We start from the raw sequence: 47,448 nt of genomic DNA, 5'->3' as shown, positions 1-47,448 counted from the left end.
ACAGACCATACCCGCACACCAGGCCACCAGGCCACCAGGCCACCAGGCCACCAGGCCACCAGGCCACCAGGCCACCAGGCCACCAGGCCACCAGGCCACCAGGCCACCAGGCCACCAGGCCACCAGGCCACCAGGCCACCAGGCCACCAGGGTGAGGATCAGGGTGACGCGGAACGACGACAAGGGCATCCCGGTCGGCAACCAGCCTGCCGCCAAGCACCGACCAGCGCTGGCACGTCGGAGTAGCGGGCGGAGGGGGTAGCTCTGGTCGCCCGGTCCACGACACGACGCTGGTCGTCGTTGCCCCGCCAGCCCTCGGGTGAGTCAAGCAGGTGGTGCAGGGTGCGGCCGAGCAGGTGCACGGTGGTCCGCTCGTCGATCACCGCGCCGCGGACGAACTCCTCCGGTGCCATGTAGCGCCGCGAGCCGGGCAGCCGTTCGGCGTCGAGCAGGAAGGGTCCGGGTCGGTACTCGTCCAGGTCGATCAGCCGCATCCGGCCGGCGGAGAAGTCGTACAGGAAGCAGCCGTCGTAGCGGTCGACCGCGACCAGGCCGGCGGCGCTGACGGCGAGATGGGCGTCGAGGATCGCGTCGAGGGCCGCCTCTACCTGCGGCATCGGCAGTTGCTGGAACCGGGTGAGCCCGCTGCGGTCCGCGCCATGCACGGTCGCGTGGTTCAACAGGTCGCCGTCGTACCAGGGGTAGACGAGCGTCGGCCCGGCCGGTCCGTGAAGCCATCCACACTGGACGGACGATCACGTGATGGCGGACTGCGGCGTGCACCGCGCAGGCCCGGTGGAGGGAAGCTCTGCCCTCGACCGTGATGGCCGTCTTGACGAGCCAACTCCGGCCCGCCTCCTCGACCCCGTAGGACAGGCACCCGGAGCCCTGCTCGCCGAAGACCACGAAGGCCGAATCGATCGACGGCACCGAAGACCGTCGCAATGGCATGGGACACCCCGAACCGACGGCACCAAATGACGCGCAAAGTACCCGTTGTGTTACGAGCTTGTTTCCAAGATGACAGCCAGGTTACGAGTGCTTCTCGATGATCGATACCGATCCTAGGTTTCGGCCACCGTCATCAGTCGTGGCGGCCGGCACCGAACGTGGAGGCAACGACGTGCCACAACCGAACGCAGATCGGACCGGACGGGCCAGGCGCGGGGTCAGCATGCTGGCCGCCGTGGCATTGACCGCGGCCGGCCTGACCAGTCTGCCCGCCAGCGCCGTCGCCGCGCCGGCAGGTAGCGGACCGACCGCCCGCTACCTCGTCCAGCTCGACGAGGAGCCGCTGGCCACCTACACCGGCGGTGTCCCCGGCATCGCCGCGACCAAGCCGGCCGAGGGCGCGAAGCTGAACCGCACGTCGGGCAGCGCCAAGGCGTACCGCGATCATCTCCGCCAGCAGCGCACGTCGGTGCTGGACCGCGTCGGCGTTCCGGCCGATCGCACCCGCGTCACGATGGAGACCGCGTTCAACGGGTTCGCCGCCGACCTGACCGGGCCGCAGGCCGCCCGGCTGCGTGCCACCCGAGGTGTACGGGCCGTCCACGAGAGCCAGAAGGTGCACGCGGCCACGTCGCACACCCCCGACTACCTGGGCCTGACCGGCAAGGGCGGGGTGTGGAAGAAGGAGTTCGGCGGGGACTCCCGCGCGGGTGAGGGCGTCATCGTCGGGATCATCGACAGCGGCTACTGGCCGGAGAGCGCGAGCTTCGCGCCGCTGCCCAGCCCCCGCCCCGACCAGGCCATCATCGACGCCAAGTGGAAGGGCACCTGCGACGCCGGCATCGAGGCACCGGTCACCTGCAACAACAAGGTGATCGGCGCCCGCTGGTACAACGACAGCGGCATCGCCGACGCGTTCCCGGACGACTACTCCTCGCCTCGCGACCGCAACGGGCACGGCACCCACACGGCCAGCACGGCGGCCGGCAACCACGGCGTACGGGCGACCTCGGGCAGCCAGGACCTGGGCATGATCTCCGGCATGGCGCCGGCCGCGCGCCTGGCGATCTACAAGGCGCTGTACGACAACGGTGCGGGCGGTGCGACCGGTACCGACATCGACATCGTGCATGCCATCGACGACGCGGTCGCCGACGGTGTCGACGTGATCAACTATTCGATCGGTGACGACACCGAGCGGTTCGGGGCGGTCGACGCGACGTTCTTCAACGCCGCCGCGGCCGGGGTGTTCGTCGCCGCCGCCGCAGGCAACTCCGGCCCGTTCGCCAACACCGTCGACAACTCGACGCCGTGGCTGACCACGGTGGCCGCGAGCACCACCGACCGGCAGAACACCCGGCAGCTCACCCTCGGCAACGGCACGACCATCGCGGGTGTGGGCATGGGCGAGACCGGTGTCGGTCCGACCCGGCTGGTCTTCGCGAAGGACAGCGCGCTCGACCCGGACGGTGCGTACGGCGCGGGCCTCTGCGCCGACGACACGTTGGACCCGGCCAAGGTCAAGGGCGCGATCGTGCTCTGCCTGCGCGGTGAGATCCCGCGTACCGACAAGAGCATCGAGGTGGCACGGGCCGGCGGGGTCGGCATGGTGCTGTACAACGAGGAGCTCAACTCCCTCAACGCCGACGTACAGACCGTGCCGACCGTGCACATCAACGAGGTCGACCTGGCCACTGTCACCGCGTACGTCGGCAAGGGCAACGCCACGGCCACCATCTCGCCGAGCAGGTTGGAGACTGTCGAGGCCCCCGCGGTCGCCGCGTTCTCCTCGGCTGGCCCGTCCAACCTCAACGCCGGTGAGCTGCTCAAGCCGGACATCAGCGCGCCCGGTCAGGACATCGTGGCCGCCTTCTCCCCGTCCGCCGGCGGGAACGACTTCGCCCTGGAGTCGGGCACGTCGATGGCAGCGCCGCACATCGCGGGCATCGCCGCCCTGCTGCTGGCGAAGCACCCCGACTGGTCGCCCGCGGCCGTGCGCTCCGCGCTGATGACCAGCGCGGTCGACAGGACCGACAAGGGCAACCCGATCAAGATCGGCACGTACGACGCCACCCCGCTCAACTACGGCGCCGGCCAGGTGAAGCCGGGTGGCGCGTTCGACCCGGGCCTGGTCTACGACTCCGACCAGCGGGACTGGATCCAGTACCTGTGCGGGGTCTCCGCCGACCGTGGCAGCGACTACGGGCTCGCCGACCTGGACGGCTGCGACACCGTGGGTGCGATCGACACGGCCCAGCTCAACTACCCGTCGATCTCGCTGGGCCGGATGGTCGGCAAGCAGACCGTGACCCGTACGGTCACCAACGTCAGCGACAAGACCAGCACCTACACCTCGTCGGTGCAGGCCCCGCCGGGCTACAAGGTCAAGGTGACGCCGGCGAAGATGCAGATCCGTCCGGGTGGGAGCGCCCGCTTCAGCGTGGAGGTCACCAACACCGGCGGCGCGTTCGACACCTGGGCCGACGGCTCGCTGACCTGGCGCGACCAGTTCAAGCACGAGGTACGCAGCCCACTGGTCGTCCACAACTCCGGGTTGGTCGCTCCCGACGCCATCACCGGCAAGGGCACCTTCGGCAGCGCCCGGATCGCCGCCGAGATCGGCTACAAGGGTCAGCTGATCTCTCAGCTCTCCGGGCTCACCGCGGGCACCAGCACTGTGGTCACCCTCCAGGGGGACGGGCCGAGCTGGGACTGGAGCACGTCGGACAACCTGCCGGTGCCACTGCCCGCGTCGATCAGCAGGACCACCCTGCACGTGCCGGCCGGCACCCGCAGCCCGCTCGTCCAGGTGACGTCGGAGCGGCCGACCTGCTCCCACATCGACTGGGAGGACGAGGAGGGGGTGATGGAGTGCACCGAGTTCAGCCTCAACGTCTACGACAGGGCCGGGAAGTTCGTCACCGCCACGGTCAGCGGTCGTGACGGCGCGAAGGTGACGCTGCCGGACGGCGCCGGGGACTACATCGTGGTCGTCGAGCAGGAGTTCACCGAGAACATGCCGAAGGGCACGAACGCGTACACCCTCACCAGCTACCTGCCGGGCGCGCCGGGCACCTCCACCGGTCGGTTCACCGTCGACCCGAAGCAGCGCAGCGTGCAGCCGGGCGCCACGGCGAACCTGACCCTGCGCTGGTTCGGCCTCGCTCCGGGACTGCGCTACCTCGGTGTGCTGGAGTTCCGCAACGGGGACGGCTCGCTGAAGACCGTGCCGGTCACCGTCCAGTCCTGACGGTGCCAGCGGGGCCGGCGGCCGGCGTGTGACTCAGGTCACCGTCGGTCCGCCGGCCCACCGTCCGTTCGGGCAGAGGTGATCTGCTCGCCCCACGGTGATCGACGGCGACGGGGACAAGACGCGGGGCGGCGGGGGCCCAACTCCCGTCCGCCCCGAACGTCTGCGTGGACCCGTCGAGTTCGTCGGACGAGCGGAGGAACTCGCCCAGCTACGCCGGCTCGCCGAAGCCCCGCCGTGCCTGGTCCTGTTGGAGGGCGAGCCCGGAATCGGCAAGAGCCGGCTGGTCGCCGAGTTACTTGCCGAACTTCCCGGGCACCACCTGGTCGGCGAGTGCGACGACGTGCCGGAGCCCTTCCCGCTCGGCGTACTGCTGGACGCCATCCGGGGCAGCGCCAACCGACTCGGCCCACTCAGCCCGATCAGCCCGGTGGCCGGTGCCCTCGCCCCGTTGCTGCCCGAGCTGGCCGACGCGCTGCCCGCGCCGCCGCCCCCATTGACCGACCCGGCGGCCGAACGACACCGGTTGCTGCGGGCCGTCGCCGCCGTGCTGGCCGCGTTGAGCCCCGCCACCCTGCTGCTCGAGGACCTGCACTGGGCCGACCCGGCGACCTGCGAGTTCCTCGGCTACCTGAGCACGCACCCGGTGGACGGGCTCGCGGTGGTGCTGACCGCACGCACGGCCGCGCCGGACGGCAGTACGCCGATCCACGACGCGTTGGCCCGAACCCCGCCGTGGAGCGTCACCCGCGTCCCGCTCGGCCCGCTGGACGCCGATGACGTACGCCGGCTGGCCGCCCGGACCCTGCGGCTCGCCGACCCGCCGCAGCAGCTCACCGCCACCCTGCTCGACCGGACCGCCGGCATCCCGTTCGTGGTCGAGGAGGTGCTGCGGACGCTCGCCGAGCGGGGTGGCGACCCGTTGGCGGACGACAGCGTGCCGTTCGTCCTGCGGGACGTGCTGCTCTGGCGGCTGCGCCCACTCGACGAGGCCACCCGGGAGGTGCTCTCTGCCGCCGCCGTGCTGGGAATGGCACCGGATCAGCGCATCCTCGCCTCGGTGCTCAACCTGGACCGGGTGACGATCGGCGCGGCGTTGACCGCCGCCCATCGGGCCGGCCTTCTGCACGACGGCGGTGACGGCCTGCGCTTCCGTCACGACCTGGCCCGACAGGTGGTGTACGACCTGGTGCCGCGGGAGAGTCGGGAGTGGCTGCACCTGCGTGTGGCACGGGTGCTGGAACAGGAGCTGCCGAGGCCGGTCGCCCAGCTCGCGCACCACTACCGCCGGGCCGGCAGCGGTGCCGACTTCGTCCGCAACGCCGAGGCGGCCGCCGACCTGGCCACCGAGCGCGGCGACGACGCGACCGCCGCCAGCTTCCTGCTCCAGACGATGGACGTCGCCGAGCTACCCCGCCCGGTACGGGTTCGGCTCGCCGCGAAACTGGGCCGGTCGGCCATCGACGGGCTCAGCCAGGCGGAGGCGATCCCGGTGCTGGAGCGGCTGCTCGCCGACCGCAGGCTACCGCCCGGCGCTCGGGGCGAGCTGGGCCTGGTGCTCGGGCGGATGCTGCGTCAGCAGGGCGAGGCGCTGCGCGGGTACGCCGAGATCGAGCGCGCCGTGCCGTACCTGCGGGCACCACGCCGGAAGGCACCGGCGCTCGCGGTGCTGGCGGCCCCGGACACCGTCGTCGGCCGGCACGTCGACGACCACCTGGCCCGCTGTAGGGAGGCGGAGGCCGCCGCCACGGCCAGCGGGGACCCGGCCGCGCACCTCGCGGTCCGCATCGCCCGCACCTCGCTGCTGATCGAGGTGGGCGACCCCGCGGCCTGGTCGATCATCACCGAGCTGCGGGCGTCCGCCGAGCTGGCCGACCGGCCCCGGGAACATGCCCGAGCCTGCCTGAACTGGGCGCAGGGCGCGTTGCACGCCGGCCACCCGGAGCAGGCCGAGGCGCTTCTGGCGGCGGGCCGGGGGTTGGTCGACGAGACCGGGTACGAGCGGCTGGCGACCCTGGTGGAGGTCACCGAGTTGTCGCTGGACCGGGCTGCCGGGCGGCTCGACGGGCTGGCCGAGCGGCTCGCCCGGTTGGTCGTCACCGCCGAGCGGATGCCGGTGACCCTGCTCGACGCACGGGTCGAGCTGGCGACCGTGTCGGCCCGTACCGCCGTCGACACCGACGAGGTGGAGACTGCCCAACGGGCGCTGCGGGAGGTGGTGGCCGACGCCCGGCGGGTCGGCGCGATCTGGCCGCTGGTGCAGGCACTCTCGGCGCTGGCCCGGTCGACTCTGGCGAGGCGGCCGGACGAGGCGGTGCGGCACGCCACGGAGGCGCTGTCACTGGTACGCGGAAAGGGCATCCTGGCGTGGGCCGCCGAGGCGGTGCTGGTGCTGGCCGAGGCGGCAGCCGCAGCGGGTGACCCGGCCCGGGCGGCGGGAGCGGTGGCCGAGTTGGAAGCCGGTATCGCGGGCCGCGACGCGCCGCTCGCCCTGGCCGCCCTGCGTCGCTGCCGGGAACTCGTCCCGGCCTGAGCCGAGACGCCCAGACGCCGACACGCCCAGACGCCGATACGGCCGATACGCCGAGACGCCGAGATGCGCCGGGTGCGGGGGCCGACCCCGCCCGAGCTGGCCGGGCTGGTGTGGGGTGGCGGACCGCCCAGCGACGGCCCGCCACCGTGGATCAGAGGACGATCTGGTGCACCCGGTCGTCCACGCCGCGTACGGCCAGCCAGGCGCTGCCGTTGGCACCGGCGGCGGCCCCGGGCGCGCCCCGGAACGCGTCGGTCGCGAACTCACCGCGCCGGAACCAGCCACCCCAGGCACCGTCGGCCAGGTTTCGCTGCCAGAGACGGTTGTCGGCGGCCATCGAGAACAGGTAGACCCGACCCGCCGTGGCGAGCAGCGTCGGGCTGCCACTGGTGGTGCCGCCCAGGTTGGTCCACGCCGACCAGGTGGTGCCGGTCCGGCTGCTCCACCACACCTCGTCGGTGCGGCGGCGGACCGCCACGTGCAGGACGCCCGCGTCGTCGACGACCGCGCTCGGCCGACCGTAGAACGGCCGGTCCTCGGGAGCGCCCACGCCGGTCCAGCCGGCACCCGGGGTACGGGACCAGAGCTTGCCGTCCGCGCCTCGGGCGACGAGCGTCCACTGGGTCGGGCTGGTCCAGGCCACCGTGGGCGCGTCGGTCACCGTGCCGCCGAGGCTGCGCCACGGCCCCCATTTTCCGTTGGTGTAGCTGCGCTGCCAGGCCGCGTTGTCGGTGCCACGGACGAAGACGTCGAGTCGCCCACCGGCGGAGCCGTACGCGGATGGCTGGCCGAGGATCCTTCCGCCGACCGGGCCGCCGAGCGAGGTCCAGCCGGTGCCCCAGGTTGCGCCGGCGCGGGTGTTCACCGCCAGTGCGCCGGAGGCGTCGCGGACGAAGGCGGCGGCGTGCGTGTCGTCCACCCGGACCAGCGCCGGGCTGGCGCTGGCGGTGCCGCCGAGGTCGACGCCGGCGACCTGGTCGGTGCCGGTCAGGCCGAGCATGGCCACCCCGTGCGCCGGCACCTCGACGGTGTACGAGCCGGTGAACGGCTGGACTCCGGCGGTGCCGGGCTGGGCGTCCACGTCGGTGCGGGACCACAGGTCACGGACGCGCACCGACCCGCCCAGCGCGACGTCGGCGAAGGTCACCGTGATCTGCTGGGCGGTGTCGTGCCGGTTGAGCAGCGCGACGGCCCGCTTGCCGGAGCCGGTGAGCACCTTGCTCCAGACCTGCGCGTCGGTGCCGGTGTCGGCGACCTTGACGCCCTGTCGGACCAGCGGGTCCTGGTCCACCGCGATGATCTCCGGGTTGGTCAACGCCGAGATCATCTCCGCCGGCAGGCCACGTGGGTCGGAGCCGATCACCAGGGGCGCGGCCATGATGGCCCACATGCCGAGCTGCGTCTTGGACTCGTCCAGGCTCAACTCGTACCCGCCGCCGGGCAGCGGGCGCATCGGCAGCAGGTAGTCCGGGTCGTTGTAGTGCCCCGGCCCGGTGGCCGCCGGGTGGTACGCGTTGACGTCCATGTTGCGCAGCACCCACGGGTACGCCCACTGTGGGCTCGGGTCGGTGAGGCCCACGTCGGTGTACGTCCGCCAGGAGTCGGCGATGGTGGGCGCGTACGTGTAGCTCCAGGTGGAGAGCTGTTCCGGGGTGTACGGGCCGCCACCCCAGTCGGAGCTGACCGGGTTGCAGATGTTGAGCAGCATCGGCCTCGGCGACTGGCGTACCGCCTCGGCCAGCTCACGGAAGGTGGCCTCGGGGTCGAGGCCGGCGGCCCGGCCGCAGAGCCAGTCGGCCTTGAGCGCGTCGAAGCCCCAGCCGGCGAACTGGGCGACGTCGGCCTGGTAGTGGCCGTTGCTGCCGAGCCCGCACTGCCCCGGCAGGTACGGGCCCGCGTCGGTGTAGATGCCGGCCTTCATGCCCTTGCTGTGGATGTACGCGGCCAGCGCGGCCATTCCGCCGGGGAAGCGGGCGGGATCGGCGACGAGTTGGCCGGCCTCGTTGCGCGGGGTGGGCGCGGCCCAGTTGCCGTCGATCCAGACGTAGGTGTAGCCGGCGTCTCGCAGGCCACTGTGGACCATGTGGTCGGTGACCGACCTGACCTCGGCCTCGGTGGGATCGCCACCGAGACCGAAGTAGGTGTTCCAGCCCTGGTAGGGCGTCGGGGCGAGCCCGCTGTTGAAGAACGTCGGGGCGCCCTGGTCCTCCGCGCCGGTCGCGGCCGGGGCCTGGCCGGGACGGCCGGGCCCGTGGCCGACCTGGGGTGGGTCGGCGTGGGGTGGGCCGGCCATTGCCGGCGTCGGGCTGGCCAGGCCCAGGCCGAGCACGGCCAGGGCAGCGGTCAGCGGTCGGTTCAGGCGCATGGAGGTACTCCTGTCCCTCGGGGGTGGGGTGGTGGTGCTCCGGCCTCAGTCGCGGGTGAGCACGATGAGGTCGGCGTCATGGGTCGGGCTCCACTGCACGGGCAGGCCGACCGCGGCGAGGTGACTGCCGGAGTAGTGCCGGTCGCCGTGCCGGTAGCGGGCGGCCGGGTCGAGGCCGCGCAGCGGCAGCCGCACCGGGCGCGACGGCAGCAGGCCGGTGCCGTCGAGCCGGCCGGTGTGCCAGGCCAGGACGACCACCCAACGCTCGTCGGGCGCCGTGTACTGCACCGCGCAGCGGGCCTGGTCGGGTGCACCGATCAGGTGCACCTCGCCGTGCGTGACGACGTCCCGGATCTCCTTGTACCGGGCGATCCAGCCGGCTGCCTCGGCCCGTTCCTCGGGAGTCCAGGCCCGGATGTCCGCGCCGATGCCGAGCACACCGGCCATCGCCAGGACGAAGCGGAACGCGAGCGAGCGCGGTCGGGGGTCGAACAGGCCGGGCGCGTCGGTGACCCAGGAGCTGAGCAGGTGTGGGGCGTTCGCGTGCAGGAAGCCGTACTGGATGGCCAGCCGGTCGAGTGGGCCGGTGTTGTCGCTGGGCCAGAACACGTCGGCGCGGGCGGCCATCGCCAGGTCGGTGCGCGCGCCGCCGCCGGCACAGGCCTCGATCAGCACACCGGGATGGTCCCGGCGCAGCCGTTCGTAGATCCGGTGCAGGTTGGCGACGTGGGCACCGTCCAGGTCGAGCGGACCGACACCGCCCGGCCGGCCCGGCTCGGTGCGCGGCCGGTTGAAGTCCCACTTGAGGTAGTCGATGGCGTACCGGCGCAGTAGACCGTCCACGGTGGAGTGGACGAACTCGGCGACCTCCGGTCGGCCCAGGTCGAGCAGGTACTGGTTGCGTACGGGCGTGAGCGGCCGACCGTCGACGGAGTAGACCCATTCCGGGTGCTCGGCGTAGAGGGTCGACCTCGGGTTGACGCACTCCGGCTCGACCCAGAGGCCGAAGTTCAGCCCGAGTGCGCGGACGTCGGCGATGAACGCGTCGAACCCGGCGGGGAACTTCGCCGGGTCGGGCGTCCAGTCACCCAGCCCGGCGGTGTCGTCGTCGCGGCCGACAAACCAGCCGTCGTCCACCACGAACGTCTCGACGCCCAGCTCGGCGGCGATCCGGGCCAGTGCGAGCTGGCTCGTGGCCTCGACGGCGAAGTAGGTGGCCTCCCACGAGTTGTAGAGCACCGGGCGCGGGGTGAGCCGGTCGGCGGCGAGCAACCGCTGGTGGGTGTGCCAGACCCGGGCCAGCCCGTCCAGGCCGTCCGGGCTGTACGCCCCGGTGACCACCGGCAGGGTCAGCACCTCGCCGGGGGCGAGCGCCAGCGGGCCGTCGACCAGCTGACGGCCGGCACGGACCCGGGTCAGCCCGCCGGTGTCCCGCTCGGCGCTGATCTCCCACGAACCGGTCCAGGCCAACGCCATCCCCCAGGCCGGACCGGCCGGCTCGGCGGCGTCGCGCACGGCGAGCCAGGGCACGTGCAGATGCCCGGGTACGCCCTGGGAGCTTCCGATGCTGAAGGCGCCGTGACCCAGCTCTACGTGGGAGAGCTGGAACTCCTGCTCCCACTGCCCCCACTGGTGGCTGAGCAGCGCGCCGTGCGGCGTCGGTACGCAGAAGCCGCCCGACCCGGCCCGGACCACCCGCAGCGGGGTGGGGCCGTCGTTGGTCAGCTCGATCCACCGTTGCACCACGTCGGTGCCGGCGGGCACCCGGTAGTGCACGGTGGCGCGCAGCCCGGTGACCGGGTCCGCGAAGTCGACGGCCAGCTCCCGCTGGTCGGCGTCGACCCGTACGCCGGTGTGCGTGAAGCCCACCCGGCGCTGCCCGGTCACGGTCTCCACCACCAGGTCCGCGCCGGTGAACGGCCGGTCGGCGTCGGTGGCGTACTCGATGGGTGCGGCGTCCCCGGCGGTGAGGAACGGCACCGGGCCGTCGTAGGCGACCGGCGACGGCCCGTCGGAGACGCCGTGCGGCCCCCACGCGACGAGTTCCAGCCAGCGGCCGTGCGCCGGCACGGTCACGGTGTACTCGGTGTGCGTACCGAGCAGCGTCCAGCGCTGCCCGGGCGCGGCGGTCACTTGACCGCTCCGAGCGCCAGGCCGGAGACGAAGTGCCGCTGGAAGCGCAGGAAGACCGCGACGGTGGGGACGGCCGCGATGACCGTGCCGGCGGCGATCACGTTCCAGGACGAGACGAACTGCCCCTGGAGCGCCAGGAGCGCCGGGGTGACCGGCATGTTGTCGTCGGTACGCAGCACGGTGATCGCCCAGAGCAGGTCGTTGAAGATCCAGGTGAAGGACAGCGCGCCGAGAGCGGCGAGAGCCGGTCGGGTCAGCGGCAGCATCACCCTGGTGAAGATCTGCGCCGTGCCGGCGCCGTCGATCGTGGCCGCCTCCTGGATCTCGCCCGGCAGGTCCCGCATGAAGCCGTGCAGAACAAAGGTGTAGAAGCCGAGCCCGAAGCCGACCTGCACCGCGATCAGCGCCCAGAGCGTGTCGTACAGGCCGGTCAGCTCGCTGAACTTGGCCACCGGGATGAGCAGGATCTGCGGTGGCAGCAGGTTGCCGGCGAGCATCAGCAGCAGGATGGTCCGCCGGCCGGGGATCCGGAAGCGGCTCAGCGCGAACGCGGCCATCGCGGCCAGCCCCAGACTCAACGCCACCGACGGGACGGTGACCAACATGCTGTTGATCAAAGCGCGCAGCTCGCCGCCGTCGGTCCACGCCTGCCGGTAGGTGTCCAGCGTGAACGAGCGGGGCAGGCTGCCCACGCCGTGCGCGGCGATGTCGTCGAACGACCGGGTGGACATCACCACGACCCAGAGCACCGGACCCAGCCAGAGCAGCGAGAGCAGGATCATGCCGGTGTGGAAGGCCCCGGTACGGAGCTTGTTCATCACGCTTCCTCCCGGAACGCGCGGACCAGGTAACCGAGGATGACGGCCAGCGCGAGCACGAAGATCACGACGGCGATCGCGGAGGCGTAGCCCAGCCGCAGGCTCTGGAACGCGGTCGAGTACATGTAGGTGCTGAGCAGCTCCGACGAGTGGTACGGCCCGCCCTTGGTCAGCGACCAGACGATGTCGAAGGAGCGCAGCGAATCGATCACGATGACCGACAGCACGACGGCGTTGACTCCCTTGAGCTGGGGAATCGTGACGTGCCGCAGCCGCTGCCAGGCGTTGGCGCCGTCCATCCGGGCCGCCTCGTGCAGCGCCGGGTCGATCGCCTTCAGCCCGGCCAGGAAGAGCACCATCACGTAGCCGATCTGCCGCCACAGGGCGGGCAGGATCACCGCGTACAGGGCCGTCTGCGGGTCGGCCAGCCAGGGCCGGATCAGGTGCTCCAGGCCGACGGCCCGCAGCAGCGTGTCGGCGATGCCGTCGGGCTGGTAGAAGACCCGCCAGACCAGCGCGGTCACCACCAGTGAGAACACCACCGGGGTGAACAGCGCGGCCCGGTAGAAGCCGACCCAGCGCCGCTCCTTCTGCAGGACCAGGGCCATGCCGAAGCCGCCCAGCACGGAGAGGCCGCCGAAGAGCACCAGCCAGATCACCGTGTTGACCAGGGCGCCCCGGAAGGTGGCGTCACCGGCCAGCTCGACGTAGTTGTCCGTGCCCACGAAGGTCGGCGGGGACATGCCGTCCCAGCGGGTGAGGGAGAACCAGAATCCCTGGAGCGCCGGCCAGAACACCCAGATGCTCTCGACCGTGAACGGCACGAGGACGAACGCCACCAGCAGCGGCGACAGTCGAGCCGACCGTCGCCGTCGCCGGGTGGGGATGACCGAGGTCGTGGAAATCGTTGCTGTCACGTCAGCCCTTGAAGACCTTTTCGGCGCCGGCCTGCCACTCCCGCAGGATCGCGTCGATCTGGTCCGGCTTGTCGATGAACTTGGTCAGCGCGGTGTCCGCGGTCGGCTGGAGTGCGTCGCTGGAGTCGCGGTTGAAGAACTGGGTCAGCTCCTTGGCCTCGTTGAGCATCGCCTTGCCCTTGACCACCAGCGGCGAGTCGGACGCCTTGGCCCTGGGGTTGGCCGGCAGGACGATCCCGGAGCTGGCCTTGACGTACGCCTCCTGGGCCTCGACCCCGGAGAGGTAGCTGAGCAGTGCCCTGGTGCCGGTCGGGTTGGCGGTCTTCGCGCTGGCGAAGAAACCGTCCGTCGGGGCCTCCTCGGCCAGTGGCACCGCCGGGTCGATGATCGGGAACCGGAAGAAGTCCAGGTCACCGAGGGCGTCCTTGGGTGCCGCGTCGGCGAAGAACGTGCCGATCAGGAACATGCCGGTCTTGCCGGCCAGCAGCGCGGTCGTCGCCTCCTGGAACGGGTACGCCTTGCCCTTGGGATCGAAGTAGGGCAGGGCCTCGCGCCAGCGGGTGAAGACCGCCTTGACCCTGGCGTCGTCGAAGCGCTGCTGGCCGGCAAGCAGCTCCCGGTGGAACGGCGCGCCGTTGATCCGGATGTTGAGGTAGTCGAACCAGGCCGAGGCCACCCACGGGGTGTCGCCGAGGCCGATGCCGATCGGCGGGATGCCCTTGCTCTTCAGCGTCTCGCACAGCGCCAGGAAGTCGGTCCAGGTCTTCGGCTCCTGCACGCCCCACTTGGCGAAGTTGGACTTGCGGTAGAAGAAGCCCCACCAGTAGTTGTTCATCGGCACGAAGATCTGCTTGCCGCTGGCGTCGGTGGAGAGGGTGCGCAGCGACTGGGGGTAGTCGCCCAGCGACTTCCAGACGTCGGACACGTCCAGCAGCAGGTTCTTGCTGGCGTAGTCGTTGGCGACCGAACCCGCGTACCAGGTGTAGAGGTCCGGCGGGTTCGCCGAGGTCAGGTACGTCGGCAGCTGGGTACGGAAGGTCTCCGAGGCGATCGTGTTGAGGCTCGCCGTGCCCTTGCCCTGCGCGTTGAACGTCTCAATCAGCTTCTCCATCGCGGCCTTGGCCTGCGGCGAGGAGAGGTTGGACTGGATGGTGACCGCGCCCGAGCCGTTGCTCGTCGTCGGCCCGCTGGCGGAGCTGGCGCACGCGCTGAGGAACGAGCTGGCGCCGAGCGCGCCCATCCCGGCGAGCCCAAGGTGACCAAGGAATCGCCGGCGACCGGGGTCGAAGTCGCTCACGGAGGTATCCCTTCCTCTACGACACGCAGCGTCACTGCGCAGTGTGTCGTCCATGTGAATGCTGTGACGAGAAGGTTGCATCGGCCGTCGCCGACTGTCAAGATATCTTCGTAATTAATGATTAGATGAGATCAAGGCGAGGGTCAGGTGGATCAGCCTATGCGTCGGCTTGAAGGCAAGAACGCGCTGGTCACTGGCGCTATGGGCGGGATCGGCTCGGCCATCGCCCGGCGACTGGCCGCCGAAGGTGCAGCGCTCGCACTGCTCGACGTCCACGATCCGACCCCGCTGGCCGACGAGCTGACCGCCGTCGGTCACCGAGCACTGTCCGTAATGGGCAGTGTCAGCGAGGAGAGCGACTGGGCGGCTGCGGTGTCGGCGGCACGAGCGAGCCTCGGCCCGATCGACATCCTCGTCAGCACCGCGTACGCCGTGCAGGTCGCTCCGGCCCACGAGACCAGCCGGCAGTCCTGGGACGACCAGCTCGGCGTCAGCCTCACCGGCTCGTTCCTGGGCGTCCGCGCCTGCCTGGACGACCTGCGGGCCCGCTCCGGAGCGGTGGTGCTGATCTCCTCGGTACACGCGCTGGTCGGGCTGCCCGGCCGGCCCGCGTACGCCGCGGCCAAGGGCGGCCTGGTCGCGCTCGGCCGCCAACTCGCGGTGGAGTACGGCCCGCAGGTGCGGGTCAACACCGTGCTGCCCGGGCCCATCCTCACCGGGGCCTGGGCGGAGGTGTCCGAAGAGGACCGGCAGCGCAGCGTCGCCGAGACCGTGGCGAAGCGCTTCGGCACGCCCGACGAGGTGGCCTCGGCAGTCGCCTTCCTCGCCTCACCGGACGCCGCCTACATCACCGGCGCGAGCCTCGTGGTGGACGGTGGCTGGACAGCGGTGAAAGCCTCGGCCTGAGAGATCGATACCGACCAGCGAAAAGGCCAGGAGCATTGGCACAGTACGCACGCCGCGGCGTCCACGGGCAGACCGTCGAAGCGATCGCCCGTCGCATCCTCACCGGTGAGATCGCCGCCGGCGCGACCCTGAACATCGTCGCGTTGCAGGAGGAGTTCGGCGTCAGCCTGACGGCGCTCCGCGAGGCGCTGAAGGTCCTCTCCGCGAAGGGCATCGTCGACGCCCGGCAGAAGCGCGGCACCTTCGTGCGGCCCCGCTCGGACTGGAATTTGCTCGACGGTGACGTGATCCGCTGGCAGTTCGCCGAGGGCACCGACCAGCGGCTGCTCGACCAGCTGCACGAGGTACGCGCCATCATCGAGCCCGCCGCCGCGCGACTGGCCGCCACCCGTGCCAGCGAGGACGACCTGGCCGCCCTCGACGGGGCACTCGCCGAGATGGCCGACGCCAACGGTGATCCCGCCGCCGCCATCGCCGCGGACCTCGCCTTCCACCGCGCGCTGCTCGCCGCCACCCACAACGAGCTGCTGGAGCGGATGGAGGTGGTGATGGAGACCGGGCTCGCCGAACGGGACCGGCTGGTGCACGGCGGTGACGCGCACGACGACCCGGTACCCAGCCACCGCGCGGTGGTCGACGCGCTGCGCGAACGGGACGAGACGGCGGCCGAGACCGCCATGCGCAGGTTGCTGGACAAGGCCGTCCGCGACGTCGAGAAGGCACGGGGACGAAGGGGCAGTCAGTGAAGATCGAGCGGATCGAGACCTTCCTGGTCGCGCCACGGTGGCTGTTCTGCCGGGTGGAGACCGACGACGGCCTGGTCGGGTGGGGCGAACCGGTGGTGGAGGGGCGCGCCGAAGTGGTGCGCAGTGCCGTCGAGGTGCTCGCCGAATACCTGATCGGCGCCGATCCACTGCGCATCGAGCAGCACTGGCAGGTGCTCACCAAGGGCGGCTTCTACCGGGGCGGCCCGATTCTCTCCAGCGCGGTCGCCGGCCTCGACCAGGCACTCTGGGACATCGCCGGGCAGGCGTACCGCGCGCCGGTGCACGCGCTGCTCGGCGGGCCCGTGCGCGACCGGGTGCGGGTCTACTCGTGGATCGGCGGGGACGAGCCGGACGAGGTGGCCGACGCCGCCGCCGCGCAGGTCGCCGCCGGTCTCACCGGCGTCAAGATGAACGCCTGCGGGCGGCTCTCCCCCATTCCCACCTCCGCCGAGGTGGACGCGGTCGTCGGTCGCGTCGCCGCCGCCCGCGAGGTGCTCGGCCCCGACCGGGACATCGCGCTGGACTTCCACGGCCGGGCCGGGATGGCCGCGGTCCGCCGGATCCTGCCCGAGCTGGTTTCCCTGCGCCCGTTCTTCGTGGAGGAGCCGGTCCTGCCCGACCAGGCCCACCACCTGCGCGACATCGTCGCCAGCACGCCGATCCCGGTGGCCACCGGTGAGCGGCTCTACGGCCGATCCGAGTTCCTCGCCCCGTTGCAGGCCGGAGTCGCCGTTGTCCAGCCGGACCTGTCGCACGCCGGTGGGATCTCCGAGGTCCGCCGGATCGCCGCGCTGGCCGAGACGTACGGCGCGCTGCTCGCCCCGCACTGCCCGCTCGGCCCGATCTCCCTGGCGGCGAGCCTCCAGGTGGCGTTCGCGACGCCGAACTTCCTGATCCAGGAGCAGAGCATCGGCATCCACTACAACGCCGGCTCGGAGTTGCTGGACTACCTGATCGACCCGGAGCCGTTCCGCTTCGTGGACGGGCACATCGCCCGCTTCGACCGGCCCGGTCTGGGCATCGAGGTGGACGAGACGGCGGTCCGCAAGGCCGCGCAGACCCCGCACACCTGGCGCAACCCCGTCTGGCAGCACGCCGACGGGTCGTTCGCGGAATGGTGACCGGCGCGACGCCGGTGCCGCTGCGCGTGGCGTACGACGCCGCGCACGGCGGCCGGTGGACCAGCCTGCGCGGCGGCGGCCGGGAATGGCTGTGGCGCGGCCCAGAGCCCGGCCGCCACGAGGTACGCCCCGACGACGCGTTCGTCGACGCCGGCGGCCTGGAGGAGTGCCTGCCCACCGTGCGCGGTCGACCGGACCACGGCGAGGTGTGGTCGCGGCCGTGGCGCAGCGCCGGACCCGGCACACTGGTGATCCAGCGGCGGACGTTCACCCTGAGCCGCCGCATCACGGACGAGGGCGGGGTGGTGGTGGCCGACTACCGACTGGCCGCCGACCCTGGTCACCGGTTCGTCTGGGCCGCGCACGCCCTGCTCGACCTGTCCCCCGCGGCCCACCTCGACGCACCCGCCGGCACGCCGACCCGGCTGCACCCGGAGGCCGCCGCGTTCCTGCCGACGGGCGCCTGGCCCACCGACGCCCCGTGGCTCACCGGGGCGTGGCCGGCCCCCGCCGGGCTGACGATGGACACTCTCGGCCCCGACGACGGGACGGCGCTCGGCGCGGTGCTGCTCGACTGCCCCCGGGTTCAGGTGATCGACGGCCCCGACCGGCTGACCCTGGAGCTGGACTGCGCCGACCAGCCCCGCAGCACCGCGCTCTGGCGCAACCTGGGCGGCTGGCCGGCCAACGGCCCCTACCGCAGTGTCGGTGTCGAACCGATGCTCGGCGCCGCCTTCGACCTGGCCGACGCCGGCCCGTCCGACGCGGCGGTGGTTCCCGCCGCCGGCGAGGTCGCCTGGCGACTCACCATCTCCGCCCACCGCACCCCCTGAGGACATCCGCGATGAACCTGCTCGACGAGTTGCGTACCCACCGGCTGCTGGCCATCGTGCGCGGCCCCGACCCGGCGGCCGCGCTGACCGCCGTGCTCACCCTGGCCGAGAGCGGCGTCGCACTGGTCGAGGTGTCGCTCACCAGTGCCGACGCGCTCGGCGTCATCCGACGCGCCCGGGCCGCCCTCGGGCCGGACTACGCCCTGGGCGCGGGCACCGTGCTCAGCGCCGAGGACGCCCGCGCGGCGGCCGACGCGGGCGCGGCCTTCCTGGTCACCCCGGCGCTCGCCGCCAGCCTCGCCGAAGGTGGCCGGCTCGGGTTGCCGGTGCTCGCCGGCGCGCTCACCCCCACCGAGGTGGCGCAGGCCAGCAGCGGCGGGGCCACCGCGGTCAAGCTCTTCCCGGCCTCCCTCGGTGGGCCCGACTACCTCGGCGCGCTGCGTGACCCGTTCCCCGGCACGGCGTTCGTGCCGGTCGGTGGGATCGACGCGGACGGCGCGCGGCGGTACCTGGACCGGGGCGCGGTCGCGGTCGGCGTCGGCTCGCCACTGCTCGGCGACGCCGTTCGCGGTGGCGACCCGGCGGCGCTGCGCGAGCGTGCCACCGCCTTCCTCGCGGCGGTCCAGCGATGACCGACCTGCTCACGCTCGGCGAGACGATGGCGGCCTTCCGCACCACCGGGCCGCTGCGGTTGGGTGGCACCGCCGGGATCTCCGTCGCCGGGTCCGAGTCGACGGTGGCGATCGGGTTGGCCCGGCTCGGCCACCAGGCCGCCTGGGTCGGGGTCACCGGCGCCGACGAGCCCGGCGAGCTGGTCCGCCGTACGCTGCGCGCCGAGGGGGTCGACCTGCGCTGGTCCCGGGTCGACCCGACCGCCCCGACCGGCCTGATCCTCTTCGAGAACCGGGTCGCCGACATCAACCGGGTCACCTACCACCGCGCGGGCTCCGCCGGCTCGCGGCTGCGCCCGGCCGACGTGACCCCGGCGTTCGACGCGCAGCCGCCCCGGCTGCTGCACGTCACCGGCATCACCTGCGCGCTCGGTGTCGAGCCGTACCAGGCGGTGGTGGAGGCCGTCCGGCGTGCCCGCGCGGCCGGCACCACCGTCTGCCTGGACGTCAACCACCGGCAGCGGCTCTGGTCGGTCGCCGAGGCGGCCGACGCGCTACGACCGCTGCTGTCCTCGATCGACCTGGTGGTCGCCTCCGACGACGAGCTGGCCGTGCTGACCGGTGCTTCCGACCCGGTTCCGGCGCTGCTCTCGGCCGGTGTGACCGAGGTCGTGGTCAAGCACGGTGCCGGCGGGGCCACCAGCCACAGCGCGACCGGCGTGGTGCACCGTCCGGCCCGGACGGTGCCGGTGGTGGATACCGTCGGCGCGGGTGACGCCTTCGTGGCCGGCCTGCTCTCCGGCTGGCTCGACGGCGCCGACGTCCCGGCCCGGCTGGACCGGGCGGTCACCACCGGGGCGTTCGCGGTGGCCACCCGGGGCGACTGGGAGGGCCTGCCCGACCGGGCGGAGCTGGCGCTGCTCGACCACGGCCCCGGCGGTACCGTCCGCTGACGATCCTTTGGAGGAGCACCATGGAGCTGACCGAGCCGACTGTCTGGAGCACCGACCGGCTGGAGCTGGGTGAGGGGCTGCGCTGGGTCGACGGTCGCCTGGTCCTGGTCGACCTGCTGGCCGGGCGACTGCTGGAGACCGACGGCGACGCTCCCACCGCACTGCGGGAGCTGCGCCGCCTCGACGTCCCGCTCGGCGCGGTCGCACCGGTGACCGGCCGACCGGGCGACTGGCTGGCCGCAGCCGGGACCGGCATCACGCTCCTCACCGCCACCGACGGCCCCCGACCGGTCGCCGACCTGGTCGGTGACGCACCCGAGCCGACGCGGATGAACGACGCGGTCGCCGACCCGCACGGCCGCTTCTGGGCCGGCAGCATGACGTACGCCGCGGTGCCCGGCGGGGGCACGCTGTTCCGCCTGGGTCCGGACGCCGAGCCGGTCCCCGCGGTGACCGGGCTGACCATCCCGAACGGGCCGGTGTTCGACGCGACCGGCACCACCATGTACCTGGCCGACACCCCGCGCGGCGAGATCGACCGGTTCACCGTCGATGCGGAGACCGGGGCCCTGCGCGGGCGGGAGCCGTTCGTGCGGATCTCCTCCGCCGACGGAGGCCCCGACGGCATGACGGTGGACGCGGCCGGTCACCTCTGGGTGGCGCTGTGGGGCGGCTCGGCGGTACGCCGCTACCGCCCCGACGGCACCCTCGACCGGGAGATCCGGCTACCGGCGAAGCAGCCGGCCGGCATCTGCCTGGGCGGCCCCGACCTGCGCCGGCTCTTCGTCGGCACCGCCCGCGTGGGGCTGGACACGCCCGGCCCGGCGGACGGCGCGCTGCTTGCGGTGGACGTCGAGGTCCCCGGCCTGCCCGCCGCGGGCGCCACCGCTCCAGCGAGCTGACCGCAGGCATATCGGACGCCGGGGCGGGAATAGTCACGTCGAAGCGGGACAACGGTCGACTGGCAGGGGGCGGGACGATGAGCACCGTGGGGCGGGCGTCATGAACGGGCCGGTCGGCGACGAGCCGGTTGGCGAACTGGAGCTGGTGCACACCTTCACCGGCCCCATGCCGACCGGGGTGAGCGTCTCGCACCAGGGTCGGATCTTCGTCAACTTCCCGAAGTGGGGCGACGAGGTGCCGGCCACCGTCGTGGAGCTGCGCGACGGCAAGGAGGTGCCCTACCCCGACCAGCGGTGGAACGACCCGTCCGGCGACGACGACGCGGGCGCGTTCGTGTCGGTGCAGAGCATCGTGGTCGACCCGGCCGACCGGCTCTGGGTGCTGGACACCGGCAGCCCGATGTTCCAGCCCACCAAACCGGGCGGCCCGAAGCTGGTCCGGGTCGACCTGGACACCGACACGGTGGCCCAGGTGATCACCTTCCCGGCGGACGTGGCGCTGCCGACGACGTACCTCAACGACGTCCGCTTCGACCTGCGGCGGGGTGAGGCGGGCGTCGCGTACATCACCGACTCGGCGGACTCCGGGCCGAACGGGATCATCGTGGTGGACCTGGCCAGCGGCGCCTCCTGGCGACGGCTGCACGACCACCCGTCGACCAAGGCGGAGCCGCTGACGTCGTTCCGCCCGGTGGTCGAGGGCCGGCCATTCCTCGAACGCCCGGCGGACGGCCCACCGAAGCCGGTGAGCATGGGCTCCGACGGCATCGCCATCTCCGCCGACGGCACCCGGCTCTACTACTGCCCGCTGGCATCCCGGCGGCTGCACAGCGTGTCCACCGAGGCGCTGGCTGACCCGGGCGTCACCCAGGAGGCGGTCGCGGCGACCGTCGTCGACGAGGGGGACCGGGGCAGCGCCTCGGACGGGTTGGAGAGCGACGACGCCGGGCGGCTCTACCTGACCGCGTACGAGCACAACGCCGTGCTGCGTCGACTGCCCGACGGCGAGTACGAGACGCTGGTCCACGACCCGCGGCTGCTCTGGCCGGACACCATGTCGGTGGCCACCGACGGGTACCTCTACGTCACCGCCAACCAGCTGCACCGGCAGGCGCAGTACCAGCGGGGCCAGGATTTGCGGCGCAAGCCGTACGCGCTGTTCCGCACCCGCATCGACGCCGGCCCGGTGCTACTGCGCCGCTGACCGGGCGGACGCGCTCGTCAGTTGACCGGCAGGGTGCGGTCCAGTAGGTCGAACAGGGCGGCCCAGTGACGTTCGGTGGCCTGCTCGTCGTACGCCGGGGTGTCGGCCATGGTGTAGCCGTGGTGCGCTCCCGCGTACACCTCGGAGCGGTAGCGCACCCCGGCGGCGTCCAGCGCCTTCTCCAGCGTGGCGATCTGCTCGGGCGTCATCGACTGGTCGGCGTCGGCGTGCCCGAAGTACACCTCACCGGTGATCGAGGCGACGCCCAGGTGCGGGCTGTCCGGCGCGTCGGTGACGATCCGCCCGCCGTGGAAGCTGGCGATCGCGGCGATGCGGTCGGGGTGCGCCTCGATGGCCCGCAGCGCGTTCGTGCCGCCCATGCAGTAGCCGGTGATGGCGACCGGGCCCGGCCGGACGTCGTCGCGGGCGGCCAGGAAGTCGAGGAACGCGGCGGTGTCCCGGTCGATCACGTCGGGGGTCAACGCGCCGACCAGCGGCATGATCTTCTCGAAGAGGGCGGCGCGCTGGTCGGCCTCGGCGAGTCGGGACAGGTCGAACAGCGGTGCCCGACCGGCCCGGTAGAAGAGGTGCGGTGTCAGCACCAGGTAACCCCGGGCGGCGATCCGCTCCGCCATCTCCACCAGGCGGGGGCGCGGCCCGAAGGCGTCCATGAAGAGCAGCACCGCCGGGAACGGGCCGTCCCCGTCCGGCCGGGTGAGGGACGCGTCCGCCACACCGTCACTGGTCGGGATGTCCACCGTCGTCGTCTGCACCGGAGCCTCCTCGTACGCCGATCTTGGTCCGTCCGGAACGTTACTCGCCGTGTCGGGCGGCCGGGCCGGCAGCCGCGTGAACGTGGCGTCAAGAAATGGCGGTGGCGCGTCGAAAGCGCGTATCGACGGGCGCACCGCCACCGTCCGGTGGTGACGATGGGCCCATGAGTCCTTGGCGGATGACACGCTGGGAACGCGGTGGACCACCACCCGGCACCGACACAGACAGCGGCCCCGGCGGGCCCGCGACCACCGCGAACGAGCCGGTACGGCGGCACGAGGCGCTGGTCAGCGTCCGGCTCGGCCCGTCCGCGCCCGGCAGCCACCTGGTGGAGTACCTGCGGCACGAGCCCTGCGCCGTCGACGCGTGGTGGATCGCCGCTGACGTCGACGCCGTGGTGCGGCTCTCCGCCGAGAGCATCACCGTGCTGCACCGCGCCGTGGCCGACCTGCGTCGCCGCGCCGGGGTGGAGGTGGCGGAGGCCAACTACATCCTGCGCGCGCTCGACCTGACCACCCCGGCGGGCCCGCGTACCGGGAAGGACGCCCCGACGTGGGCGGTGTCCGCGGCATGAGCCGCCCCGCTGATGATCACTTCCCTTCGGAGAGGACCAGCACGACCATGGACGAGGCCCCGACAAGGTACGCCGTTCCGGTGCGCGAGCTGCCGGGACGGCCGGTGCGGACGGTGCGGACCGGTCGATCTCCGCAGGGGCAGCGGGTGGGCATCGCCTTCACCCGTCCCGAGCTGCTGGCCACGGCGATGGGCGCCGACCAGCAGTGGGAGGAGCTGTGCGAGTCCGCGCTACGCGCCATGCTGCGCCCGCTCGGCATCGACGTGATCCAGGTCGACCCGCTGCTGGTGGCACCGCCGCTGGATCCGAAGACCGTTGACCGTCCGATCAGTCAGGCGCGCACGAAGCGCACCGCGTCGGCGACCACGTGGCCGTTGGTGTCCTCGGTGCGGATCAGCACGCTGCCGTCGGTGCCCGCCGTGAACGGGTAGGTGCCCAGCGGCACCCACTGGCCCCCGGACTGCCGCTGGTCGACCGTACGGGTGGTCACCCCGCCGGAGTACGCGATGTCCACCGGCACGTTGGTCGCCCGGTTCGGGTCGGCGGTCCAGCGCAGGTGCACGGTCCACGACCCGGTGGTGGGCAGTGTGGGGCGGAACCGCAGCCGGTTGACGCCCTTGGCGGTGTTGCCGTCGTGCTCGTAGTCGGGGCCGTAGTAGCCACCGATGCTGGTGCTGCGCAGCCACGTTCCGGCCCGGGTGATGCCGTTGGACGCGGCGTTGTCCAGGATCACCTCGCCGGTCGATCCCCACTCCAGCACCGAGCCGTCCTGGCGCAGCCGGGCCTGGAGGGCGGGCACGGACACGGCCTGCACGGCGAGGTTCCCGGTGAGCGCCAGCGACGCGGCGGTCGCCGCGGCCTGCCCGAGGATCATGAACACCGGCTCCATCCGGATCGAGCCGTACGCGATGTGGCTCGCCGACAGGCAGACCGGCACCAGCAGGTTGGCGCACTGCGCCTGGTGGGGCACGATCGCGCGGTAACTCACCGGGTACGGCGTCGGCACGCCGATCTGCACGTCCCCCTCATTGCGCACCCGACCGTCGACCACCACCCGCTGACAGTTGTGCGAGTCCATCGTGTAGCTGGCCAGACCCACCGAGTCGGTGGCCCGCACCCGGCCCCGGCAGTCGGCCTCGGTCATCACGTACGCGGAGACCATCCGGCGGGCCTCACGGATGTAGAGCAGCGGCGGCCAGCCACCGGTGCTGGTGAACTCGTCGACCGGCAGCCCCCACCGGGCCGTCGAGTCGCGGACCGACGCCGGCAGCCGGGGGTCGTTGGCCAGGAACCACATCAGCCCCTGCTGGTAGGTGCGGTGCTCGGCGATGATGCTCTCCCGGGCGGCCCAGCTCGCCGTCGGGTACGCGTGGTTGAAGCCGATGTGGTCGGTCGAGACGGCACCGTTGTTGTTGGAGTCGGTCTTGCCGCCGCCGACCGAGTGGGTGGTGAAGTACGGCCCGGTGTAGCCGGCCTGGATGTGGCGCAGCAGCAGCTCGTATTGGATCGGGTCGTATCCGGACGGCTTGCCGAACGGAATCCGGTTGGCGGCCTGGGTCAGGCACATCCGGAAGCAGTACGCCTGGATCCGGTCGTCGCCGCTGCCCTGCGGGGCGAGCGGGGTGGCGGAGATGCCCGGCAGCAGACCGCTCGCCGGCGAGCCGGCCGTCACGTACGGGTCGACGGGGTAGGCGAACTGGTGGGTGTTGCGGGACTGCACCCCGTTGATCGTCTCGCCGTAGGTGTCGTTGGACTCCCGCCCGACGGTGAATCCCACCCCGGCCATGGCCAGCAGATCGCCCTCGTAGGTGGCGTCGACGAACACCCCGCCCCGGTAGACCGATCCGTCCTCGGTGCGCAGCTCGGTGATCCGGTTGCCACTGCGGCCGAGGCTGCTCAGCCGGGCATTGACGATCACCGGCACGCCCGCCTCGGCCAGCATCTCGGCGAAGACGGCGGTGGCGACGCGTGGTTCGAAGGTCATCCGCAGCGGTGACGTCGACGTGAGTGTGCCGCCGTGGTACTTCACGTGCACCCGGCGGTAGAACTCGGCGGCCAGCCCGCCGATGGACGCCTGGACGCCGGTGTCGGTGGCGCCCAGCCCGGCGGTGCTCAGCCCGCCGACGTGGCTGGTGGGCTCCACCACCACGGCGGTGCGGCCGAGTCGCCGCATGGCGATGGCGGCGGCCAGTCCGCCGGAGGTGGCGCCGTAGACGACCAGGTCGGCGGTGGTGACGGCGGCCCGGGCGGGGCCGGCCCGGAACGGGTCGGTGAGACCGGCCAGGACGAGGCCGGCGCCGCCGGCGGTCAGCAGCCGACGACGGGACAGGGGAAGGGACACGGCGGAGCTCCCGAGGGGTAACCGGTGAAGGGGACGGTTACAGAAGCACGCCGCTGCCGCTGCGAACGAAATTCTTCAATGTCCACCGGCGGGTGTCAACGGGTCAGGGGCGGTAGCGGTAACCCATTCCGGGCTCGGTGATGAGGTGGCGGGGGCGGGCCGGGTCGTCCTCCAGCTTGCGCCGCAGCTGGGCCAGGTACTGCCGCAGGTAGTTGGTCTCGTTCTGGTATTCCGGCCCCCACACGTCCTGGAGGAGCTGACGCTGGCTGACCAGCTTGCCGGGGTGGCGCAGCAGCTTCTCCAGCACGCTCCACTGGATGGGGGTCAACTTGACCTCGGTGCCGTCGTCGCGCCGCACGCTGTGGTCGGCCAGGTCGACGGTGTGCCGACCGATCCGCAACGCCGGCACCGCCTCGTTGGGCGCGCCGAGGCGGCGGGTCACCGCGCGGATGCGGGCCAGCAGCTCCTCCACCCCGAACGGCTTGGTGACGTAGTCGTCCGCACCGGCGTCGAGCGCCGCGACCTTGTCCTCGCTGCCGGCCCGGCCGGAGAGCACGATGATCGGCACGGCGGTCCATCCGCGCAGGCCGCGGATCACCTCCACCCCGTCGATGTCGGGCAGACCGAGATCCAGCACCACCAGGTCGGGCGGGTGGCTGGCGGCGGCCTTCAACGCGGCGGCGCCGGTCGCGGCGACGTCCACGTCGTACCGGCGGGCGCGCAGGTTGATCCGCAGGGCGCGCAGGATCTGCGGTTCGTCGTCGACGACCAGGATGCGCGTCATTCCTGCGACCCCTTTGAGCTGGTCGGCGCGGCGGGCAGCCGCAGCACCATGGTGAGCCCACCGCCGGGCGTGGTCTCCGGGGTGATGCTGCCACCCATCGCCTCGGCCAACCCCCGGGACAGGGCAAGACCGAGACCGACACCCGTCTGGTTGTCCCGGTCGCCGAGGCGTTGGAACGGCAGGAAGACGTGCTCCCACTGGTCCTCCGGGATGCCCGGCCCCCGGTCGATCACCCGCAGCTCCACCTGGCCGGCGTGCGCGCTGGCGGTGATCGTGGGCGGCTGGTCCGGCGGGCTGTAGCGCAGCGCGTTGGCGACGATGTTGACCAGCACCCGTTCCAGCAGGCCCGGGTCGGCGGTGGCGGCCGGCAGGTCGGCCGGGATGTCCGTGCCGACCGTCGCGGCCGCCGGGCCGAGTTCGTCCAAGGCCAGGGGTACGGCGTCCTCCAGGCCGATCGCCGTGGCCGTGATGCCGAGGACACCGGCCTGGAGGCGGCTCATGTCCAGCAGGTTGCCGACCAGCCGGGCGAGCCGGTCCAGCGACTCCTCGGCGGTCTCCAGCAGCTCCTCACGGTCGGACTCGTCGAACTCGATGTCGTGGCTGCGCAGGCTGGTCACCGCCGCCTTCGCCGACGCCAGCGGCGTACGCAGGTCGTGGCTGACCGCGGCGAGCAGCGCGGTACGCATCCGGTCCGCCGCAGCGAGGGGCCGGGCGGTGGCGGCCTCCTCGGCGAGCCGTTCCTGGCGCAGCGCGACGGCGGCCTGGGCGGCGAACGCCTCGACGATCCGCCGGTCGGCGGCCTCCAGCCGTCGGCCACAGAGCACGACGGTGATCCGGTCGTTGACCGGTACCGTCGTCTCACCGCCTTCGGGGGTGCAGGGCGGGCTCTCACCGACGCTGGCCACGACACTCCAGGCGTGCTCCTCGCGGGCCCGTTCGGGGCGCCCGCTGGCGTCCTCGGCCAGCTCCAGGACGCTCACCGCGCGCAGCCCGAAGGTCTCCCGGAGCTGTTCCAGCAGTGCGGGAAGTGGGCGTTCGCCGCGCAGCACGCCACCGGCGAGGGCGGCGAGGGTCTGCGCGTCGGCGGCGGCGCGGGCGGCCTCCCGGGTACGCCGGGCGGCCACGTCGACGACCCAGCTCACCGCCAGCGCCACGGCGACGAAGACGGCCAGGGCGAGCAGGTTGTCGGCTTCGGCGATGGTCAACGTCCGGTAGGGCGGTGTGAAGAACCAGTTGAGCAGCAGTGAGCCGCCGAGCGCGGCGACCAGGGCCGGCCACACCCCGCCGACCAGCGCGACGCCGACGACCCCGGCGAGGAACAGCAGGATGTCGTTGGTCAGCGTCAGGTCGGGCAGTGTCCTCAGCAGCAGGGTGAGCAGCGGCATCCCCAGCGCGGCCAGGCCGAAGCCGAGCAGCCGTCGACGCCGGGACAGCGCCGCCGGCACGGCCATCGCTCGGCGGCCCTTGCCGGCCTGCTTGTGGGTGACCAGGTGCACGTCGATCGAGCCGGACAGCGCGGTGGTGGTCACCCCGACACCCCGGGCGAAGAACTGCGCGAAGCGACCCCGCCGGCTGGCGCCGAGCACCAGCTGGGTGGCGTTCACCCCCTGGGCGAAGTCCAGCAGCGCGGCCGGCACGTCGGTGCCGAGCACCTGGTGGTACGTGCCACCCAGACTCTCCACCAGCACCCGCTGCCGGGCCAGTTGGGCCGGGTCGGCGCCGGCCAGGCCGTCGCTGCGGGCCACGTGCACGGCCAGCAGGTCGGCGCCCTTGCTGCGGGCCGCGACCCGGGCCGCGCGCCGGATGAGCGTCTCGCCCTCCGGGCCACCGGTCAGTGCCACCACGACCCGTTCCCGAGCCTCCCAGGTGGCGGCGATGCCCTGCTGGGTGCGGTAGCGGTCGAGCTGCTCGTCGACCTTGTCGGCCAGCCAGAGCAGCGCCAGCTCGCGCAGCGCGGTGAGGTTGCCGACGCGGAAGTAGTTGCCCAGCGCGGCGTCGATCTTGTCGGGTCGGTAGATGTTGCCGTGTGCCATCCGCCGGCGCAGCGCCTCGGGGGTCATGTCGACCAGCTCGACCTGTTCGGCGGCGCGGACGATCTCGTCCGGCACGGTCTCCCGCTGGGTGGTGCCGGTGATCTGCGCGACGACGTCGTTGACCGACTCCAGGTGCTGCACGTTGACCGTGGACAGCACGTCGATCCCCGCGTCCAGCAGCTCCTGGACGTCCTGCCAGCGCTTGTCGTGCCGGGAACCGGGCACGTTGGTGTGCGCCAGCTCGTCGACCACCGCGACCTCCGGCCGGCGGGCCAGCACCTCGTCCAGGTCCATCTCGGTGAACTCGACGCCCCGGTACTCCATCGCGCGGCGGGGCACCTGCTCCAGGTCGGCGAGCATCGCGGCGGTGTGCTGGCGACCGTGGGTCTCCACGAAGCCGATCACCACGTCGGTGCCGCGCGCGGCCCGCCGCTGGGCCTCCTCCAACATGGCGTACGTCTTCCCGACGCCGGGGGCGGCACCGAGATAGATACGCAGTTCTCCGCGTGGCACGGGGACCATCCTCCCTGGTCAGATCGGCGGGCGGGGCCGCGCCCGGTGGGCACGGCCCCGCCCCCGAGTGCGCTCAGCGTGCGGCGAACTGCTTGTCGAGGGCGATGTTGAGCTCCAACACGTTGACCCCCGGCTGGCCCATGAAGCCGAGCCCACGCCCGTCGGTGTGCTCCTCGACCAGCTTGCGGACCGCCGCCGGGTCCGCGCCGCGCTCGCGCGCGACCCGGTTCACCTGCAACTCGGCGTACGCCGGGCTGATCTGCGGGTCGAGACCGCTGCCGCTGGCGGTGACCGCGTCGGCGGGCACGGCCGGCTCGGCGGGCGCGTCGCCGCGGATCGGGGTGACCACCCCGCCGGCGGCCACGTAGTCCTCGCCCGGCTGGGCCGGCTCCACCGCGACACCCTCGTACTCGGTGACGAACGGGGTGGCCGGGGCGGCCTGGTTGACGCTGACCACCCGGGTGACCCGGCCGGTCAGACCGTCGGCGCGGAAGACCGCGAGCACGGCCCCCACCCCGTCGTCGGTGCAGTAGGGGCGTCGCCCGTCGACGCCGTCGAGCTCGCCGATGGCCTTGCTGCGCCCGCACACCTGGGTGAGCAGGCTCTCGCTGGACTCCTCCGGGTCGGTGGCGATGGTGTCGACCACGCTCTCGGGGCCCAGGTTGCTGGCCGAGGTGGCCGTCGGGTCGTAGCCGTCGCCGGCCGCGGAGGGACGGGACTGGAAGTAGCGGGCGACGGGGTTGCCGTCCGCGTCGGTGAAGGACTGGCCGATCAGCGCGCTGCCGGCGGTGTTCCCGCCCACGGTGATCAGCGAGCCGTCGGCCTTGTGGTTGAGGCCGGGCAGCTGACCGAGCGCCACCAGGGCCAGCGGGTAGACCAGGCCGAGCAGCACCGTGAAGACGAGCACGGCGCGCAGCGCGGCGAGGTGTTGGGCGATCCAGGTCGGTAGGCGCATCACGAAATCCCCGGGATGAACTGGATGAGCAGGTCGATGATTTTGATCCCGATGAACGGCACGATGATGCCGCCCAGCCCGTAGACCAGCAGGTTGCGGCTGAGCAGCTTCGACGCGGCGGCCGGCCGGTACCGCACGCCCCGCAGGGCGAGTGGGATCAGCGCGATGATCACCAGGGCGTTGAAGATGACCGCGGACAGGATCGCCGACTCCGGGCTGGACAGCCGCATGATGTTCAGCGCGTCCAGGCTCGGGTAGAGGCCGGCGAACATGGCCGGGATGATCGCGAAGTACTTCGCGATGTCGTTGGCGATGCTGAACGTGGTCAGCGCGCCACGGGTGATCAGCAACTGCTTGCCGATCTCCACGATCTCGATCAGCTTGGTCGGGTCGGAGTCGAGGTCGACCATGTTGCCGGCCTCCTTGGCGGCCGACGTACCGGTGTTCATCGCCACCCCGACGTCCGCCTGCGCGAGCGCCGGCGCGTCGTTGGTGCCGTCACCGGTCATCGCGACCAGCCGACCGCCCTCCTGCTCGCGCTTGATCAGCGCGAGCTTGTCCTCCGGCGTGGCCTCGGCCAGGAAGTCGTCCACCCCTGCCTCGTCGGCGATGGCCTTCGCGGTGCGCGGGTTGTCACCGGTGATCATCACGGTCCGGATGCCCATCCGGCGCATCTCGTCGAACCGCTCGCGCATGCCGGACTTGACGACGTCCTTGAGGTGGATGACGCCCAGGGCGCGGGCGGGCTCACCGTCGACGTGCTCGGCGACCACCAGCGGGGTGCCGCCGGTGCCGCTGATCGCGTCCACGATCTCGCCGACCTGCTCGGTCGGGTGACCGCCGTTCTCGCGTACCCACTTCATCACCGCGGCGGCGGCGCCCTTGCGGACCCGGCGGGCCGTGCCGACCGCGCCGCCGTCCACGCTGGCGTCCGGGGTCAGGTCGACGCCGCTCATCCGGGTCTGCGCGGTGAACGGCACGAACGTGGCGTGCGGCATCACGCCGGGTTCGCGCTCGCGCAGCCCGAACTCGTTCTTCGCCAGCACGACCACCGAGCGCCCCTCCGGGGTCTCGTCGGCCAGGCTGGACATCTGCGCGGCGTCGGCCAGCTTCGCGGCGTCAACCCCCTCGACCGGTACGAACTCGGCGGCCTGCCGGTTGCCCAGCGTGATGGTGCCGGTCTTGTCCAGCAGCAGGGTGTTGACGTCACCGGCGGCCTCGACGGCCCGACCACTCATGGCCAGGACGTTGCGCTGTACCAACCGGTCCATACCGGCGATGCCGATCGCGGAGAGCAGCGCGCCGATGGTCGTCGGGATGAGGCAGACCAGCAGCGAGACCAGCACGACCCCGGTGACACCGGAACCGGTGATCGCCCCGCTGTCCGGCGCCGCCGCCTGGTACGCCTTAGAGAAGATCGCCAACGGCTGGAGGGTGACCACGGCCAGCAGGAAGATGACCGTGAGCGCGGCGAGCAGGATGTTCAGCGCGATCTCGTTCGGCGTCTTCTGCCGGTTGGCGCCCTCGACCAGGGCGATCATCCGGTCGATGAAGCTCTCCCCCGGCTTCTGGGTGATTTTCACGATGATCTGGTCGGAGAGCACCTTGGTGCCACCGGTGACCGCGCTGCGGTCGCCACCGGACTCCCGGATGACCGGGGCCGACTCGCCGGTGATGGCCGACTCGTCGACGCTGGCGATGCCCTCGACGATGTCGCCGTCGCCGGGGATGATGCCGCCCGCCTCGATGAGCACGATGTCGCCCTGACGCAGCTCGGGCGCGGGCACCGCCTCGTCGCGGTAGGTGTTGGCCCGCGCGCCGGGCTTCCAGTCGATCAGGCGGGTCGCGATGGTGTCCCGCTTGGCCTGCCGCAGCGCGGCGGCCTGGGCCTTGCCCCGGCCCTCGGCGACCGCCTCGGCGAGGTTGGCGAAGACCACGGTCAACCAGAGCCAGACGGTGATCGCCCAGGCGAACACCGACGGGTCGGCCACCGCCAGGACGGTGGTGAAGGCCGCGCCGACCTCCACGATCAGCATCACCGGGTTGCGCCACAGCGTGGTCGGGTTGAGCTTGCGTACCGCGTCCGGCAGGGACCGGATGAGCTGCTGGGGGTCGAGCAGGCCCCCGCCGGTCCGGTTGCCCTGGGTGGCGGGGGTGCCGGCGGTCGGTTGCTCGTCGGTCCCGGATGTCACAGAGGTGACGGACATGTCCTTGTTCCTCATGATGGTCAGAGCCCCTCTGCCAGCGGGCCGAGCGCGAGCGCGGGCAGGAAGGTCAGCGCGACGAGGACCACGGTGACGCCGACGACCAGGCCGATGAACAGCGGTCGGTGGGTCGGCAGGGTGCCCTCGGACGCGGGGGTGGGTGCCTGGCGGGCCAGCGAGCCGGCCAACGCGAGCACGAAGATGATCGGCAGGAACCGGCCCAGCAGCATGCACAACCCGAGCGCGGTGTCCCACCAGGTGGTGTTGACCGTGATGCCGCCGAAGGCGGAGCCGTTGTTGTTGCTGGCCGAGGTGAACGCGTACAGCACCTCGGAGAGGCCGTGCGGGCCGACGTTGAGCGCCGTGGAGTTGTTGCCGGTGGCGAACGCGGCCGCCGTGCCGACCAACACCAGGATCGGCGTGATCAGGAAGTAGAGCGAGGCGAACTTGATCTCCCGCGAGCTGATCTTCTTGCCCAGGTACTCGGGGGTGCGGCCCACCATCAGGCCGGCCACGAAGACCGTGATCACCGCGAGGATGAGCAGGCCGTACAGCCCGGAACCGGTGCCGCCCGGCGCGACCTCGCCGAGCATCATGTTGACCATGGTCATCATGCCGCCGAGCGAGGTGAACGAGTCGTGGAACGAGTTCACCGCACCGGTTGAGGTCAGCGTGGTGGCGGCGGCGAAGGTGGCCGAGTTCGACACGTCGAACCGCACCTCCTTGCCCTCCATCGCCGCACCGACGGCCTGCGGCACCGTGCCGTGGCCGGCCAGCTCGAAGACGTTGGTGAGGACGACGCTGAGGAACGCGAGGATGCCCATCACCGCGGCGATGGCGTAGCCCTGCCGGTTCTGCCCGACCATCCGGCCGAAGACCCGGGGCAGGCTGAACGGGATCAGGAAGATCAGGAAGATCTGCAGCCAGTTCGTCCAGGTGGTGGGGTTCTCGAACGGGTGGGCGCTGTTGACGTTGTAGAAACCGCCGCCGTTGGTGCCCAGCTCCTTGATCACTTCCTGGCTGGCGACCGGACCGCCGGTGATGGTCTGGGTGCCGCCGGTCAGCGTGCTCACGTCGGTGCCGCCGGAGAGGTTCTGCACCACGCCGCCGATCATCAGTGCGATGGCACCGAGCACGGCGATCGGCAGCAGGATCCGCAGCACGATCCGGGTCAGGTCGACCCAGAAGTTGCCGAGCTGCCCGGTCCGGCTGCGGGCGAAGCCGCGTACCAGGGCCACCGCCACCGCGACGCCGACCGCCGCGGAGGTGAAGTTCTGCACGGCCAGGCCGGCCATCTGCACCAGGTGGCCCATGGTCGACTCACCCGAGTACGACTGCCAGTTGGTGTTGGTCACGAACGACACGGCCGTGTTCCACGCGCCGTGCGGCACCACCGGGTCGAACCCCAGGGACAGCCACAGGTGGTTCTGCACCCGCTGGAACAGGTACAGGAACAGGATCGAGACCGCGGAGAACGCGAGCACGCTGCGGGCGTACACCCCCCAGGTCTGCTCGGCGGCCGGGTTGACCCCGACCAGCCGGAAGATGCCCCGCTCGACCCGCGACTGCTTCGTACCGGCCACCGCCCGGAACATGTAGTTACCGAACGGCTTGTAGACGGCGACGAGGGCCGCCACCAGCGTCACGATGAAGATGACGCCCGCTGTTGTCATGGTCATCAGAAGCGCTCCGGAAACAGCAGGGCGAACACCAGGAACGCGCCCAGGACGATCGCGAGCACCAGACCGACGGCGTTGACCGCGTTCACAGCTTCTCCACCGCCCGGACCACCAGGGCGAGCACTGCGAACAGCGCCACCGTCAGGATCACGAACACCACGTCAGACACGCTGACTCCTCATACCGGAAAGGTTCGTCGCGACCGCCTTCCGGTCGCGCCGGGCAATCAAAGCCCCACCACCCGCCGGAGGGCAGGGGTCATAACGCGACCATGACGGAGGCGAACCTTTTCTTGACGTGGTTTTCACACCCGTGCACTGAACAGGTGAAATGCGGCACAGACCCTCGGTGGCCCGCAGGGGTCAGGACCGGTCGTCCGCCCCTTTGCTCTGCACCTGCGGAGGCGATACTCGCGGTCTGTAGCTGGTGCCTCCGCAGGTGCAGAGCAAAGGGAAGCGCGAGAGGCCATGCGCGAACCCGGTGGGGTGGCGCATGGCGCGGCGGAGGCGGAGGTGCGAGGCGGAGGTGCGAGCCGTTCAGGCTGGGCGGCGGGCCACCAGCACGTCTCGCATGATCGACTGGTCGACCCGGTGCCGTAGCGCGCGGTAGGGCTCGGCGTCGACCACGGTCAGGCCGGCGTCGGCCAAGGCCGCCGCCGCGTCCTCACGGCTGGCGACGTGGGTGTTCCAGGAGATACCGAGAGCGCCGCCGGGACGCAGCAACCGCGCCCAGACCGGCGCGGCGTCCGCGAGCAACGCCAGCGGATCGCGGGTCAGGCCCTTCTCGGCCGTACGGCTGCCGTGCTGCACGCCGTACGGCGCGTCGGCGACGACCAGGTCGACGGTCTCCGGGCGGAAGAACTCCGCCGAGCGGGTGGTGTCGGCGTTGACCACGTCCAGCAGTTGGGTCTGGCCGGCCTTGTGCTCCTCGCGGGTCGGCGCCAGCTCGATCCGCACCCGCCGGCCGACCACCTTGCGTTCCCGTCGCACCGGCCCCGACTCCAGCACCCGGTGCTTGACCCGCTTCTGCTTCAGCCAGGTGGTGATGAACGCCCGGTACGCCTCGACGTCCTTCTGGTCGCGCTCCACCCCGGCGGCGTCGAAGCCGTACATCAGCGCCTGGTTGAGGGTGGTGCCCCGGCCACAGAGCGGGTCGAGCACCCGGAACCGCCGGCTGGTCATCTCGGTGGCCCAGTCCGAGGCGAGCAGGGTGACGTTGAGCAGCAGTTTGGTGAACTGCTCGTTGGTCTTGCCCGGGTACTTCTGGATGGTGAGCAGGTCGTCGTCGTAGCGGTCCAGCCGGCTCCACTCGATCGGGCGCAGCAGCTCACCGACGATCTCGAACAGCGCGTACCCCGCGGAGAGGTTGCCCAGGACGGTCAGGTCCCGCTCGGTCAACCCGTCACCGGTGAAGGTGACGTAGGAGGCCCCTCCGACCACCTCGGTGTCCAACTCGCCGATCTGGCCGTCGAGGGCCGAACGGCCGAAGATCTCCAGCTCGGCCCGGGTGAGGTCGACGGCGGAGCGGGCGTACACCCGGTTGGTGGCGGGCAGGATGAGCAGGCCGTAACGCGTCATGATCGGGCGAGTATTCCACAACAGGCCCCGGGTGCCGGGAACCGGAGCGGCCCTCGGAGCGACTACCGGTACATGGGGTGTGAGCAGTGGCGGGAGGTCCTGTCCGCGCAGTTGGACGGGGAGGAGACCGCCGCCGAACTGACGGCGGTGCAGGGGCACCTTGACGGGTGTGCCGATTGTCGGGTCTGGTTCACGGCGGCGGCGGCGGTGACCCGTCGGGTTCGTACCCGTCTGGTGACCGACGTGCCCGACCGGACCGAGGCGATTCTGGCCGCCGCCGCGGCGGCCCCGGCCCGTCGGTCGTGGTGGCAACGCGGTGGGCTGGTCGCGCGCCGTGGGTTGGCCGCGGGTGGTGGGTTGGCCGCGGGTGGCCGGTCGGTCGGCGGGCTGCGCGCAGCGTTCGGGCGCGGCAAGCTGGTCGCCGGGCTGCGCGCGGCGCTCGGGCTGCTCGGCGCGGTGCAGCTGGTGCTCGGGTTGGCCCAGGTGGGCCGGGGCGCGACCGCCGATCACCTGCACCCCACCGGTCAGCACCTGTGGCACGAGTCGGCCGCCTGGAACGTGGCGGTGGGCGCCGGCTTCCTCTTCGTGGCGGTACGCCGCAGCCCGCCGGCCGGGCTGCTGCCGATGCTCAGCGCGTTCGTCGGCACCCTGCTGTTGCTCTCGGTCAACGACCTGGCCACCGGCTCGGTGGGCGGTGAGCGGCTGGTCAGCCACGGTTTCCTGGTGGTCGGCTACCTGATCACGGTGCTGCTGTCCCGGCCCGGTCTGCGCCCCGGTGGGCCCGCGCCCCAGCGGCAACCGACGCCGTCGCGCTGGCGGTTCGGCGCCGACGAGGTGGACCGGCCGCTGCGGGTGGTTCGCGCCGACTCGTACCCGGCGCAGGCCGCCGATCGGTTCGCCGCACCGGCGGCGCACGCCGGTCACGCCGCGTTGGCGGCGGGAACCGGTCAGGCCGACGAGCGGCGCCGCGCCGCCTGAGCGAACCCCCTCAGGCCTGGGGCCGAGCCGGCTCGCTGTCGGCGATGACCTGCGGGATGACCTGTTCGACGATGGTCAGCAGGGTGGTGGTGAGCAGCAGGTGCACCTGGGGGCGGGTCAGCGCGCCACGCTGGAGCCACTCCCGGGCGGTCGACGTCGCCAACCCGCAGTACGCCCGCACCATGCCGCGAAGCTCCTGGTGGTGCGCGGCCTGGCCGGCCAGTCCGACGGCGACGAGCATCCGGTCCGCGGCGACCTCTTCGGCCTCGGCGAGCACCCGCTCGACGTCGGCGTCGCCGCCCATCCCCCGGGCGGTGACGGCGGCGAGCCAGGAGGTGCTGTGCCGGGACACCACGTCGAGGAACCAGGTGACGCTGGCGTCGACCCGGGTCCGCAGGTCTCCCTTGGGCAGGCGCTCCACGGCGACCTCCGGGATGGTCACCATGACCCGGACGACCTCCAGGTAGAGGTCCTTCTTCGCGCCGAAGTAGTGGTTGACCAGGCCGCGGGCGACACCGGCCTCCCGTGCGATGTCGGTGGTCGAGACGTCCGCGTACGGGCGCTCGCCGAACAGCCGGACCGCACAGGCCAGGATCTGCCCCCGCCGGGCGTCCGGCTCCAAACGGCGGCGGCGCGGAGCCGTCTCGACACTCATCTGCCCGACCCTATCGGGAGCTCGCAGGCCAGCCCTTGATCAACTTGGTTTCCTTGAACTCGGGTTGTCCGGCGCCAGGGGACACCCCGAGTTGCAGAAATCCGAGTCGATCAGCGCTGGACCTCCAGGTCACCGAGGGTTGGTGAAACTCGCACGAAGCTCACGTCCCCGAACTCCCGCTCCGCCTGGGCGACAGCCTCCGCCTCGGTTGGATGAAACGTGTCCGTCACGACCACCCAGTCACTCGTGCAGTAGAAGAGGTAGGCATCCACGTCGTCGTCGTAACGGGCGATCGCGAGGCGTACGACCAGCTCAGCGAAGCCCTCGACGGAGTGGCGGGTCGCACCGGTCGGCAGCTGCCCCGGCTCCAGGTTGGCGAACATGGTGACCCGGGCACCGTCGAGCAGGGCGGGAGGCGTGGCACTCATGGCACGATCCTCGCCCATCAGCGACCCAGCCCAACCATCATCGAGACTTATTGACAGGTCGCCAACAGCGCGCGAGGGTGGTGCACATGCCGACGCCCCCGCTCGACGGTCCCCCCTCGCCCTGGCGCGAGCCGGAGCACGACGACCTGGCCGACCTGGCCCGCACCTTCTTCACCAAGGAGGTGTTGCCGCACGCCGACCGCCTGCTGACCCAGGGCCACCCGGACCGTGAGCACTACCGGCGCGCCGGTGAGCTGGGGCTGCTCGGTCTGTCCGTCCCGGAAGAGTACGGCGGCGGGGGCGGCGGGTTCACCCACGAGGCCGTCATGCTGCACGAGCAGGCGTACACCGGGGAGAGCAGCCTCGGGCTGGCCGTCCACAGTGGCATCGTCACGGGGTACCTGGTGGCGTACGGCAGCGAGGAGCAGAAGCGACGGTGGCTGCCCGGCCTGTGCAGCGGCGAGCTGGTCGGTGCGATCGCGATGACCGAGCCGGACGGCGGCTCCGACCTTCAGGCGATGCGCACCCGGGCGGTCCGGGACGGCGACGACTACCTGGTCACGGGCGCGAAGACGTTCATCACCAACGGCGGCCTGGCCGATCTGATCATCGTGGCCGTGAAGACCGACCCCGAGCAGCGGGCGGCCGGTGTCTCGCTGCTGGTCTGCGAGGTGAGCGGTGACCCGGAGGGCTTCCGCCGGGGCCGGCTGCTGTCCAAGATCGGGCTGCACGCCAACGACACCGCCGAGCTGTTCTTCGACGAGTTCCGGGTGCCGGCGGCCAACCTGCTCGGCGGCGCCGAGGGGCTGGGTTTCATCCAGCTCATGCAGCAGCTCCCGCAGGAACGACTGGTGATCGGCGTCGGCGCGGTCGCGGCCATGGAACGGGCCGTCGCGCTGACCGTCGCGTACGCCAAGGAGCGCACGGCCTTCGGCAAGACCCTGATGGGCCACCAGAACACCCGGATGGTGCTCGCCGAGTGCGCCACCCGCACCCGGGTCAGCCGGGTCTTCCTGGACGACTGCATCGTCCGACACAGCCGCGGCGACCTGGACGTGGCCACCGCGGCGATGGCGAAATCCTGGCTCACCGACGGGCAGTGCGAGGTCGTCGACCGGTGCCTGCAACTGTTCGGCGGCTACGGCTACACGACGGAGTACCCGATCGCCCGGATGTACGCCGACGCCCGCGTCCAGAAGATCTACGGCGGCACCAACGAGATCATGAAGGAGCTGATCGCCCGTGCCCTCTGAGGCGTACGTCTATGACGCGGTCCGCACCCCGCGCGGACGCGGCCGGGACACCGGCGCGCTGCACGGGGTCAAGCCGATCTCCCTGGTGGTCGGCCTGATCGACGCGGTGCGGGAGCGCAACCCCGGCCTGGACGTCGGTCGGCTGGAGGATCTGCTGCTCGGCATCGTGACCCCGGTCGGCGAGCAGGGCGGCGACCTGGCGAGGGCCGCCGCGCTGCTGGCCGGGTTGCCCGACGAGGTGGGTGGGGTGCAGCTCAACCGGTTCTGCGCCTCGGGCCTGGAGGCGGTCAACTCCGCCGCCGCGCGGATCCGCTCCGGCTGGGAGCACCTGCTGCTCGCCGGCGGGGTGGAGTCGATGTCCCGGGTGCCGATGGGCTCCGACGGCGCGGCCTGGGCCACCGACCCGCAGACCGCGCTGGCCACGTCGTTCGTGCCGCAGGGCGTCAGCGCGGACCTGATCGCGACCCTGGAGGGCTTCACCCGCGACGACGTGGACGGCTACGCGCTGCGCTCGCAGGAGCGGGCCGCCAAGGCGTGGGCCGGTGGGCACTTCGCCCGCTCGGTGGTGCCGGTCCGCGACGGCAACGGGCTGGACATCCTCACCGTCGACGAGCACCCGCGCCCGGAGACCACCCGGGAGGCGCTGGCCCGGCTCACCCCGTCCTTCGCCACGATGGGCGAGGCGGCAGGCTTCGACGCCGTCGCGTTGCAGAAGTTCCACTGGCTGGAGGCCATCGAGCACGTCCACCACGCCGGCAACTCGTCCGGCATCGTGGACGGCGCGGCGCTGGTGCTGATCGGTTCGGAGCAGGTGGGTCGGGATCTCGGCCTCAGCCCGCGCGCCCGGATCGTCGGCGCGGCGGTCACCGGCGCGGACCCGACGCTGATGTTGACCGGCCCGATCCCGGCCACCCACAAGGCGCTCGCCGTCGCCGGGCTCACCCTCGACGACATCGACCTGTTCGAGATCAACGAGGCGTTCGCCGCGGTGGTGCTCAAGTACGTCCGCGACCTCGGCCTCGACCCGGACCGGGTGAACGTCAACGGCGGCGCGATCGCGCTCGGCCATCCGCTCGGCGCCACCGGGGCGATGCTGCTCGGCACCGCGTTGGACGAGTTGGAGCGCCGCGACCTGCGCCGCGCCGTGGTGACCCTCTGCATCGGCGGCGGCATGGGCGTCGCCACCGTTCTCGAGCGCTGCTGACCCGGAGGACGACCATGACCACCACCATCCGGTACGACCGCGGCGCCGACGGCATCGTCACGCTCACCCTGGACGACCCCGACCAGTCCGCCAACACCATGAACCGGGCGTACGCCGCCTCGATGAGCGCGGTGCTCGACCGGCTGGAGGCCGAACGCGAAGAGCTGACCGGGGTCATCGTCACCAGCGCGAAGCCGACCTTCTTCGCCGGCGGCGACCTGCCCGAGATGATCCGGGCCACCCGCGCCGACGCGCCCGCGCTGGCGGAGCTGCTCGGCACCATCAAACGGGACCTGCGCCGCCTGGAGACGCTGGGCCGGCCGGTGGTCGCGGCCGTCAACGGCTCCGCGCTCGGCGGCGGCCTGGAGATCGCGCTCGCCTGTCACCACCGGATCGCGCTGGACGCGCCGGACAGCCGGCTCGGGCTGCCCGAGGTGACCCTGGGCCTGCTGCCCGGGGCCGGCGGGGTCACCCGGACGGTACGGATGCTCGGCCTGGCGGGTGCGCTGACCACGGTGCTGCTCACCGGCCGGCGGATGCGACCGGCCGACGCCCTGGCCACCGGCATCGTGGACGAGGTGGTCGCCACGCCCACCGAGATGCTGGACCACGCACGGGCCTGGATCGCGGCGAACCCGCACCCCACGCAGCCGTGGGACCGACCGGACTACCGGATGCCCGGCGGCACCCCGGCCAGCCGTTCGCTGGCCGCCCAGCTGCCCGCCTTCCCGGCCACCCTGCGCAAGCAGCTCAAGGGTGCCCGGCTGCCCGCGCCCGAGGCGATCCTCGCCGCCGCCGTCGAGGGCGCGCAGGTCGACCTGGAGACCGCGCTGACCGTGGAGACCCGGCACCTGATCGGGCTGCTCACCGGACAGGTCGCCAAGAACATGATCGGGGCCTTCTTCTTCGACCTGAAGGCCGTCAACGGTGGTGCCGCCCGACCATCCGGTGTGGACGTCCCCCCGGTACGCCGGGTGGCGGTGCTCGGCGCCGGCATGATGGGCGCGGGCATCGCGTACGCCTGCGCCAGCGCCGGCCTGGACGTCGTGGTCAGGGACGTCTCACCGGAGGCCGCGGGACGCGCCCGGGAGCACGCCGAGCGGCTGCTGGCCCGCAGGGTGCGCAAGGGCCGTGCCACGGAGGCGGACGCCCGTGCCGTGCTGGCCCGGATCACCACCACCGACCAGGTGGACGCGTTGGCCGGCTGCGACGCGGTGATCGAGGCGGTCTTCGAGGACCCGGCGCTGAAGCAGGCGGTCTTCGCCGAGGTACTGCCGGTGCTGGCACCCGGCGCGCTCATCGCCTCCAACACCTCCACTCTGCCGATCACCGGGCTCGCCACGGGTGTGGACCGCCCGGCCGACTTCATCGGCATGCACTTCTTCTCCCCGGTGGACCGGATGCCCCTGCTGGAGATCGTGGTCGGCGAACAGACCGGTGACGCCGCGCTGGCGCGGGCCTTCGACCTGGGCCGGCGGATCGGCAAGACCCCGATCGTGGTCAACGACGGCCGGGGCTTCTTCACCAGCCGGGTGATCGGCCGGTTCATCGACGAGGCGGTCGGCATGGTCGCCGAGGGTGTTCCCGCCGCGTCCGTGGAGCAGGCCGCCCTCCAGGCCGGCTACCCGACCGGGCCGCTCGCGCTGGCCGACGAGGTCAGCCTCACCCTGATCCAGCGGATCCGCCGTCAATTCGAGGCGGCCAGCGAGGAGTACCTGCCGCTGCCCGCGCACCGGCTCGTGGACGAGCTGGTCGACGCGTACGACCGGCCGGGGCGCGCCGGCGGGCGCGGCTTCTACTCCTACGACGACGGCACCCGGGGCCGGCTCTGGCCCGGCCTCATCGACCTGGCCACCGACGCGGGTCGGGCGGTGCCGTTCACCGACCTCCAGGAGCGGATGCTCTTCGCCGAGGCGCTGGACGCGCTGCGCTGCCTCGACGAGGGAGTGCTGCGGACCGAGACCGACGCCAACATCGGCTCGATCTTCGGCATCGGTTTCCCGGCCTGGACGGGAGGGGTGATCCGCTACGTCCGCCAGTACGCGGGCGGCCCGGCCGGCTTCGCGGCCCGCGCCACCGAACTGGCCGAGCGCTACGGCGACCGGTTCACACCCCCGGCCGATCTGGTCGACCGACTGGCCGCCCGCCCCGCCGAACCGGCCGTCGCGTGACGGCCTCCTGGCCGAGCCCCGGCGGACCGGCCCCGGCCGAACACCCGGGCACCGCAACGGGCGGCTCGACGCGGGGCGGGCCGCTCGCCGGGGTGCGGGTGGTCGAGCTGGCGAGCCTCGCCCCTGCGCCGTTCGGGTGCATGGTGCTGGCGGACCTCGGCGCCGACGTGGTGCGGGTGGACCGGCCGGGCGCCCCGGGTGCGGGACGCCTGGCCGCGCCGACCGGCGGGCCGTTGCAGCGCGGCCGGCGGGTCACCACGCTGGACCTGAAGTCCCCGGCCGGGGTGGCGGACCTCCTGCGCCTGACCGAGCGGGCGGACGTGCTGGTCGAGGCGTACCGGCCGGGTGTCGCCGAGCGGCTCGGCTTCGGCCCGGAGGTGTGCCAGGCCCGCAACCCCCGGCTGGTGTACGCGCGGATGACCGGCTGGGGCCAGGACGGCCCACTGGCAGCCCGCGCCGGGCACGACATCGACTACATCGCGGTCGCCGGGGCGTTGGAGCCGCTGGGGCGGGCCGGCGAGCGCCCGTACGCGCCGATGAACCTGCTCGGCGACTTCGGCGGAGGTGGGATGCTGCTGGCCGTCGGCGTGCTGGCCGCGCTGCTCGAACGGGAACGCTCCGGTGCCGGTCAGGTGGTCGACGCGGCCATGGTGGACGGTTCGGCGCTGCTCACGTCGTTCCTGCACGGGCTGCTCGGCACCGGCCTGTGGGCGGCGCCGCGGGGGCGCAACATGTTCGACGGCGGTGCGCCGTTCTACGACACGTACGCCACCTCGGACGGTGGTTTCATGGCCGTCGGCGCGATGGAACCTGCCTTCTACGCCGTTCTGCTGGCGGGCCTCGACCTCGCCGACGACCCGGACCTGCCCGCGCAGTACGACCCGAGCGGCTGGGACGAGCTGCGGCGACGGTTCACCGAGCGGTTCGCCGAGCGGACCCGGGACGAGTGGACGGCGGTCTTCGCCGACCTGGATGCCTGCGTCGCGCCGGTGCTCGCCCCCGGGGAGGCGCACCAGCATCCGCACAACGCCGCCCGGGGCACGTTCGTCGAGGTCGGTGGCGAGATCCAGCCGGCACCAGCGCCGCGCTTCGACCGGACACCGACTGCCCGACCGGCTCCCGCTCCGGACCCGGAACGGGACGCCCTACCGGTCGAGGAGATCCTCACCGATTGGCAGTGACCTCGGCTGGCAGCGCCCGTACCGTCGAGTTGATCAAGAAGTTTGCGTCAAAGAATCGTTCCCTGGTGACGCAAACTTCTTGATCAACCGGGTGGAGCGGTGCGACCGGGTGGAGCGGTGCGACCGGGTGGGGCGGGGCGACCGGGTGGAGCGGGGCGGGCGCAGGCGGTTGGGGCGGTTGTACCAGGTGGCGAAGAGGGCCACCGCCAGGAGCAGCTCCGCCAGGTCACCGCCGTAGTACATGAGCTGGGCGGCCGACTGGAACGCCGCCGGATCTCGGTCGGTGAGGCCGGGCGGCAGGGTTTCGGCATGCGCGTACAGGTACTTGGCCAGCACGGCGTGACCGGCCGCCGCGCCCAGGAGCGCGCCCACCCGTACCGCCAGTCCCGGACGACGCGGGGCTGGGTCCGGCCCGGCCAGGGACCAGGCGAACAGGTACCCGGCGGCCACATAGTGCAGGTGCAGGGCGTGGTGCAGCGCGGTGTGACGTTCGGCCGCCGCGTACAGCGGGGTGAGCAGCACCAGCGCCAGCCCTCCGGTGCTGAGCAGCGCGGCGGTGACCGGGTGGGCGAGCAGGTGCAGCGCTCGGGCGCGCAGCAGCCGGCCCACCACCCGGCGTACCGGCGGCGGGGCGACCCGCAGCAGCAGGGTCACCGGAGCGCCGAGCACCAGCCCGAGCGGGGCCAGCATGCCGAGCAGCAGGTGCTGCGCCATGTGCCCGCGCGGGTCGTCGGGGAGTTGGCCCAGCGGCCCGAGGGCCACCGCCAGCAGGGCGCAGCCGACCAGCCAGGCGGCGGTGCGCCGGTGGTCCCACCCCCGCGGGTCGCGTGCGGCCGCCAGCAGGTAGCCGACGGCCAGCAGCACGACCGGGAGCAGCGGGAACCAGCTCGGGCCGTCCGCAACGTGCCCACCGTGCGCGAACGCGGGCGGCACGGCCACCGTCATCGGCGCCCGTCGCCCGACCGTCGGGACCGGGCCCACCAGAGCAGACCGGCCCCGGCCAGCAGCAGCACCGCGCCGGACGCGATCCACACCACGTCGTACGGCAGCAGGTGTACGCCGTAGCGGATCTGGTGCAGCCGGAGCACCTTGTGGTCGACCACCCCGTCGAAGACCTGGAACCCTCCGGCGCCGAGCAGGAAGCCACCCCAGGCCAACCGGGTCGACAGGGCACGCCGTCGACGCAGGTCGGCGAACCAGAAGAACCCACCGACCAGGATGATCACCTCGGCGGCGTGCAGCAGCCCGTCGGAGAGCAGTGCCACCGACGGGGTGGACCGGTCGTAGAAGTGGTGCCACGCCAGCAACTGGTGGAAGACGATCTCGTCCACCGCGGCCATGATCGCGATGCCGATCAGGACGCCGACGAGCGTGGAGGAACGTGCATCGACGGCACCTGCGCCCGGCACGGTGCGTGCGCTCGGCAGGCTCGAATCGGCCACCACACACCTCGCATCCACCTCGGGTCAGGTCCGAACTACCCCGAACCCGCCGAAACATGCCCAGTCAGCGTGCCACAGACAACGACACCGAACTGCGGCGATCACGGCCCGAGCCGCGCCCGACCCCATCCCCGTTTCACGACTCCCACACCACTAGCGGCATGATCATGCAGCCTGAAAGGGCAGGAACGCCCGAGCAACCGAAGCCCGAGAAGGAGGTGCCCGTGCCGGACGCGGACGAACTCGTCGCCAACGCACTCGCGGCGGTGCGCGGCACCGACGTACGGCAGGCCGAACGGCAGCTGGACCAACTGATGGTCGGCACCGGCGCGGCGGACGGCACCACGGCGGTGGACGCGGCCCTGCTGCGTCGCCTGGTCCGCGCTCTGGGCCGGCTCTGGCCGCGCGGCTGGCAGCCGGTCGACGTGGACCGGATCACCAGCCGGCGGCTCGACGCCCGCTCGGCGCGGCTCGTCCGCAGCGCGATGGCCGCCCAACGGCGTGCGCAGGCCGAACCGGTCCCCGCCTGGTGGGACGACCAGCTTCACGAGTTGACCTCCGAGGCACGGGACACAGGCCATGACGTGCTGGCTGCCTGGACCGCCGCGGAGGGGCTGGACCGGGCCGACGCGCTCCGCGCGGCCGTGGACACTCTCGCGCTGGTGGAGAGCCTGCCGCCGATCGCGGTGTTGCGCCCACCGCCGGGCACGACCGGCGCGCTCACCGCACGGTCGGCGGGTACGCGCAGCGGCTCCCCGATGTTGGACCGGGTCCGGGCGCTGCTGGCCAAGGCCGAGTCGACCACCTTTCCGGCCGAGGCGGAGGCGTTGACCGGTAAGGCGCAGGAGCTGATCGCCCGGCACAGCATCGACGAGGCGCTGCTGGCCGCTGGGTCGGAGCGCGGCGACCTGCCCGGCGGGGTACGCCTGAGCACCGACAGCCCGTACGCGGGTGCGAAGGCGCTGCTGGTGCAGGAGGTGGCGGCGGCGAACAGGTGCGAGGCGGTCTGGTCCGACGATCTCGGCTTCGCCACCGTGCTGGGTTGGCCGGCCGACCTGGTGGCGGTGGAGCTGCTCTACACGTCGCTGCTGGTCCAGGCCACGGCCGCCATGCTGCGTGGGCGTGCCGAGCGGCGGTCGGGGTCGGGGCGGCGCACGAAGGTGTGGGACGAGTCCTTCCTCAACGCGTTCGCGCTGCGGATCGGCGAGCGGCTGCGCACGGCGACCGAGGCGGCGACCGAGGCGGCGACCGAGGCGGCGGACCAGGCGTCGGCCGAGACGGCCGGGGCGGAGCGACTGTTGCCGGTGCTCGCCGCCCGGGGCGAGGCGGTCCGGGAGCGACTGGACACGCTCTTTCCCGGCGTGACCCGGCACCGGCTCAGCGTCCGGGACGCCGAGGGCTGGTCCTCCGGTACGTCGGCCGCCGACCGGGCCTCGTTGGATGTCGGCGGCGGGCGCCAGCAGCCCCGGCAGGTGCCCGGCCGGCCCGATCGCCGCTGATCCGACCGGCGTGGGACCACCACCGGCGAGGTTATCTGCGATTTTCTTCGGTACGCCGTAGGGAACGGGTTGTCGGCTCCGACCCTTCGGTGAGCCGCGCCCCGACCGGGGGTGCGACCAGAGCTGAGGAGCACCGCCGTGAAGTACATGCTGCTGATCTGGAACCGGCCCGGCTTCACCGAGGGGCTGACCGAGCAGGACCGCACCACTCTCTTCGGCGAGGTCGACGCGATCATGAAGGAGCTGACCGAGACCGGCGAGCTGGTCGACGGGCAGGCGTTGGCCAACCCGTCGCAGACGTTGACGGTCCGGCAGATCGACGGCAGCACCGAGGTCGTCGACGGTCCGTTCATGGAGAGCAAGGAGCAGTTCGCCGGTTACCTGACCGTCGAGTGCGACAGCCCGCAGCGGGCCGCCGAGATCGCTGCCCGCTGGCCGGACGTCCGCTACGGCGGCGCCATGGAGGTCCGCCCGGTGATGGAGCAGGCCGGGACGGAGATGTGACCGAGGACCGGACGGTCGAGGATCTGCTGCGCACCCTCGCGCCGCAGGTCCTCGGCCTGCTGGTCCGCCGGCACGGCCAGTTCGACCGATGCGAGGACGCGGTCCAGGAGGCGCTGCTGGCCGCCGCGACACAGTGGCCCGGGCAGGGCGTACCGGACAGCCCCCGCGCCTGGCTGCTCACCGTGGCCACCCGGCGGCTCACCGACGAGTGGCGCAGCGAGAGCGCCCGCCGGGACCGCGAGGTGGCGGTGGCGCTGCGCGAGCCGGCGTACGCCCAGGTGGCGCCGCCGGCCGACGCGGAGCCGGCGGTCCCGACGGCGGACGACACCCTCACGCTGCTGTTCCTCTGCTGTCACCCGGCGCTGACCGGACCGGCGCAGGTGACGCTCACCCTGCGCGCGGTCGGCGGTCTCAGCACGGCTCAGATCGCCCGGGCGTACCTGGTGCCGGAGGCGACGATGAGTCAACGGATCCGCCGGGCCAAGCAGCGGATCGAGGCCGCCGGGGCCCGGTTCACGATGCCCGATCCGGCGGAGCGGGACGAGCGGCTGCGGTCGGTGCTCCGGGTGCTCTATCTGATCTTCAACGAGGGGTACACCGCGTCGAGTGGCCCGGACCTGCACCGGGCCGAGCTGACCGGCGAGGCGATCCGGCTGGCCCGCATCCTGCGCGGGTTGCTGCCCGACGACGGCGAGGTGGCCGGGCTGTTGGCGCTCATGCTGCTCACCGACGCGCACCGGGCGGCCCGGCTCGGCCCGGACGGGGACCTGGTGCCCCTCGCCGAGCAGGACCGCACCCGATGGGACGCGGCCGCCATCGCGGAGGGGATCGCGCTGATCACCGAGGCGTTGACCTGGTCGCCGCCGGGTCCGTACCAGCTCCAGGCGGCGATCGCCGCCGTGCACGCCGAGGCGTCGACGGCGGCGGAGACGGACTGGCGGCAGATCGTCGCGCTCTACCGGCTGCTGGCCCGGATCGCCCCGAACCCGATGATCACGCTCAACCAGTCGGTGGCGGTGGCGATGGTGGACGGGCCACGGGCGGGGCTCGCCCTGCTCACACCGCTGATCGCCGACGAGCGCACGGCCGGGCACCACCGGCTCGCCGCCGTCCGGGCGCACCTGCTGGAGATGGCCGG

General features: G+C 72.3%; 40 protein-coding genes (1 of these 40 only partly in view). 20 read left to right on the top strand and 20 right to left on the bottom strand.

The genetic code is table 11. The features are described from left to right. Both LADH09A_RS14510 and LADH09A_RS14505 read right to left on the bottom strand, forming a co-directional pair. On the bottom strand, positions 1 to 183 hold a 183-nt coding region (locus LADH09A_RS14510; RefSeq protein WP_238645613.1), incomplete at its 3' end, for a hypothetical protein. After that, positions 159 to 680 carry a protein kinase family protein gene (locus LADH09A_RS14505; RefSeq protein WP_238645612.1) on the bottom strand — a complete coding sequence of 174 codons (522 nt, stop codon included), beginning with the start codon at positions 678 to 680 and terminating at the stop codon, positions 159 to 161. The genes LADH09A_RS14505 and LADH09A_RS14510, both read right to left, overlap by 25 nt. 506 nt (positions 681 to 1,186) lie before the next feature. On the opposite strand from LADH09A_RS14505, the gene LADH09A_RS31665 reads away from it, so the two are divergent. Beyond that, a complete protein-coding gene (locus LADH09A_RS31665) occupies positions 1,187 to 4,201 on the top strand; it encodes a S8 family serine peptidase (RefSeq protein WP_308194561.1) in 3,015 nt (1,004 codons plus the stop codon). 97 nt (positions 4,202 to 4,298) lie between these two features. Beyond that, positions 4,299 to 6,734 carry an ATP-binding protein gene (locus tag LADH09A_RS14485; protein WP_238645611.1) on the top strand — a complete coding sequence of 812 codons (2,436 nt, stop codon included), beginning with the start codon at positions 4,299 to 4,301 and terminating at the stop codon, positions 6,732 to 6,734. 151 nt (positions 6,735 to 6,885) lie between these two features. Here LADH09A_RS14485 and LADH09A_RS14480 read toward each other — a convergent pair whose 3' ends face one another. The 5 genes from LADH09A_RS14480 to LADH09A_RS14460 are packed head-to-tail and all read right to left on the bottom strand — an operon-like array spanning position 6,886 to position 14,264. Beyond that, the gene (locus LADH09A_RS14480) at positions 6,886 to 9,099 is read right to left on the bottom strand and encodes a DUF8189 domain-containing protein (RefSeq protein ID WP_238645610.1); all 2,214 of its coding nucleotides are present in this window, start codon (positions 9,097 to 9,099) and stop codon (positions 6,886 to 6,888) included. Between the two features lie 45 nt (positions 9,100 to 9,144). Beyond that, the gene (locus LADH09A_RS14475; protein ID WP_238645609.1) at positions 9,145 to 11,232 is read right to left on the bottom strand and encodes an alpha-galactosidase; all 2,088 of its coding nucleotides are present in this window, start codon (positions 11,230 to 11,232) and stop codon (positions 9,145 to 9,147) included. After that, positions 11,229 to 12,050: a carbohydrate ABC transporter permease gene (locus LADH09A_RS14470; protein WP_112581751.1), complete on the bottom strand. Its 822-nt coding sequence runs from the start codon at positions 12,048 to 12,050 to the stop codon at positions 11,229 to 11,231. Before LADH09A_RS14470 ends, LADH09A_RS14475 begins: the two co-directional genes overlap by 4 nt. Continuing rightward, positions 12,050 to 12,967, bottom strand: a complete 918-nt coding sequence (locus LADH09A_RS14465) for a carbohydrate ABC transporter permease (RefSeq protein WP_238645608.1) — start codon at positions 12,965 to 12,967, stop codon at positions 12,050 to 12,052. The genes LADH09A_RS14470 and LADH09A_RS14465 overlap by 1 nt, the downstream gene beginning before the upstream one ends. Before the next feature lies 1 nt (position 12,968). Beyond that, positions 12,969 to 14,264: an ABC transporter substrate-binding protein gene (locus LADH09A_RS14460; RefSeq protein ID WP_238645607.1), complete on the bottom strand. Its 1,296-nt coding sequence runs from the start codon at positions 14,262 to 14,264 to the stop codon at positions 12,969 to 12,971. 159 nt (positions 14,265 to 14,423) lie between these two features. Between LADH09A_RS14460 and LADH09A_RS14455 the strand changes: the two genes are divergently transcribed. From LADH09A_RS14455 to LADH09A_RS14420, 8 genes are all read left to right on the top strand, one after another. Further along, complete coding sequence (locus tag LADH09A_RS14455; protein ID WP_238645606.1) at positions 14,424 to 15,170, top strand: SDR family NAD(P)-dependent oxidoreductase; 747 nt, start codon at positions 14,424 to 14,426, stop codon at positions 15,168 to 15,170. 35 nt (positions 15,171 to 15,205) lie between these two features. Further along, on the top strand, positions 15,206 to 15,916 hold the full coding sequence (locus LADH09A_RS14450; RefSeq protein WP_238645605.1) for a FadR/GntR family transcriptional regulator: 711 nt from the start codon (positions 15,206 to 15,208) through the stop codon (positions 15,914 to 15,916). Next, positions 15,913 to 17,058 (top strand): galactonate dehydratase, encoded by a 1,146-nt coding sequence (gene dgoD / locus LADH09A_RS14445; RefSeq protein WP_238645602.1) that lies wholly within the window; start codon positions 15,913 to 15,915, stop codon positions 17,056 to 17,058. The genes LADH09A_RS14450 and dgoD overlap by 4 nt, the downstream gene beginning before the upstream one ends. Next, positions 17,052 to 17,891: a PDC sensor domain-containing protein gene (locus tag LADH09A_RS14440; RefSeq protein WP_238645600.1), complete on the top strand. Its 840-nt coding sequence runs from the start codon at positions 17,052 to 17,054 to the stop codon at positions 17,889 to 17,891. The genes dgoD and LADH09A_RS14440 overlap by 7 nt, the downstream gene beginning before the upstream one ends. Before the next feature lie 11 nt (positions 17,892 to 17,902). After that, positions 17,903 to 18,523: a bifunctional 4-hydroxy-2-oxoglutarate aldolase/2-dehydro-3-deoxy-phosphogluconate aldolase gene (locus LADH09A_RS14435; RefSeq protein ID WP_238645598.1), complete on the top strand. Its 621-nt coding sequence runs from the start codon at positions 17,903 to 17,905 to the stop codon at positions 18,521 to 18,523. Continuing rightward, positions 18,520 to 19,455 carry a sugar kinase gene (locus LADH09A_RS14430; protein ID WP_238645597.1) on the top strand — a complete coding sequence of 312 codons (936 nt, stop codon included), beginning with the start codon at positions 18,520 to 18,522 and terminating at the stop codon, positions 19,453 to 19,455. The genes LADH09A_RS14435 and LADH09A_RS14430 overlap by 4 nt, the downstream gene beginning before the upstream one ends. Before the next feature lie 20 nt (positions 19,456 to 19,475). Beyond that, on the top strand, positions 19,476 to 20,357 hold the full coding sequence (locus LADH09A_RS14425) for an SMP-30/gluconolactonase/LRE family protein (protein ID WP_238645595.1): 882 nt from the start codon (positions 19,476 to 19,478) through the stop codon (positions 20,355 to 20,357). A 100-nt stretch (positions 20,358 to 20,457) separates the two neighbouring features. After that, entirely contained in the window at positions 20,458 to 21,561 is a 1,104-nt protein-coding gene (locus LADH09A_RS14420; RefSeq protein ID WP_238645594.1) for an L-dopachrome tautomerase-related protein, read from the top strand. A 17-nt stretch (positions 21,562 to 21,578) separates the two neighbouring features. On the opposite strand, the gene LADH09A_RS14415 is transcribed toward LADH09A_RS14420, so the two are convergent. Then, the gene (locus LADH09A_RS14415; RefSeq protein WP_238645593.1) at positions 21,579 to 22,334 is read right to left on the bottom strand and encodes a dienelactone hydrolase family protein; all 756 of its coding nucleotides are present in this window, start codon (positions 22,332 to 22,334) and stop codon (positions 21,579 to 21,581) included. Positions 22,335 to 22,498: 164 nt separating this feature from the next. Here LADH09A_RS14415 and LADH09A_RS14410 point away from each other — a divergent pair, with 164 nt between their 5' ends. Both LADH09A_RS14410 and LADH09A_RS14405 read left to right on the top strand, forming a co-directional pair. Further along, positions 22,499 to 22,909, top strand: a complete 411-nt coding sequence (locus LADH09A_RS14410) for a hypothetical protein (RefSeq protein ID WP_238645592.1) — start codon at positions 22,499 to 22,501, stop codon at positions 22,907 to 22,909. A 47-nt stretch (positions 22,910 to 22,956) separates the two neighbouring features. Next, positions 22,957 to 23,340 carry an SAV_915 family protein gene (locus LADH09A_RS14405; protein ID WP_238645591.1) on the top strand — a complete coding sequence of 128 codons (384 nt, stop codon included), beginning with the start codon at positions 22,957 to 22,959 and terminating at the stop codon, positions 23,338 to 23,340. On the opposite strand, the gene LADH09A_RS14400 is transcribed toward LADH09A_RS14405, so the two are convergent. From LADH09A_RS14400 to LADH09A_RS14365, 8 genes are all read right to left on the bottom strand, one after another. Then, positions 23,241 to 25,250, bottom strand: a complete 2,010-nt coding sequence (locus tag LADH09A_RS14400; protein WP_238645590.1) for an FAD-dependent oxidoreductase — start codon at positions 25,248 to 25,250, stop codon at positions 23,241 to 23,243. The genes LADH09A_RS14405 and LADH09A_RS14400 overlap by 100 nt on opposite strands. Before the next feature lie 103 nt (positions 25,251 to 25,353). Then, positions 25,354 to 26,034 (bottom strand): response regulator, encoded by a 681-nt coding sequence (locus LADH09A_RS14395; protein ID WP_238645589.1) that lies wholly within the window; start codon positions 26,032 to 26,034, stop codon positions 25,354 to 25,356. After that, the gene (locus LADH09A_RS14390; RefSeq protein WP_238645588.1) at positions 26,031 to 28,580 is read right to left on the bottom strand and encodes a sensor histidine kinase; all 2,550 of its coding nucleotides are present in this window, start codon (positions 28,578 to 28,580) and stop codon (positions 26,031 to 26,033) included. Before LADH09A_RS14390 ends, LADH09A_RS14395 begins: the two co-directional genes overlap by 4 nt. A gap of 73 nt (positions 28,581 to 28,653) precedes the next feature. After that, a complete protein-coding gene (locus LADH09A_RS14385) occupies positions 28,654 to 29,535 on the bottom strand; it encodes a potassium-transporting ATPase subunit C (protein ID WP_238645586.1) in 882 nt (293 codons plus the stop codon). Then, positions 29,535 to 31,742: a potassium-transporting ATPase subunit KdpB gene (gene kdpB / locus LADH09A_RS14380; RefSeq protein WP_238645584.1), complete on the bottom strand. Its 2,208-nt coding sequence runs from the start codon at positions 31,740 to 31,742 to the stop codon at positions 29,535 to 29,537. The genes LADH09A_RS14385 and kdpB overlap by 1 nt, the downstream gene beginning before the upstream one ends. 20 nt (positions 31,743 to 31,762) lie before the next feature. Beyond that, entirely contained in the window at positions 31,763 to 33,418 is a 1,656-nt protein-coding gene (kdpA, locus tag LADH09A_RS14375) for a potassium-transporting ATPase subunit KdpA (protein WP_238645583.1), read from the bottom strand. Continuing rightward, entirely contained in the window at positions 33,418 to 33,507 is a 90-nt protein-coding gene (kdpF, locus tag LADH09A_RS14370) for a K(+)-transporting ATPase subunit F (protein WP_036390805.1), read from the bottom strand. The genes kdpA and kdpF overlap by 1 nt, the downstream gene beginning before the upstream one ends. 447 nt (positions 33,508 to 33,954) lie before the next feature. After that, the gene (locus LADH09A_RS14365; protein WP_238645582.1) at positions 33,955 to 34,995 is read right to left on the bottom strand and encodes a TRM11 family SAM-dependent methyltransferase; all 1,041 of its coding nucleotides are present in this window, start codon (positions 34,993 to 34,995) and stop codon (positions 33,955 to 33,957) included. A gap of 72 nt (positions 34,996 to 35,067) precedes the next feature. Between LADH09A_RS14365 and LADH09A_RS14360 the strand changes: the two genes are divergently transcribed. Continuing rightward, on the top strand, positions 35,068 to 35,973 hold the full coding sequence (locus LADH09A_RS14360; RefSeq protein WP_238645581.1) for a zf-HC2 domain-containing protein: 906 nt from the start codon (positions 35,068 to 35,070) through the stop codon (positions 35,971 to 35,973). 10 nt (positions 35,974 to 35,983) lie between these two features. Here the strand turns inward: LADH09A_RS14360 and LADH09A_RS14355 are convergent, their stop codons facing one another. Together LADH09A_RS14355 and LADH09A_RS14350 are read right to left on the bottom strand one after the other, a co-directional pair. Continuing rightward, on the bottom strand, positions 35,984 to 36,628 hold the full coding sequence (locus LADH09A_RS14355; RefSeq protein ID WP_238645580.1) for a TetR/AcrR family transcriptional regulator: 645 nt from the start codon (positions 36,626 to 36,628) through the stop codon (positions 35,984 to 35,986). 110 nt (positions 36,629 to 36,738) lie between these two features. Next, positions 36,739 to 37,056 (bottom strand): hypothetical protein, encoded by a 318-nt coding sequence (locus LADH09A_RS14350; protein ID WP_238645579.1) that lies wholly within the window; start codon positions 37,054 to 37,056, stop codon positions 36,739 to 36,741. 86 nt (positions 37,057 to 37,142) lie between these two features. On the opposite strand from LADH09A_RS14350, the gene LADH09A_RS14345 reads away from it, so the two are divergent. The 4 genes from LADH09A_RS14345 (at position 37,143) to LADH09A_RS14330 (ending at position 42,865) form a co-directional block, all read left to right on the top strand. Then, entirely contained in the window at positions 37,143 to 38,309 is a 1,167-nt protein-coding gene (locus LADH09A_RS14345; RefSeq protein ID WP_238645577.1) for an acyl-CoA dehydrogenase family protein, read from the top strand. Beyond that, positions 38,299 to 39,513 carry an acetyl-CoA C-acetyltransferase gene (locus LADH09A_RS14340; protein WP_238645575.1) on the top strand — a complete coding sequence of 405 codons (1,215 nt, stop codon included), beginning with the start codon at positions 38,299 to 38,301 and terminating at the stop codon, positions 39,511 to 39,513. Before LADH09A_RS14345 ends, LADH09A_RS14340 begins: the two co-directional genes overlap by 11 nt. A gap of 14 nt (positions 39,514 to 39,527) precedes the next feature. Continuing rightward, entirely contained in the window at positions 39,528 to 41,684 is a 2,157-nt protein-coding gene (locus LADH09A_RS14335) for a 3-hydroxyacyl-CoA dehydrogenase NAD-binding domain-containing protein (RefSeq protein WP_238645574.1), read from the top strand. Positions 41,685 to 41,776: 92 nt separating this feature from the next. Then, the gene (locus LADH09A_RS14330) at positions 41,777 to 42,865 is read left to right on the top strand and encodes a CaiB/BaiF CoA transferase family protein (RefSeq protein ID WP_308194562.1); all 1,089 of its coding nucleotides are present in this window, start codon (positions 41,777 to 41,779) and stop codon (positions 42,863 to 42,865) included. Positions 42,866 to 42,898: 33 nt separating this feature from the next. Here the strand turns inward: LADH09A_RS14330 and LADH09A_RS14325 are convergent, their stop codons facing one another. Together LADH09A_RS14325 and LADH09A_RS14320 are read right to left on the bottom strand one after the other, a co-directional pair. Beyond that, the gene (locus tag LADH09A_RS14325; protein ID WP_238645572.1) at positions 42,899 to 43,810 is read right to left on the bottom strand and encodes a cytochrome c oxidase assembly protein; all 912 of its coding nucleotides are present in this window, start codon (positions 43,808 to 43,810) and stop codon (positions 42,899 to 42,901) included. After that, complete coding sequence (locus LADH09A_RS14320) at positions 43,807 to 44,307, bottom strand: DUF2243 domain-containing protein (RefSeq protein ID WP_238645571.1); 501 nt, start codon at positions 44,305 to 44,307, stop codon at positions 43,807 to 43,809. Before LADH09A_RS14320 ends, LADH09A_RS14325 begins: the two co-directional genes overlap by 4 nt. A gap of 224 nt (positions 44,308 to 44,531) precedes the next feature. On the opposite strand from LADH09A_RS14320, the gene LADH09A_RS14315 reads away from it, so the two are divergent. From LADH09A_RS14315 to LADH09A_RS14305, 3 genes are all read left to right on the top strand, one after another. Next, a complete protein-coding gene (locus tag LADH09A_RS14315) occupies positions 44,532 to 45,806 on the top strand; it encodes a DUF2786 domain-containing protein (protein WP_238645570.1) in 1,275 nt (424 codons plus the stop codon). 147 nt (positions 45,807 to 45,953) lie between these two features. Beyond that, entirely contained in the window at positions 45,954 to 46,310 is a 357-nt protein-coding gene (locus LADH09A_RS14310; RefSeq protein ID WP_238645619.1) for a YciI family protein, read from the top strand. Next, positions 46,307 to 47,448, top strand: partial view of an RNA polymerase sigma factor gene (locus LADH09A_RS14305; RefSeq protein ID WP_238645569.1) — the 5' portion only. 112 nt of this gene lie beyond the right edge of the window; 1,142 of the gene's 1,254 nt are visible here — the first part of the coding sequence; its start codon is at positions 46,307 to 46,309; its stop codon lies beyond the right edge, outside the window. The genes LADH09A_RS14310 and LADH09A_RS14305 overlap by 4 nt, the downstream gene beginning before the upstream one ends.

This window comes from Micromonospora cabrerizensis, from assembly GCF_022230955.1.
Classification (GTDB): Bacteria; Actinomycetota; Actinomycetes; order Mycobacteriales; family Micromonosporaceae; genus Micromonospora; species Micromonospora cabrerizensis.
Note: the sequence above shows the minus strand (reverse complement) of the source record. Positions and strands in the feature narration are given on the sequence as shown.

Excerpts from the sequence above, each read along its gene's own strand:
- LADH09A_RS14425 (WP_238645595.1), top strand. The coding sequence starts at position 19,476 with ATGGAGCTGACCGAGCCGACTGTCTGGAGCACCGACCGGCTGGAGCTG.
- kdpB (WP_238645584.1), bottom strand. The coding sequence starts at position 31,742 with ATGTCCGTCACCTCTGTGACATCCGGGACCGACGAGCAACCGACCGCC.
- LADH09A_RS14350 (WP_238645579.1), bottom strand. The coding sequence starts at position 37,056 with ATGAGTGCCACGCCTCCCGCCCTGCTCGACGGTGCCCGGGTCACCATG.
- LADH09A_RS14335 (WP_238645574.1), top strand. The coding sequence starts at position 39,528 with ATGACCACCACCATCCGGTACGACCGCGGCGCCGACGGCATCGTCACG.
- LADH09A_RS14410 (WP_238645592.1), top strand. The coding sequence starts at position 22,499 with ATGAGTCCTTGGCGGATGACACGCTGGGAACGCGGTGGACCACCACCC.
- LADH09A_RS14455 (WP_238645606.1), top strand. The coding sequence starts at position 14,424 with ATGCGTCGGCTTGAAGGCAAGAACGCGCTGGTCACTGGCGCTATGGGC.
- LADH09A_RS14420 (WP_238645594.1), top strand. The coding sequence starts at position 20,458 with ATGAACGGGCCGGTCGGCGACGAGCCGGTTGGCGAACTGGAGCTGGTG.
- LADH09A_RS14440 (WP_238645600.1), top strand. The coding sequence starts at position 17,052 with ATGGTGACCGGCGCGACGCCGGTGCCGCTGCGCGTGGCGTACGACGCC.
- LADH09A_RS14310 (WP_238645619.1), top strand. The coding sequence starts at position 45,954 with ATGCTGCTGATCTGGAACCGGCCCGGCTTCACCGAGGGGCTGACCGAG.
- LADH09A_RS14355 (WP_238645580.1), bottom strand. The coding sequence starts at position 36,628 with ATGAGTGTCGAGACGGCTCCGCGCCGCCGCCGTTTGGAGCCGGACGCC.
- LADH09A_RS14470 (WP_112581751.1), bottom strand. The coding sequence starts at position 12,050 with ATGAACAAGCTCCGTACCGGGGCCTTCCACACCGGCATGATCCTGCTC.
- kdpA (WP_238645583.1), bottom strand. The coding sequence starts at position 33,418 with ATGACCATGACAACAGCGGGCGTCATCTTCATCGTGACGCTGGTGGCG.
- LADH09A_RS14480 (WP_238645610.1), bottom strand. The coding sequence starts at position 9,099 with ATGCGCCTGAACCGACCGCTGACCGCTGCCCTGGCCGTGCTCGGCCTG.
- LADH09A_RS14405 (WP_238645591.1), top strand. The coding sequence starts at position 22,957 with ATGGACGAGGCCCCGACAAGGTACGCCGTTCCGGTGCGCGAGCTGCCG.
- LADH09A_RS14395 (WP_238645589.1), bottom strand. The coding sequence starts at position 26,034 with ATGACGCGCATCCTGGTCGTCGACGACGAACCGCAGATCCTGCGCGCC.
- LADH09A_RS14345 (WP_238645577.1), top strand. The coding sequence starts at position 37,143 with ATGCCGACGCCCCCGCTCGACGGTCCCCCCTCGCCCTGGCGCGAGCCG.
- LADH09A_RS14360 (WP_238645581.1), top strand. The coding sequence starts at position 35,068 with ATGGGGTGTGAGCAGTGGCGGGAGGTCCTGTCCGCGCAGTTGGACGGG.
- LADH09A_RS14325 (WP_238645572.1), bottom strand. The coding sequence starts at position 43,810 with ATGACGGTGGCCGTGCCGCCCGCGTTCGCGCACGGTGGGCACGTTGCG.
- LADH09A_RS14430 (WP_238645597.1), top strand. The coding sequence starts at position 18,520 with ATGACCGACCTGCTCACGCTCGGCGAGACGATGGCGGCCTTCCGCACC.
- LADH09A_RS14435 (WP_238645598.1), top strand. The coding sequence starts at position 17,903 with ATGAACCTGCTCGACGAGTTGCGTACCCACCGGCTGCTGGCCATCGTG.
- LADH09A_RS14385 (WP_238645586.1), bottom strand. The coding sequence starts at position 29,535 with ATGCGCCTACCGACCTGGATCGCCCAACACCTCGCCGCGCTGCGCGCC.
- LADH09A_RS14365 (WP_238645582.1), bottom strand. The coding sequence starts at position 34,995 with ATGACGCGTTACGGCCTGCTCATCCTGCCCGCCACCAACCGGGTGTAC.